Source organism: Anoxybacillus sp. CHMUD (genome assembly GCF_013096965.1).
GTDB lineage: Bacteria > Bacillota > Bacilli > Bacillales > Anoxybacillaceae > Anoxybacillus > Anoxybacillus kestanbolensis_A.
Genome location: NZ_SDLG01000020.1, coordinates 1 through 47,882, shown reverse-complemented (window position 1 = coordinate 47,882; position 47,882 = coordinate 1). Strand labels below are relative to the sequence as shown.

At 41.7% G+C, this 47,882-nt stretch carries 50 protein-coding genes and 2 other annotated features; of the genes, 7 read left to right on the top strand and 43 right to left on the bottom strand.

All coding sequences use genetic code 11. The features are described from left to right. From ETB99_RS11975 to nadB, 9 genes are all read right to left on the bottom strand, one after another. Positions 1-235, bottom strand: a 235-nt coding sequence (locus tag ETB99_RS11975; RefSeq protein ID WP_171700701.1) for a UPF0236 family transposase-like protein, incomplete at its 3' end; no start/stop codon positions are given. A 193-nt stretch (positions 236-428) separates the two neighbouring features. Then, positions 429-893, bottom strand: a complete 465-nt coding sequence (locus ETB99_RS11970) for a BofC C-terminal domain-containing protein (protein WP_077428061.1) — start codon at positions 891-893, stop codon at positions 429-431. A 49-nt stretch (positions 894-942) separates the two neighbouring features. After that, positions 943-1,680: a YebC/PmpR family DNA-binding transcriptional regulator gene (locus ETB99_RS11965; RefSeq protein WP_004889261.1), complete on the bottom strand. Its 738-nt coding sequence runs from the start codon at positions 1,678-1,680 to the stop codon at positions 943-945. 84 nt (positions 1,681-1,764) lie between these two features. Then, complete coding sequence (locus tag ETB99_RS11960; RefSeq protein WP_077428060.1) at positions 1,765-2,460, bottom strand: YhcN/YlaJ family sporulation lipoprotein; 696 nt, start codon at positions 2,458-2,460, stop codon at positions 1,765-1,767. 78 nt (positions 2,461-2,538) lie between these two features. After that, positions 2,539-3,279: an NAD(+) synthase gene (gene nadE, locus ETB99_RS11955; RefSeq protein WP_171700700.1), complete on the bottom strand. Its 741-nt coding sequence runs from the start codon at positions 3,277-3,279 to the stop codon at positions 2,539-2,541. Between the two features lie 74 nt (positions 3,280-3,353). Then, positions 3,354-4,286, bottom strand: coding sequence for a LysM peptidoglycan-binding domain-containing protein (locus ETB99_RS11950; protein WP_171700699.1), 933 nt, complete (start codon positions 4,284-4,286; stop codon positions 3,354-3,356). A gap of 135 nt (positions 4,287-4,421) precedes the next feature. Beyond that, positions 4,422-5,525 (bottom strand): quinolinate synthase NadA, encoded by a 1,104-nt coding sequence (gene nadA, locus ETB99_RS11945; protein ID WP_077428054.1) that lies wholly within the window; start codon positions 5,523-5,525, stop codon positions 4,422-4,424. A 12-nt stretch (positions 5,526-5,537) separates the two neighbouring features. Then, positions 5,538-6,368 (bottom strand): carboxylating nicotinate-nucleotide diphosphorylase, encoded by an 831-nt coding sequence (gene nadC / locus ETB99_RS11940; RefSeq protein ID WP_077428052.1) that lies wholly within the window; start codon positions 6,366-6,368, stop codon positions 5,538-5,540. Continuing rightward, positions 6,365-7,897 (bottom strand): L-aspartate oxidase, encoded by a 1,533-nt coding sequence (nadB, locus tag ETB99_RS11935; RefSeq protein WP_171700698.1) that lies wholly within the window; start codon positions 7,895-7,897, stop codon positions 6,365-6,367. The genes nadC and nadB overlap by 4 nt, the downstream gene beginning before the upstream one ends. A gap of 92 nt (positions 7,898-7,989) precedes the next feature. Here nadB and ETB99_RS11930 point away from each other — a divergent pair, with 92 nt between their 5' ends. Both ETB99_RS11930 and ETB99_RS11925 read left to right on the top strand, forming a co-directional pair. After that, on the top strand, positions 7,990-9,126 hold the full coding sequence (locus ETB99_RS11930; protein ID WP_077428048.1) for an IscS subfamily cysteine desulfurase: 1,137 nt from the start codon (positions 7,990-7,992) through the stop codon (positions 9,124-9,126). After that, positions 9,123-9,656, top strand: coding sequence for a transcription repressor NadR (locus ETB99_RS11925; protein ID WP_077428046.1), 534 nt, complete (start codon positions 9,123-9,125; stop codon positions 9,654-9,656). The genes ETB99_RS11930 and ETB99_RS11925 overlap by 4 nt, the downstream gene beginning before the upstream one ends. Positions 9,657-9,667: 11 nt before the next feature. Here ETB99_RS11925 and pheA read toward each other — a convergent pair whose 3' ends face one another. From pheA to ETB99_RS11780, 29 genes are all read right to left on the bottom strand, one after another. Then, the gene (gene pheA / locus ETB99_RS11920; protein ID WP_077428044.1) at positions 9,668-10,531 is read right to left on the bottom strand and encodes a prephenate dehydratase; all 864 of its coding nucleotides are present in this window, start codon (positions 10,529-10,531) and stop codon (positions 9,668-9,670) included. Between the two features lie 14 nt (positions 10,532-10,545). Next, entirely contained in the window at positions 10,546-10,986 is a 441-nt protein-coding gene (locus ETB99_RS11915) for an ACT domain-containing protein (RefSeq protein ID WP_004889247.1), read from the bottom strand. A gap of 22 nt (positions 10,987-11,008) precedes the next feature. After that, positions 11,009-12,295: a GTPase ObgE gene (gene obgE / locus ETB99_RS11910; RefSeq protein ID WP_006320445.1), complete on the bottom strand. Its 1,287-nt coding sequence runs from the start codon at positions 12,293-12,295 to the stop codon at positions 11,009-11,011. Between the two features lie 32 nt (positions 12,296-12,327). Next, on the bottom strand, positions 12,328-12,870 hold the full coding sequence (locus ETB99_RS11905; protein WP_375153719.1) for a Spo0B C-terminal domain-containing protein: 543 nt from the start codon (positions 12,868-12,870) through the stop codon (positions 12,328-12,330). A gap of 92 nt (positions 12,871-12,962) precedes the next feature. Beyond that, complete coding sequence (gene rpmA / locus ETB99_RS11900; protein ID WP_003396301.1) at positions 12,963-13,253, bottom strand: 50S ribosomal protein L27; 291 nt, start codon at positions 13,251-13,253, stop codon at positions 12,963-12,965. A 13-nt stretch (positions 13,254-13,266) separates the two neighbouring features. Beyond that, on the bottom strand, positions 13,267-13,602 hold the full coding sequence (locus ETB99_RS11895) for a ribosomal-processing cysteine protease Prp (RefSeq protein ID WP_006320440.1): 336 nt from the start codon (positions 13,600-13,602) through the stop codon (positions 13,267-13,269). Positions 13,603-13,612: 10 nt separating this feature from the next. Further along, the gene (gene rplU, locus ETB99_RS11890) at positions 13,613-13,921 is read right to left on the bottom strand and encodes a 50S ribosomal protein L21 (protein ID WP_003396311.1); all 309 of its coding nucleotides are present in this window, start codon (positions 13,919-13,921) and stop codon (positions 13,613-13,615) included. A gap of 14 nt (positions 13,922-13,935) precedes the next feature. Continuing rightward, positions 13,936-14,014: a sequence feature (ribosomal protein L21 leader region), on the bottom strand. 44 nt (positions 14,015-14,058) lie between these two features. Next, a complete protein-coding gene (locus ETB99_RS11885) occupies positions 14,059-14,922 on the bottom strand; it encodes a site-2 protease family protein (RefSeq protein WP_077428040.1) in 864 nt (287 codons plus the stop codon). Next, complete coding sequence (locus ETB99_RS11880) at positions 14,915-15,646, bottom strand: M23 family metallopeptidase (RefSeq protein ID WP_077428038.1); 732 nt, start codon at positions 15,644-15,646, stop codon at positions 14,915-14,917. Before ETB99_RS11880 ends, ETB99_RS11885 begins: the two co-directional genes overlap by 8 nt. Positions 15,647-15,733: 87 nt before the next feature. Further along, positions 15,734-16,540: a septum site-determining protein MinD gene (minD, locus tag ETB99_RS11875; RefSeq protein WP_077428036.1), complete on the bottom strand. Its 807-nt coding sequence runs from the start codon at positions 16,538-16,540 to the stop codon at positions 15,734-15,736. A 2-nt stretch (positions 16,541-16,542) separates the two neighbouring features. Continuing rightward, positions 16,543-17,235 (bottom strand): septum site-determining protein MinC, encoded by a 693-nt coding sequence (gene minC / locus ETB99_RS11870; protein WP_309138151.1) that lies wholly within the window; start codon positions 17,233-17,235, stop codon positions 16,543-16,545. 37 nt (positions 17,236-17,272) lie between these two features. Beyond that, positions 17,273-17,797, bottom strand: a complete 525-nt coding sequence (mreD, locus tag ETB99_RS11865; protein WP_077428032.1) for a rod shape-determining protein MreD — start codon at positions 17,795-17,797, stop codon at positions 17,273-17,275. After that, on the bottom strand, positions 17,794-18,654 hold the full coding sequence (gene mreC / locus ETB99_RS11860) for a rod shape-determining protein MreC (protein WP_171700697.1): 861 nt from the start codon (positions 18,652-18,654) through the stop codon (positions 17,794-17,796). The genes mreD and mreC overlap by 4 nt, the downstream gene beginning before the upstream one ends. Positions 18,655-18,673: 19 nt before the next feature. Continuing rightward, entirely contained in the window at positions 18,674-19,696 is a 1,023-nt protein-coding gene (locus ETB99_RS11855; RefSeq protein ID WP_006320433.1) for a rod shape-determining protein, read from the bottom strand. 84 nt (positions 19,697-19,780) lie between these two features. Further along, a complete protein-coding gene (gene radC / locus ETB99_RS11850) occupies positions 19,781-20,455 on the bottom strand; it encodes a RadC family protein (RefSeq protein WP_006320431.1) in 675 nt (224 codons plus the stop codon). A gap of 28 nt (positions 20,456-20,483) precedes the next feature. Next, positions 20,484-21,053 (bottom strand): Maf family protein, encoded by a 570-nt coding sequence (locus ETB99_RS11845; protein ID WP_006320430.1) that lies wholly within the window; start codon positions 21,051-21,053, stop codon positions 20,484-20,486. Between the two features lie 111 nt (positions 21,054-21,164). Further along, positions 21,165-21,947: an SPOR domain-containing protein gene (locus ETB99_RS11840; RefSeq protein ID WP_171700696.1), complete on the bottom strand. Its 783-nt coding sequence runs from the start codon at positions 21,945-21,947 to the stop codon at positions 21,165-21,167. A gap of 105 nt (positions 21,948-22,052) precedes the next feature. Beyond that, on the bottom strand, positions 22,053-22,493 hold the full coding sequence (locus ETB99_RS11835) for a type II secretion system protein (RefSeq protein ID WP_171700695.1): 441 nt from the start codon (positions 22,491-22,493) through the stop codon (positions 22,053-22,055). A gap of 13 nt (positions 22,494-22,506) precedes the next feature. Continuing rightward, positions 22,507-23,133: a type 4a pilus biogenesis protein PilO gene (locus ETB99_RS11830; RefSeq protein ID WP_171700694.1), complete on the bottom strand. Its 627-nt coding sequence runs from the start codon at positions 23,131-23,133 to the stop codon at positions 22,507-22,509. Then, positions 23,130-23,705, bottom strand: a complete 576-nt coding sequence (locus ETB99_RS11825) for a PilN domain-containing protein (RefSeq protein WP_171700693.1) — start codon at positions 23,703-23,705, stop codon at positions 23,130-23,132. The genes ETB99_RS11830 and ETB99_RS11825 overlap by 4 nt, the downstream gene beginning before the upstream one ends. After that, positions 23,689-24,657, bottom strand: coding sequence for a type IV pilus biogenesis protein PilM (gene pilM / locus ETB99_RS11820; RefSeq protein ID WP_077428018.1), 969 nt, complete (start codon positions 24,655-24,657; stop codon positions 23,689-23,691). Before pilM ends, ETB99_RS11825 begins: the two co-directional genes overlap by 17 nt. Before the next feature lie 12 nt (positions 24,658-24,669). Continuing rightward, entirely contained in the window at positions 24,670-25,419 is a 750-nt protein-coding gene (locus ETB99_RS11815; protein ID WP_171700692.1) for a prepilin peptidase, read from the bottom strand. A gap of 40 nt (positions 25,420-25,459) precedes the next feature. Then, positions 25,460-25,993 carry a prepilin-type N-terminal cleavage/methylation domain-containing protein gene (locus ETB99_RS11810; protein ID WP_171700691.1) on the bottom strand — a complete coding sequence of 178 codons (534 nt, stop codon included), beginning with the start codon at positions 25,991-25,993 and terminating at the stop codon, positions 25,460-25,462. Between the two features lie 80 nt (positions 25,994-26,073). Next, positions 26,074-27,282 carry a type II secretion system F family protein gene (locus ETB99_RS11805; protein ID WP_171700690.1) on the bottom strand — a complete coding sequence of 403 codons (1,209 nt, stop codon included), beginning with the start codon at positions 27,280-27,282 and terminating at the stop codon, positions 26,074-26,076. Positions 27,283-27,288: 6 nt separating this feature from the next. Next, positions 27,289-28,323, bottom strand: a complete 1,035-nt coding sequence (locus ETB99_RS11800; protein WP_077428010.1) for a type IV pilus twitching motility protein PilT — start codon at positions 28,321-28,323, stop codon at positions 27,289-27,291. Between the two features lie 10 nt (positions 28,324-28,333). Continuing rightward, positions 28,334-29,995 carry a GspE/PulE family protein gene (locus tag ETB99_RS11795; RefSeq protein WP_171700689.1) on the bottom strand — a complete coding sequence of 554 codons (1,662 nt, stop codon included), beginning with the start codon at positions 29,993-29,995 and terminating at the stop codon, positions 28,334-28,336. Further along, positions 29,992-31,236, bottom strand: coding sequence for a VanW family protein (locus ETB99_RS11790; protein WP_171700688.1), 1,245 nt, complete (start codon positions 31,234-31,236; stop codon positions 29,992-29,994). The genes ETB99_RS11795 and ETB99_RS11790 overlap by 4 nt, the downstream gene beginning before the upstream one ends. Positions 31,237-31,249: 13 nt before the next feature. Further along, positions 31,250-31,996 carry a PRC-barrel domain-containing protein gene (locus ETB99_RS11785; protein WP_077428004.1) on the bottom strand — a complete coding sequence of 249 codons (747 nt, stop codon included), beginning with the start codon at positions 31,994-31,996 and terminating at the stop codon, positions 31,250-31,252. Then, complete coding sequence (locus tag ETB99_RS11780; RefSeq protein ID WP_253263630.1) at positions 31,993-33,180, bottom strand: hypothetical protein; 1,188 nt, start codon at positions 33,178-33,180, stop codon at positions 31,993-31,995. Before ETB99_RS11780 ends, ETB99_RS11785 begins: the two co-directional genes overlap by 4 nt. Before the next feature lie 87 nt (positions 33,181-33,267). On the opposite strand from ETB99_RS11780, the gene ETB99_RS11775 reads away from it, so the two are divergent. Genes ETB99_RS11775 through ETB99_RS11765 form a run of 3 tightly spaced genes read left to right on the top strand, consistent with a single transcriptional unit; the run spans position 33,268 to position 36,062 of the window. Continuing rightward, the gene (locus ETB99_RS11775; protein WP_077428000.1) at positions 33,268-33,858 is read left to right on the top strand and encodes a prepilin-type N-terminal cleavage/methylation domain-containing protein; all 591 of its coding nucleotides are present in this window, start codon (positions 33,268-33,270) and stop codon (positions 33,856-33,858) included. Continuing rightward, the gene (locus ETB99_RS11770) at positions 33,842-34,411 is read left to right on the top strand and encodes a PulJ/GspJ family protein (protein ID WP_171700686.1); all 570 of its coding nucleotides are present in this window, start codon (positions 33,842-33,844) and stop codon (positions 34,409-34,411) included. Before ETB99_RS11775 ends, ETB99_RS11770 begins: the two co-directional genes overlap by 17 nt. A 13-nt stretch (positions 34,412-34,424) precedes the next feature. Next, complete coding sequence (locus tag ETB99_RS11765; RefSeq protein ID WP_171700685.1) at positions 34,425-36,062, top strand: hypothetical protein; 1,638 nt, start codon at positions 34,425-34,427, stop codon at positions 36,060-36,062. A gap of 14 nt (positions 36,063-36,076) precedes the next feature. Here the strand turns inward: ETB99_RS11765 and ETB99_RS11760 are convergent, their stop codons facing one another. The 4 genes from ETB99_RS11760 to ETB99_RS11745 form a co-directional block, all read right to left on the bottom strand. Then, positions 36,077-36,925: an ankyrin repeat domain-containing protein gene (locus ETB99_RS11760; RefSeq protein ID WP_077427994.1), complete on the bottom strand. Its 849-nt coding sequence runs from the start codon at positions 36,923-36,925 to the stop codon at positions 36,077-36,079. Positions 36,926-36,943: 18 nt separating this feature from the next. After that, positions 36,944-40,396 carry an Ig-like domain-containing protein gene (locus tag ETB99_RS11755; protein ID WP_171700684.1) on the bottom strand — a complete coding sequence of 1,151 codons (3,453 nt, stop codon included), beginning with the start codon at positions 40,394-40,396 and terminating at the stop codon, positions 36,944-36,946. A gap of 58 nt (positions 40,397-40,454) precedes the next feature. Continuing rightward, positions 40,455-41,759, bottom strand: coding sequence for a bifunctional folylpolyglutamate synthase/dihydrofolate synthase (locus ETB99_RS11750; RefSeq protein WP_129000654.1), 1,305 nt, complete (start codon positions 41,757-41,759; stop codon positions 40,455-40,457). 64 nt (positions 41,760-41,823) lie between these two features. Continuing rightward, positions 41,824-44,448 (bottom strand): valine--tRNA ligase, encoded by a 2,625-nt coding sequence (locus tag ETB99_RS11745; RefSeq protein WP_171700683.1) that lies wholly within the window; start codon positions 44,446-44,448, stop codon positions 41,824-41,826. A 41-nt stretch (positions 44,449-44,489) separates the two neighbouring features. Continuing rightward, positions 44,490-44,712: a binding site (T-box leader), on the bottom strand. A 128-nt stretch (positions 44,713-44,840) separates the two neighbouring features. On the opposite strand from ETB99_RS11745, the gene ETB99_RS11740 reads away from it, so the two are divergent. After that, positions 44,841-45,254: a sodium:solute symporter family transporter gene (locus ETB99_RS11740; protein WP_375153718.1), complete on the top strand. Its 414-nt coding sequence runs from the start codon at positions 44,841-44,843 to the stop codon at positions 45,252-45,254. A gap of 124 nt (positions 45,255-45,378) precedes the next feature. Here ETB99_RS11740 and ETB99_RS11735 read toward each other — a convergent pair whose 3' ends face one another. Then, positions 45,379-46,554, bottom strand: a complete 1,176-nt coding sequence (locus ETB99_RS11735) for an ISL3 family transposase (protein WP_171700682.1) — start codon at positions 46,552-46,554, stop codon at positions 45,379-45,381. Positions 46,555-46,706: 152 nt separating this feature from the next. On the opposite strand from ETB99_RS11735, the gene ETB99_RS11730 reads away from it, so the two are divergent. Then, complete coding sequence (locus ETB99_RS11730) at positions 46,707-47,654, top strand: S8 family peptidase (protein WP_171700681.1); 948 nt, start codon at positions 46,707-46,709, stop codon at positions 47,652-47,654. The last annotated feature ends 228 nt before the right edge of the window (positions 47,655-47,882 follow it).

Sequence of the window (47,882 nt, the reverse complement as noted above, 5' to 3'; positions counted from 1 at the left end):
TTTCACGGTCAAAGTAGTAGTTTCGCTTCACTTCCACCTCTCCAAATAGCGTTTGGAGTCGGATCGTCCGCTTATCTTTGAGCGCATATCGTTTCTTGTCCCGCTGTTCTGCCAATGTGCGGTCGATATCCTCCAACACCTGTTGAAGCAGTTGACCATATTCTTTTTGCATATGCCGAAACAATAACTGTTCAATGTCTTTCCATGTGACTCCATCTGTGATATAATCCTGCATGGGCTCCACTCCTTTCTTTGGTTGTATTTTTTTCGCACTTACTACCTTACCAGGAGGAGAGCCCGTTTTTCATCTATTTTGCTTACATATCTGACAGGTTCCTTATTATACCAAATCAGGAACCTGTCTTTTTTTCTCCCACAAACATTTTACTCATACGCCAAACACAAAAAGTCCGCTTTCGTGCGCGGACTTATTTTCCAAACGGTTTATATGCTTCGATGACACGTTCATAATTTCTCTTGGAACGAACTGAAATGCCTTTTTTCAATTTCTCTCGTTCATGACTTTCTAGTTTTTTTACATCAATTTGAAAAAACGATTGAATGACGCGAGATGATTCACCTGGCTTCCCTTCAAAAATCGAGAGTGTGCCATCTTCAGTAAGACCGAAATACCCTGCTTTCGTTAATGGAGATAAATCGTCAACATATCGTTGAAAAACAATTTGCTCGTCATCCATATTGATTAGGTGCCAATCTTTATATTTGTTCCAAATGTCTTTCATTGATGTTACCGTTTCTTCCCTAATTTCCTCGCCCACTTCCCCATCCATATATACGGTTTCTAAAATAATTGTCATCTCCACAGGAGACGTATGTTGCAAAACAAATAAACTGAACAGTAATGTAAGTATCATGATTTTCACCTCATTCATATGTTGACCATTTTCTCCAAAATTAAACGGTCTTGCTACCGCAAGACCGTTATTCTAACATAGATTCATCTAAATTATGGTAAATTTCTTGCACATCATCATCATCTTCAAGCATATCAATGAGTTTTAACATTTTCGTTAAATCGTCACCCGTTAACGTCGTATACGTTTGCGGAATCATCGTTATTTCGGCTGTCGCAAACGTAAATCCTTGGGCAGCTAACGTATTTTTTACTTGTTCGAACTGTTCTGGGGATGTATAAATTTCAAATGAATCTTCCGTTGTTTCCATTTCATCTGCCCCTGCTTCAATCGCTTGTAACAGCATCTCATCTTCATCGATATGTAAATTTTCACGTGCGATAACGATTAATCCTTTTCGATCAAATAAATACGAAACACATCCCGTTTCCCCTAAGTTTCCGCCATTTTTTGAAAATGCGACACGAACGTTAGAGGCTGTACGATTTTTATTATCTGTTAAGCAAATCACCATGACCGCTACGCCGCCTGGTCCATATCCTTCATAACGAATTTCTTCATAATGTGTATGTTCTTGATTTCCTGTTGCTTTTTTAATGGCACGTTCAATATTTTCGTTCGGCATGTTCGCTGATTTTGCCTTTTCAATCGCAAGGCGCAACGTAGCGTTTGTTGTTGGATCGCCACCGCCCATCTTTGCCGCTACATAAATTTCTTTTGCCAACTTCATAAATAGTTTTCCGCGTTTCGCATCTTGTGCATTTTTGCGCCGTTGAATATTTTTCCACTTAGAATGTCCTGCCATTCGGATCCCCTCTCATATGTGAAAAATGTCCATAAAAACTATAACAAAAATAGATAAAAAAGAACAGGGGTGAGCCCCTGTTCTTTAGCCGCGATTCATAAATGGCCGTTCGATCATATCGCCCATATCGTTAAATATATCGCGAATATCGCGCTCTAGTTGATCCATCGGACCACCATCGCGAATGTCATTATCTAGCGTACGAATGCGGTTATACATGCTTTCATTTGCTACAACACGAACGGTTTTGCCCGCGGTATATGGAGCGATCGCTTCACGAACGAGACGTTCGATGCGCGCTGTATTTTTTTCTGTCGTCGATACAGCAACAACAACTCGGTCACCTGAGACGACGGCACGTGCATCTTTTACGTTTGCAACGTTTGTAGCACGTTTTGCAATTTTTTCAGCTAACGCTCCGTTATAATTACGGTAATACGACGGGCGCGTGCGTTCATCCATCGCATTTAAATGTCCATGATAGTTGCGATCAGCGCGACTAAAATTTCGATCCACTTGCGGTGTTCGTGTTGTTCGGTTCATGCCACGATCGAGCATTTCCGTAATCGGTCCATCATTGTCACGCACTTGACGAACGTTTCCGTTTAAACGCTCTGTACCATAACGGCCGTATTGAAACCCCGTCATATCGTTCTCATTCGAGTAATATCCGATGGGGCGTGTGCGATCCGTATAACGTGTATCAAATGCTTGGTTATTGCAAGCAACTAACCCGCTAAGTGCGATGACTGCCCCAAGAGCAACAATTCGCTTCCGCAAAGGAAAAACCCCCTTTTTGCTTTTGTAGACCATGCGTCTACATCATTAGCTTGGCGCAAAAAAGGAGTTTTATCGCTGTTAAAATTTTGGCGGAGCGATCGCTAACTGTCGTTTATGATGTGAACGTTCATGAAGCCGTTCAATAATTTCGCGGTCGCGTTCTGGAATTGGCTCACCTTTTAAATATTTGTCAATCATGTCGTATGTTGTACCCATTTCGTTTTCGTCTGTTTGTCCTTCCCAAAGACCTGCGCTAGGCGCTTTCGTAATAATTTCTTCAGGTACACCGAGAATGCGAGCCATTTCACGCACTTCTCCTTTTGTGAAATGAACGAGCGGAACTAAATCAACGCCACCATCGCCGTATTTTGTAAAGTAGCCTGTATGCCACTCCGCTGCATTATCCGTCCCGACGACGAGGTAACCATAATTATTTGCGACCGCATACAACGTCGTCATACGCAGACGTGCACGTGTATTCGCATCACCAAGGCGTGCAGCTTGCTCGTTCCATTGCCCCTTTTCTTTTAGTTGTTTCTCAATTTCACCGAATAATACGCGATGTGTTTCTGTTAAGTCGATGACATGATAATCAATGCCGCAACTTTCTACAACTTTTAATGCATCTTCTTTATCTTTTGGGTTACTTTTACATGGCATAATGAGCCCTAACGAGTTGTTAGGAAATGCCCGCTTAATTAAATGGGCAACGACCGCAGAATCAATGCCGCCACTAATCCCGACAATCGCTCCATTCATCCCTGCTTCCTGTACGCGTTCACGAAGCCATGCAATTAGCTTCTCAATTTTTTGTTCCATGTATGTACATCCCTTTCTCTTTACATCATCATGTTCATTTTATCACACAAAAAGCAAAAAGAAAAAGAGGCGACTTATTGCCCCTCTTCTTCTTCACGATAAGGAACAGAAAAATATGGATTCATTCCATACGGTTGCCCCTGCCACCCTTGTTGCCATCCGTACGGACCATATGGCATAGCTGGCTGTGGCATATACATTTGCTGTGGCATCATCGGCACGTTTTCACCATACATTTGTTGTGGATATGATGCTTGTTGCGGTTGTTGTGAATACTCCCCTGCACCTGTTGGCATCTGCGGCATCATCGGTTGCGACTGTTGAGAATATTCACCTGTTGGCATTTGTGGCATATAAGGTGTCGGTTTCGGTTCGCCACATCCGCAATCATCGTTGTTTGCCATGTTTTGTGGATATGTCCACGGCATCATTGGATACATTGGCGGAAACCACGGATAAAAACCGTATCCTGGCATCACTGGCGAAATAGGAATGCACGGCATTGGCATCGGCAAAGGCATTGGAGCAGGCTGCGGGTGCATCGGTTGTTGTGGCTGTTCTTCCATCACTGGCGCTTGCGTTGTTGGAATTGGTGGAATATCCGGAAATGGCGGCATTGGTATCTCTTCGTCAGGTTCCATCATATTCGGCATAATATTTGGCGGTTTTGGCGGCAAAAGCGGCATCTCTTGTTTCGGCTCTTCTTTTTTCTCCGATGCTTTTGCAATTGGAATTTCTTTTGCGATCGGTTCCACGTTTTGCGGTTGTTGTAATGGTTGCTCTTTTTTGTTTACATGAATGTCAACATCAACAGAAACTTTTGGCGTTTCCTTTTTGACTGGTTTCGCTGGTGCGGCTGGTGTTGGTACTTTAATTTTCATCCCCGGCATAATGTAATTTGGATCACTTAAATGAGCGTTCATTTTTTTTAGCTCTTCAAAATCAACCCCATATTTCTCCGCAATTTTCCAAAGGGTATCTCCTTTTTGAACGATATGAATTTTCACGTGTTTCCCCCTCCTATGTTCAGACGTGACGTGTATGTCATGTTTAGCTTGTCGCTACTAGGCTTCAACATAACTTATGAACAGAAAGCTTTTTTTATGATAAAAATAAAAAAGACCGGCAAAAAAATGCCGATCTTATGCGCGTGCTAACATGCGCTCAAGTGCTAACATCGCTCCTTCTGCTACATCTTTTGGCACGGTAATGCGGTTTACCACTTTTCCTTCAAGAAGCGATTCGAGCGCCCAAAGTAAATGTGGTAAATCAATGCGATTCATCGTTAAACATGGACACATATACGGATTTAATGACACAATTTCTTTATCTGGATGTTGCTGGATGATGCGATTTACTAAGTTCATTTCAGTTCCGATGGCCCATTTGCTCCCTGCTGGCGCGTTTGCAATCGTTTCAATGATATATTTTGTTGAACCTGCATCGTCCGCTTGTTGCACGACTTCCCAGCTACATTCTGGATGAACGATAATTTTCATATCTGGCTTCGTTTTTCGAATATGTTCAATATGTTTTACTGTAAAGTTTTCATGAACGGAACAATGCCCCTTCCATAAAATTACTTTAATTTGTTGAACATCTCCCTCATATTGCAATGTATTTGTTATCGGGTCCCATACAGCCATTTGTTCTAGCGGAACACCGAGATCGTACGCTGTATTTCTTCCTAAATGTTGGTCAGGCAAAAAGAAAATACGCTCCTTTTGGGTAAACGCCCATGCGACCATTTTTTTCGCATTTGATGATGTCACTGTTGCACCGCCATGTAAACCGACAAACGCTTTAATCGCAGCTGTAGAGTTGACGTACGTTAACGGTAAAATCGTATCGCCAAACAGTTGTTGTAATATAGGCCATGCTCGTTCCACTTGTTCAATTTCTGCCATATCAGCCATCGAACAGCCCGCGCGCATATCTGGCAAAATGACGATTTGTTCATCACTCGTTAAAATATCCGCTGTTTCCGCCATAAAATGGACGCCACAAAATACAATATATTCAGCCTCTTTATTTTTCGCTGCTACTTGTGCGAGTTGCAATGAATCACCTGTCGCATCCGCAAATTGAATGACTTCGTCTTTTTGATAATGATGACCTGGAATAAATAAACGCGTGCCGAGCTCCCGTTTGACACGAGCGACTCGTTTTTCCATTTCTTCAACTGACAACTGTTTATATGTCTCTGGCATCGTGTCGTGTTGTTGCATGAGTTGTAATACGTTCATCGTTCATTCCTCCTATTGCACGTTTAAACTAATGTCCAGCGCTTTCGCTGAGTGCGTTAACATCCCTAACGAAATGTAGTCAACCCCTGTATCCCGATATTGTGCAATATTTTCAAGGGTAATCCCACCTGACGCTTCTGTAATGATAGACGATGGGACGAGTTGGACAAATTCGCGAATTTCATCGGGTGTACGGTTATCAAACATAATGATATCCGCCCCTGCTTCAACCGCTTCGATGACTTGTTGTTTCGTTTCCGTTTCCACTTCAATTTTTACCATATGACCAAGTTGGGAACGAACACGTTCGACCGCTTTTTTAATCGATCCACAAAACGCAATATGATTATCTTTAATCATCACCCCATCATACAAACCGAAGCGATGATTATAGCCGCCACCGCATGTCACCGCATATTTTTCTAACATGCGAAGCCCTGGCGTTGTTTTTCGTGTATCACAAATGCGAGTGTGATTGCTGTTGAGTGCCCGAACGGCTTGATTTGTCAATGTAGCAATACCACTCATACGCTGAAGTAAGTTTAAAATGACGCGCTCACCTGATAAAAGCGGGATGATTGGACCTGAAACGACAGCGATGACCTCTCCTTTTTTTACGCTTTCCCCGTCTCGTTTATATAATTGACATGCGATAGATGGGTGTAATAACTGATATCCGATTTCAATAATGGAAACGCCTGCGATGATCCCATCTTCTTTGGCAACAAATATCGCTCTTCCCTCATTTGAAGGAGAGAAAATTGTTTCGCTCGTAATATCACGTTCCCCAATGTCTTCTAAAAAAAACCGCTTCAATAGCTCTTTTAACTTTAGTTCATTCAACTCAAACCCTCCTTTATGAGATGCTCTGCTTTCGTGCGCATGATGCGCCGCTTTTCCCAATACATTTTTTCAAACGGCTCATCACTTCGATAATGAGCCCCGCGACTTTCTTTTCGTTGCAAAGCTGAAGTCGTGATAAGCCATCCAACGATTAACATGTATATGATCGTCCGTTTCTCATCGTCATGTTCAGGTGCCATATCCACGAGTTCATGGATCGCGTATTGTTCAAACCATCGTTTCGCTTGTAACAGTTGATCATAATCACGCACAATCCCAACATATTGTGTCATCGTTTGTTGAATTTGTTCTTTTGTTGGTAACGTGATACGTACGTGAGTTCCTTTCCTCTCGCTTTTCTTTAACGTCTGATGTTGTCCCCTTTTTTGCAACAAGTGAAAAGCTAATCTTCTACTAAAAACAAGCGCTTCAAGCAACGAGTTGCTCGCCAAACGATTCGCCCCATGCACACCTGTACATGCCGCTTCGCCAACGGCATACAATCCCGGTAACGTCGTTTCTCCATCCGTATTTACAACGATACCCCCCATTAAAAAATGAGCACCCGGGACAACAGGAAGAAGACCGTTACGCCAATCAATATGATAGCGCTCACAAAGAGATGTGATCGTTGGAAACCGAGATGAAAAGTGTGGGATCGTAGAAATATTTAAAAAAACACGATGACTATTTTTTATTTCACGATCAATGGCTCGAGATACAACGTCACGTGGAGCTAAATCTTTTTGCGGATGCGCCCCGTCCATCACGCGTCGACCGTCATCGGTGACGAGAATCGCTCCTTCGCCACGCACCGCTTCAGAAATGAGACCAACCGCTTTTTCATTCACATAGAGCATTGTCGGATGAAACTGTACAAACTCCATGTCCGTAACAGCCGCTCCCGCTCGATACGCCATCGCAATTCCATCGCCTGTTGCTGTTTCAGCGTTCGATGTAAACGTGTACAACTGCCCAATTCCACCTGTTGCAATAATTGTTGCATTCGCTACATACGTTCCTTGCTTCGTTTGCACCCCTACACAACATCCAGCGGAGACAAGCAAGTCAATCACAGGATCGTTTTCTATAAACGTTACACGTCCGGAAAGCTTCTCAAATAAGAAGGATACCATATTTTTCCCAGTCGCATCTCCTCCAGCATGTAAAATACGCTTCGTGCGATGCGCACCTTCTTGGCCAAAAAGGAGCTGTCCACGTTCGTCCACATCAAATGAAAAACCGAGATTCATGAAATTTTGAATCGCTTCACGTCCTTCTTGAACTAAAATACGTACCGCCTCGTTATCATTATGCTCACACCCAGCAATGATCGTATCTTCGTAATGAGATGACCAATGATCATTCGGGTGGATGGCAGCAGCCACTCCCCCTTGAGCAAGCCAAGAATTACTCGTTTCTTTATTCGACTTCGTGAAAATAATCACATTTTTATGCTCACATAAATGGTAGGCAACCATTAATGCTGCAAGGCCGCTACCAACGATAATCACATCCGCTTCACGCATGGATGCTCCTCCATTTCATACTGTCTTGACACCTATATTGACATATATTTAAACTGATGACAAGACTTTTGTTTTGGAAGTTGGTGAATGAGATGATTTATTTAGATCACGCTGCAACAACACCGATGAGTGAAGAAGCGTTAGCTGTTTATGTAGAAAGCGCAAAAAAATATTTTGGAAACGCCAGCAGTCTCCATGACATCGGAACAGCGGCAAATGAGTTGCTTACCGTTTGCCGAAAACAAATCGCTCAACTCGTTGGAGGAGAAGAAAAAGGGATATATTTCACAAGCGGTGGGACGGAGGCAAACGTCCTTGCTATTCGTTCGCTCGCTTATGCCCATTGTCACAAAGGAAAACATATTATTACATCAAGCGTTGAACACGCTTCCGTCCATGCGGTATGCGCCCAGCTAGAACAAGAAGGATTCACCGTCACGTACGTTCCTGTCGATCGTTTTGGACAAGTAAATATTGAAGCGCTTGAACGGGCGTTGACAGAAGAAACGATTCTTGTATCTATTCAACATGCGAATTCTGAAATTGGCACAATTCAAACATTAAAGCAAATTGGTGAATTGTTAAAGAAAAAACAAATTATCTTTCATAGCGATTGTGTACAAACTTTTGGTAAAATACCGATAGATGTGAAACAGTTCCATCTCGATAGCATATCCATCTCTAGCCATAAAATTTACGGTCCGAAAGGAGTTGGAGCTGTTTATATCAACCCACGCGTCCCTTGGCACATGTCGTTACCAAACACAACACATGAAGGCGGATTTCGACCGGGAACGGTCAACGTCCCCGGCATCGCTTCTTTTACAACAGCGGCTCTTGAAATCGAAAAAAAGCGCACAACAGCGCAACATCATATGAATGAATTGCGTCGCTATTTTGTTGAGCAAATCGTTCAAAAACAACTACCGATAACTGTTTTTGAGCATCCGACTGACCAATTGCCACAAATTGTAGGCTGTCTCGTTCACGGCTTTGAAGGACAATATGTCATGTTGCACTGCAATCGTCACGGAATAGCCATTTCGACGGGAAGCGCATGTCAAGTCGGAAAACAAGCTCCTTCAAAAACGATGATCGCGATCGGCAAGGAGGACGATGAAGCGAAGCAATTCATTCGTCTTTCATTTGGTGTGCATACAACAAAAAGCGAAATCGAAGCCGTTGTTTCTGTACTTGAACAGCTTCAAAAAGAAAGGATGTCAACATGAAAAAAGAGAGAAAATTACTTGGGGAGGAACGACGAGCGCTTATTTTGCAATGGCTAAAAGAGAACCATCGCCCGATGACAGGGACTGAATTAGCCAATAAAACAAACGTCAGTCGTCAAGTTATCGTTCAAGATATTTCGCTATTAAAAGCAAGAAACGAGCCAATTATCGCCACAAGCCAAGGATATTTATATTTATCGCCTTCTTCTACTCACATGTATACGCGCGTGGTTGCTTGTTGTCATACGCCAGAACAAACAAAAGACGAACTGTACACTATTGTCGATCATGGCGTTACTGTTAAAGATGTCAAAATTGAACATCCCGTATACGGTGACTTAACAGCGTCGATTATGGTCAGCAATCGGTTAGAAGTCGATGAATTTATTCGAAAAATTAACGAAACGAAATCTGCCTATTTATCTCAACTGACAGATGGTGTGCATTTGCATACGCTTGAAGCAGATCGTGTAGAAAAGCTCGATGAAGCATGTACAGCTTTAAAACAAGCAGGATTTTTAATCGAATAAAAAACATCCCTTTACACGAGGGATGTTTTTTTTACGGTATAATATGGATAGCTGCCTAATAGTTGCACCGTACAGCCGAGCGCTTCTAGCTCCGCAATCGCTCCCGGAATTAAAACGTCATCCATTTTTTGATCGATATCAATAATGAAAAAGTAGTTCCCTAAGCCTGTTTTCGCTGGTCTTGACTCAATTTTTGTTAAGTTGAGCTTTCGCCATGCAAACGCCGATAACACTTGATGAAGCGCTCCTGCTTGATCTTTTGGCAACATAACCATCAACGTTGTTTTAAATCCGTCTTCTTGATCTTTTACAGGCAATAAACAGCGTTCACGGTGCAATACGATAAAGCGCGTATGGTTGTAGTCATAATCATGAATGTTTTCTTTCGCAATCGCTAAACCGTATTGTTTTGCAGCCAGACGATTGCCAATCGCTGCAATATTTTCTTTCGGATGCTCGCTTACATATTGAGCTGCTGCACTTGTTGAAGTGACGTATTCGTACGTGGCATGCTTTAAATGACGATGTAAAAACTTATGACATTGTGCAATCGCATGTGAATGGGAATAAATACGTTTAATGTGCTTCCAATCGTCCAATTGAGACGGATGAACGAGCAAATGTTGTTCAATCGGTGCGATAATTTCCCCTACAATCGGCAAATTACATTCGTGAATTAAATAATCAATCGTCAAATTGACGGAACCTTCGAGCGCATTTTCTAACGGAACGACAGCAAACTCCACTTCGCCGTCACGGACAGCGTCCATGCATTGCGGAATTGTATGATATGGGACGTTCAGAATATGTGGAAAAACCGCCTCAACGGCCGCATGCGTAAACGTCCCTTTTGGTCCTAAATATCCGATTTTCACATTTCCTCTCCTCTCTACGCCCCTGAACCGAGAATCTCTACTTTTTCAACAAAAGGCAGTTGTTTTAATTGCGAAAGTAGCTCATCAATCGTCATCGTCATCTCGCTTGTACTGATCGATAACGTCACGTTTGCACGTCCTTGAAGCGGAATCGTTTGGTGAATCGTAAGCACGTTGCAATTGGCTGCTGCAACAACACTTAACAGCTTTGAAAGGGTGCCTGAGCGGTCTTCTAAATGAAAAAAAAGCGTAATAATTTTTTCGCGAACCATCGTATGAAATGGAAAAACGGCGTCGCGATATTTGTAAAAAACGCTTCGGCTAACATCGACAAGTTGCACAGCGTCAGCGACAGAATCAACTTTTTTTCGTTCAATTAATTCTTTTGCAGCCAATACTTTTTTCATCGCCTCAGGCAACACATCTTCACGCACTAAGTAAAACTTTTTATCCACCGCACAGACGCCCCCTTTCGCATTAATCAACAAATTCAAATTCGTAATTCAACAGTTTGACAATATCTCCATCTTTTGCTCCGCGAGCGCGCAATGCATCGTCGACTCCAAGTGAACGCAACTGACGCGCAAAACGACGCACGGACTCTTCGCGTGAAAAATCGGTCATTTTGAACAGTTTTTCAATCTTTTCTCCGGATAAAATAAACGTCCCATCATCATCGCGCGTAATATGAAACGGAGCTTCTTCTTTTTCAAGCTTGTAAACGACGCGATGAATCGCTTCTTCCTCTTGAGGATAGAGCGGAAATTCCGGCGTCGTTTCAAGCAAGTCGGCAATCGCAAATAACAGTTCACGAATCCCTTGGCGCGTGACTGCTGAAATTGGGAAAATCGGCACATCTTCATTTAATTTTTGTTTGAACTGTTGCAAATGTTCCTCAGCATTTGGCATATCCATTTTATTCGCCACAATAATTTGTGGTCGCTCTGTTAGACGTAAATTATATTGTTTTAATTCTTCGTTAATGACTACATAATCTTCGTACGGATCCCGTCCTTCGATGGCAGCCATATCAATTACGTGCACAATGACGCGCGTTCGTTCAATATGACGTAAAAATTGATGCCCAAGTCCAACGCCTTGGTGTGCCCCTTCAATGAGACCTGGTAAATCTGCCATTACGAAGCTGCGACCATCTTCCGTTTCAACAACACCTAGATTAGGAACGATCGTCGTAAAATGATAGTCTGCGATTTTCGGCTTCGCTGCTGAAACGACCGACAGTAACGTCGACTTACCGACGCTTGGAAAACCGACAAGCCCCACATCTGCAAGCAGTTTTAATTCTAATGTCACGTATCGTTCTTGTCCCGGCTCACCGTTTTCAGCAATTTCTGGCGCCGGATTCGATGCGGTTGCAAAGCGAGTATTCCCCCGTCCACCGCGACCACCTTTTGCTACGACAAATCGTTGTCCATGTTCTGTTAAATCAGCAATGACTTCTTTCGTTTCATCGTCAATAACAACTGTTCCCGGTGGCACTTTCACAATCAAATCTTCGGCGTTTTTTCCGTGTTGATTTTTCGACATACCATGTTCGCCACGTGGCGCTTTAAAATGACGTTGGTAGCGAAAATCCATTAACGTACGTAATCCTTCATCAACAACAAATACGACATCGCCACCTTTTCCACCGTCCCCTCCAGCAGGCCCGCCTTTGGGAACGTATTTTTCGCGCCGAAACGCGACCATTCCGTTTCCGCCGTCGCCACCTTTCACATATATTTTCACTTGATCAACAAACATCGTCTTTCTCCTCCGATCTGTTCATCTTTCATTTAAAAAGATGAAATAGTTGCACATAGCGTTAGTTCATGTTCTTGAATGACATATTCATAAAGCGAGAGCGCCTCATATTGACTATGTTTTTGAATCCATGCTTTCACCGCCTCGAGTTTGTGAAGCATGCCGCGATAGTCAAAAAATAAGCGCACATCTTTTCCTGTTAAATCGATCGTAATCGTTACATAGTTTTCAACATGTGGAGAAGAACATTCCTCAAGCATATGTAAAAATGTTTGACACCACGTAACGAGCATATGATCGTATGCATGTAGCGAGCGTGGCTCTCCTAACACTTCATACTCTAGTTGAATATGACGAGCTTGCCAATGGTACGTCATAAGCAATTCAGCGAAGCGCCCTGCTTGTAAATTCGTTAGCTTCGCTTCATGTTCTGCCTCAATGATAATTTGTTGAATAATCTCATTGACGCGATCCATCCGTTGCAAAGATAAATTCCCTTTAATGAGCTGAATTTTATTGAGCCAGTCGTGCCTGGAATGACGCAACGCTTCTACAATTGTCCACCGCTTCTCCATCATTCATTCTCCCATAAACATTTTGAGTATAATTATAACATACGACAACAAAAAGAAAACCCTAACCAAGTCGGTTAGAGTTTTCCACTTCCTTATGCTTCTTTTACAACAGGATAAACGCTCACTTTTTTACGATCGCGACCCATGCGCTCGAAGCGAACGATGCCGTCAACTTTCGCATAAAGTGTGTCGTCGCCACCGCGGCCTACGTTTAATCCTGGATAAATTTTTGTTCCGCGTTGACGGTAAAGAATTGAACCGCCTGTAACGAATTGACCGTCCGCACGCTTCGCACCAAGACGTTTTGCGATCGAATCACGACCGTTCTTTGTTGAACCTACCCCTTTTTTCGATGCGAAAAACTGAAGATCTAAACGCAACATGTCGTGTCACCTCCTACAACGTTTTCGTCGTTATGTTGACGTATTTACCGTAATCACGCTCAATCGTTTGGAGCGACACGATCATTCCTTCAAGAAGAAGTTGCACATCGGCTAGTACTTTCGCATCTTCAATTGTCGGAAGTTCACAATGAAGATAGCCGTCTTTCCCTTGTTGAATGATCGGTTTCACATTCGTCAAGGCAATGATTGCATTGACCGCACCAAACGAAATAGCTGATACACCTGCACATACAATGTCTTGTCCACGCTTCGCAAACTGAGCGTGTCCGCTAATGGTAAAGGAACGAATCGTCCCTTCTGACGTCCGATTAATTGTTATGCGAATCATCGCTTACGCCTTATGCGTTAATTTTTTCGATAACAACTTTTGTGTATGGTTGGCGATGACCTTGCTTACGACGATAGTTTTTCTTTGGCTTATATTTGAAAACGATGATCTTCTTTTGACGACCATGTTTTTCAACTTTCGCCGTTACTGTTGCGCCAGCGACTGTAGGATTGCCAACTTTTACGTTTTCGCCACCTACAAATAACACTTTGTCAAATGTTACAGTTTCGCCTTCTGCTGCATCGATTTTCTCGATGTAAATCGCTTGGCCTTCTTGTACTTTAATTTGTTTTCCACCAGTTTCAATAATCGCGTACATATTTGCACCTCCTAAACTAGACTCAGACTCGCCAGCTGCGAGGCGGTTCAAGCGAACGCTTAAATAGCCTTAGCTGAGCGGTTGTAGCACGGGTGCTACACAACATAGAAGATGATAGCATAAAAAGAAAACAATTGTCAATACGTATAAATGAAATGGCCGATCGGTTCATTTGTTCGTTTCTCATGAAAATATGCGTACAACAATTCGTTTTCGTCGAGTTCCATTTCCATTTGATTTTTCTTTACGATAATCGCATGTTTTTTTCCGCGATGAAACAAAAGAAGGACGCGAAATAACGGATCATTTGCATCAACGACAAGACGCTTTAACGCTCGATATTCCGTTCGTTTTCCGTAGTAACGTTCAAGTAAGAAACGGATCCATACATATGTTCTTTGCTTCCATTCAAACCAAATAGCATGCGCTAAAAAAAGACCAATGATCCATAAATTCATGTGCGCCGGTGCGACGACCAATAAAGCAATAAAATATATAATCAAGAAAAGGAAGGAGAAATAAAGCGTTTGTTCATGCGCACGCCGAAACGACGTACGCGCTGTGCGATAAAGGAACATTAGCTTTCCTCCATCAAGCGGCCAAATCGGCAATAAGTTAATAAGTAAAATAGATAAATTATATTCAATGATCTGCTGATACCATTCATTAGATAACATGTTTGCCTCGTGAGCGATATATGCCATAAAAAAAATAAATATGTGCTGAAACGGACCTGCTAGTGTTACGATCAATTCTTCATGAAACGGACGATTTCCGTGCTCATCTATCTCCGCTACCCCGCCAAACGGCAAGAGTAAAACACGTTTGACACGCCATGAAAACATGTGCGCCGCTACAACGTGTCCAAGTTCGTGCCAAAGCACAATCCAAAATAGTAAAAGGAGCGTCTGAAATTGCGCAGTCATGACAGCTATCAACGCAACAAACCAAAAGAGCGGATGAATATGAATGTTCATAAATATAGCTACCCATTTATTCAAAGGAAATCACCTGAACCGGATCAATGAAGCGATCCCCTTTTTTAACGGCAAAATAAAATACACTTTTCTGATTATTCTCTTCCGCCTTCCCTACTTCTTTTCCCACCTCAATAAAATCATACAACTTTACAGAAATAGCTGATAATTTTCCATACCACGTTTCGCTTCCGTCCGCATGTTGAATAATGACCGTTTTTCCGTACGGTTCTTTCACACCGGCAAACACGACAATCCCTTCTTCGACTGCTTTAATGGCTTGATTAGTTTCAATAACAACGCCTTGTCCATTATGTTCGAATGTTTCTACAACACGTGCTGAAGCAGGGAAGGCATACGCTGTAGCAGTTGTCTCTTGTTGTTTTTTTGTTTGAAAAAATGCAAGCGGCTTGCCGAATGTGTTTTCATACCATTGCGCAACGGTCGCAAATTGAAAATCTTTTTCCATCACTTGTTTGACGAATGTGCGTGCTTCTTCCATTTTCGGAGAATCATATTGAAACAAAATGGCAACGCTAAAAAATAACATCGCCGCCAAAAAACTTTTCAATAAAAATATATCTTTACGAAACAGCGGCGGCTCCCGATCGCCGTCATACGTCACAACGGTCGGATTCCCGTATTTTTCATCTTCGCTCCAATTCGTCAACATCGTTTGAACGTAGCGTTCGCGTTGCTTTTTTCGCTTGGCCATTCGTTTTCGAATATGTTCAATTCGATCGCTCACACTCCCACCCCTCTCGTCCTATTTGTATTATATGTATTTGGGAAATAGAGAAGATATGAATGAAAAAAGCACCTCCAAATGGAAGTGCTAACGAGCGCTAAACAGTTTTTTAATTTTCGAGAAAAAGCCTTTTTGTTCTTCATCATCAAGCGACATAAGCGGCACCGATTCACCGAGAAGGCGACGGGCGATGTTGCGATACGCTAGCGATGCTTTACTATTCGGATCGAGAACGATCGGTTCACCATTGTTTGATGCTTTAATCACATGTTCATCATCGACAATAATACCGAGTAAATCAATCGATAAGTGCATGACAATTTCATCAATATCTAACATATCATGATTTTTCAACATATGACTACGAATGCGGTTAATAATTAAACGTGGTCGTCTCATATGCTCTTCTTTTTCAAGCAAACCGATAATTCGGTCGGCATCGCGAACCGCTGAAATGTCTGGGGTTGTCACAACAATCGCTTCATCCGCTCCCGCGACAGCATTTTTATATCCTTGTTCAATACCTGCAGGACAATCAATTAAAATATAATCGTAATCTTGTCTTAAATCGTCAATGAGCTGTTTCATTTGTTCCGGCGTCACAGCAGATTTGTCACTCGTTTGAGCAGCTGGCAACAAATATAAACGATCTTCAAATCGCTTATCTTTCACAAGCGCTTTTTGAACGGTGCAACGTCCTTCAGCAACATCGACAAGATCGTAAATGATGCGATTTTCTAATCCCATAATGACATCAAGATTGCGCAAACCGATGTCAGTATCAACGAGACAGACACGCTTTCCTAAAAGCGCAAGCGCCGTTCCGAGATTTGCTGTCGTTGTTGTTTTGCCAACGCCACCTTTACCAGAAGTAATAACAATCGCTTCTCCCACTGTCAAATGCTCCTTTCTAATCGGGTTAAATTCGGTCGTAAATGCATCAATAGTTGCAACCGATCGACAACAATTTGATCGTGTTCATCAATATAAGCGCACTCCATTTCATTTCCTTCGTCGGCACGATAATCTGGTGCTCGATTCATCACATCGCTAATGCGCAACTGTGTCGGCTTCATAACTGACGCAGCAATGATCGCTTGACGATTCCCATCATATCCCGCATGAGCAATGCCACGTAACGCCCCTAATACAAAAATGTTTCCTGTGGCAATGACAGTTCCGCCAGGATTCACATCACCTATTAACAGTAAATCTCCATCGACATGTAGCACTTGCCCAGAACGAATAATTTTCGCAACAGATACAATTTCATTTTTCTTCTTCCATTCTAACGCCTCTTGTTTCGTCATCACGTTGCTTACAATCGAGTGAACGATTAAGTTTTTTTTCATTCGAATCACATCGCGCAATCGCTCTTCTTGCTCACGCGTCAAATATCTGTTTCCCACATGTACATGCACCGAAACAAGCGGACCTTCCTCGTCACGAGTTGTCGTCATCAACAACTCATCCACTTGTTTTAATAATTCGTCATAGGCGCACGTATCGTCGAGATACAACGTCAGTCCTTCTTTCGTTCCTTTCATCGACACATATACTCTTTTCTCCTTGCCAGCCACGACTTTCACCTCAATGAATATTTCTCCGCATTTTTTTTGTATTCCTTCACACTGGCGACGATTCGTCCTGTTTCTCATGCCACTTTAACAACGTTTGCTTTAGCGGATAGGCGGCGACCAAAATGATTACTGTATGAATAAACAACGTTGGCAAAAAACGTGCTTGTAAAAACGTTTGAACAGACATGGTCGTTCCACCAATAACAAGTTGGATGGCGTATGCGTACCATTCGACACATGCAATCGCCACAATGGCAAAAAAAGAAGCCGTCCATGCATTTTTATGAAAAACGTTCATCGCTTTTGCGATTAAATAGGCGATGAGCGAAAAGGCAAAGGCATAAGCACCTAATAGTTCCGTATATGCTACATCGTATAATAGCCCGAAGATGAATCCGTACATCATTCCTTCTGTTTGTCCAATAAAAATCGTAATAAACACGATAAAAACGAGCAACATACGCGGGACGAGCAAATAAACATCAAATAATGGCTGTGAAAACAATTGAACAATAATGCTTTCAGATAAAAACATCACGGTCACAAGGAAAGGAAGAAACAAACGGTTCATTGTCCTTCCTCCTCTTGCGACATTTCAATTTTCCGTTTCACAATAATCACATCATCGATGTCATAAAAATTCGCTGCTGGCTTGATATAGGCAATTTGTGTAAGCCCGTACTCATCCGCAACGACTTCTTCCACTTCTCCGATAAACAATCCTTTTGGAAAAATCCCGCCAAGTCCTGATGTAAAGACACGCTGCCCTTTCTCGATTTTCGCGTCATACGGAATGCGTTTAAGCAGCAACGTCTCTCGCTCTTCATCGTATCCTTCTATTAAACCGAATACGTTTTCATCTCCTTGAATAAATGCGGAAATGCGATTTTGCCGATCTTTTGCGCTTAGCAGTTGCACCGTGGCGCTAAATGGCGATACGCTCCGCACTTTTCCGATTAGTCCTTGTGGCGTAATGACCGCCATATTTTTTTCCACACCGTGCTGTGACCCTTTATTGACAATTAACGTCTCTTCCCAACGCTCTGGATTGCGCCCAATGACTGTCGCTTGAATGGCAACAAAGTCACGTAAACCTTCTTTTTTATTCAAAAGTTCACGCAAACGTTCGTTTTCTTTTTTTAGCGATTCCACTTCCGATTGCAAAAGAACGTATTGCTCTAAATGCTCTTTTAAACGCTTGTTTTCTTCGTATGTATGGCGCAAATCATTCACATTTTCAAAGAAGCCCGCAACAAACTGTGCGGGCTTATGCACGATCGATTGCATAAAAACAACAGTGTCTTTCACAAACTTTTCCATCCAACTTAATTCGTTTCGCTCTTTCAATGAAAAACCGATCAAGGCGACGAGAACCATGATACTGACAAGCAATATGATAAGCCGTTTATTTAAGAAAAACTTCGGCATAAAAACACCTTCTTACGCATCAGCGATGATCCCGCGCTTTATTTTTAAATAAGTGGATATGATCAAGCGCTTTTCCTGTACCGATCGCAACGCAATCGAGCGGGTTTTCGGCAATAATGACCGGCATGTTCGTTTCTTGGCTAATGACTTTATCTAAGTTCCGTAACAAAGCTCCTCCACCTGTTAACACGATGCCGCGATCCATAATATCGGCTGCAAGCTCTGGCGGCGTTTTTTCTAGCGTATTTTTTACGGAATCAACAATCGCATATACGGTATCACGCAAAGCCTCTGCAATTTCTTCCGCATGAATTTCAATCGTTTTTGGCAACCCTGTTAATAAGTCGCGACCGCGAATTTCCATGCTTCCGATTCCTTCTGGATTTCCTGCGGAACCAATTTCAACTTTAATTGCTTCTGCCGTGCGCTCCCCGATCATTAAATTGTACGTCTTGCGAATATACTGGATAATTGCCTCATCCATTTCATCACCAGCAACACGAATGGATTGGCTCGTTACAATCCCACCTAAAGAAATGACAGCGACTTCCGTTGTGCCACCCCCGATGTCAACGACCATACTTCCTGTTGGCTCCCATACAGGCAAGTTTGCTCCGATCGCCGCCGCAAATGGCTCTTCGATCGTATATGCATCACGAGCCCCTGCTTGTCTCGTCGCATCGATGACCGCGCGCTCCTCTACCGCTGTAATTCCTGATGGTACGCATACCATGACGTACGGCTTCCCAGCAAACAGGCCGCTATTTTTTGTCGCTTGCTTAATGTAGTACTTCATCATAATGGCTGTCGTTTCATAATCGGCAATAACTCCGTCTTTCATCGGGCGGAGTGCGACAACATTTCCTGGTGTACGTCCGATCATTTGCTTTGCTTCATTTCCAACCGCCACAATTTGCTTCGTATCTTTTTGGAGCGCGACAACAGAAGGCTCGCGCAAAACAATGCCTTTTCCTTTGACGTATACAAGCGTATTTGCAGTACCTAAATCTATTCCGAGATCTCTTGATCCAATGCCAAACATATTCGTATCTTCCTTTCTGAAACAAAATGCTTTCAAAAACTCATGACACTTATTATAACGCAATTACAACGAAAAGAGAACGATTTACACATATCCTTTTTCTTTTAAGCTTACATATGTTTTGTCGCCAATAATTAAATGATCGAGCAGCTCAATGCCGACGAGACGACCACATTCCACGAGCCTGCGCGTCACTTCAATATCTTCACGGCTCGGTGTCGGGTCCCCCGACGGATGATTATGAATGCAAATAATCGACGCTGCCGAACGTTTTATCGCCTCTTTATACACTTCGCGTGGATGAACAATTGATGCATTTAAACTGCCAATAAATACTGTTTTTTTATGCATCACTTGGTTTTTCGTATTTAAATATAACACAACGAAATGTTCTTGACTTAAAAAACGCATATCTTCCATGACGTATCGTGCACCGTCTTCTGGCGAGCGAATGACGTAACGATCGTCATATTGAAGTTGATGCACACGCCGACCGAGTTCAAGCGCTGCAATAATTTGAATCGCTTTTGTTTTTCCGATTCCTTTAATGCTTGTCATTTCTTCAATCGTTGCATCTTTTAGTTGGCGGAGTCCTTCAAAATGGGTGAGTAAATGTTGTGCAAGTGTGAGAACAGAATATTGTTTCGTCCCCGTGCGAAGCAAAATGGCTAACAATTCTTGATTTGATAAGCTTTGCGGTCCTTCGGAAAGCAAGCGTTCACGCGGGCGTTCATCGGGCGGAACATGACGAATAAGCATACGTTCCCCCCTCTATTTTAACCTTTTTTTAACGAAATGGACAAAATCCGAATTTTTTTAATTCGCGAGCAAGTTTAGCGATCGGCAAACCAACAACAGAAAAATAATCGCCATCGATTTTTTGAACAAAAAGCGCTCCACGTTGTTGAATGCCATATGCCCCTGCTTTATCAAGCGGCTCTTTCGTCGCAATATATGCCCAAATGTCATCGTCTGAAAGCGGCCAAAACGTCACGTCCGTCTTTTCAGCAAACGTCACGCACTCGTTTGCGGTACAAATCGCTACCCCTGTCCACACTTCATGTGTCGTTCCAGATAAACGTTTTAACATACGAAAAGCGTCTTGTTCGCTTACTGGCTTTCCAAGCACTTCTCCTTCACATACGACAATCGTATCTGCACCGATGACGCACGCATCGCTTGCTTGTTGCCATACCGCATTAGCTTTTTTATATGCGAGCTGTTGTACAATTTCACTTGGGGATAATTTTGCATCAAACGATTCATCGACATCGCTGACGAGGATGTCAAACGGAAGTCCAAGCATATGAAGAAGTTGTTTTCGGCGAGGAGAACTAGAAGCTAATACAAGTTGCATCGTCATCACCTTTCTGTCATGAGCGTTTGTTTCAAGGAAGATACACTTGTATCGTACCAAATTTATACACAATAAACAATGGTTCGACAAAAAAAAGAAGCTGTTCGCTTCTTAATGTAAAACGTGTAATATATGTTGTTGTGCTTCCCATAATTTTGCGTCATCTTTTGTCTGTTGGAACGTGCGGAGCGCTTCATACGCCTTTTTCATTTGTTCGTTATGAATCGAATACGACTGTAGCTGTTGCCACTGTTCATTTTGAAGTTGCTGTCCATTTAATAATCGACTAATAGCGGACACGACCATCACAAAAGGTTCACTTTCTTTTTCGTCGATGGATACATTCCATGCTTTCACATATGTGTCAATGCCGAGCGATTCGTATAAACTTGCGATTTGCTTTGCCTCCTCTTTTGTCAATGCCATGCCTAAAAATACATAAACAGGCTGTTTTCCAATCATTACACTCGGACGTTGTTGTGCCTTTATTTTTTGTACATATACATTCGCTGCTTTTTCATCTTGAAACACTCCACCTTGAATGACAAAAACCGTTTCCGTTCGTTGCGCGATCGATGTTTCTTCTTTTTTTTCTTGTTCCAACGTCGCTGGCGATGCTAGTTTATTTTCAGTCGTCGGAATGATTGTTAACACAAGGAAACCGAAGCTTGTCCCAAGAACGACTGCTAAAACAACTGCCAACATAAACGAGCGCCAAGGGGATCGTTTTGTATATCGTTTACCCGTTTCAAATGGTGTAAGCTCGTCCTGTGTTTCGTTTTGTTTATCATGTTCTTCGCTCGACCATTGGGGCAACGTATTTGTTACTGTCGTGTATGGCTGTTCTTTTCCGTTCACTTTAATCACAATCGCTTTTTTCGCTGGCTTGTCCATTTTTTTCCCTCCCGCTGTCATTCTTCGCCCATCGTAACATAAAAAAAGAAAAAAAAAACGAGACATTTGTCGTCTCGTTGCGGAAGGTTTTCGTCAAATTTCGCACTACTTGTCTTGAATATCATTGACAGACAATTGATCGACAGGCACGCCGTTTTCTTTACAAATTTGCTTCGTTTCCCCTTTTAAACAAACGGCATATGTGATCGTACCGTCACTTTGTTTTGTCACAATGACGTATGAATCATCATTTGGCGGCAAACGTTTCGATGTGTATAGATCGATAATTCCTTCGAGAACCCCATCAGCGACTAATTGTTCATACGTCAATATCTCGCTTTCATTTGGCGTTAAAAACTCTACTTTTTGCGCACCAACGTGAAGCCGTGCAGCTTCATAGAGCGTATAAGCTGTCGCAACAAACGCTCGATCGCGCGATTTTTTAATGATCTCAACGACAGAGACAGTCGCAATCATGACTAAAATGCTTAAAATGACGATGACAGCTAACAGTTCGATTAACGTCATTCCCCGCTCATCTTGCATTCGACCGCCCCCTTTATTGTTCCGTTAGTGAAGGAAACGGATTGCGCTTTTCGCTCGGTTGCGGTAAATCAAGTGGTGGCAATTGCTCAATCCATTGGCGCAATTCTGGTGCATAAAATGTTGATACAGTCAAGGAATAAGACAATGCTGGTACTTCATCCATAACCGTCGTCCATTCTTCATATCCGGTGAACGATAGCGAATCAACGGAAACGATACGCTTTGACCGCTCCAACGTGTCGATAAACTGTTCAAGTGCAAAATAAGAAGGAGAACGAACAGATAGATTAACTGTCAATTTTTGAATGGGTGTTGGCGGTCCTTCCACGCGTTCCCCTTCTTGAAAAGTAAGCGACAACACTTCACTATTAGATACAACTTCTGCTTTTTCTATATTTAATAAAAACTGCTCGACAAACGGTTGAACAGGAACGCGCTTTTGTAATTCTACGATGCTCACGCGCAACTCATCTGGCGTTTGTTTACTTTGCAACGCTTGCAACAACTTTTTTTCGGTTTGTAGTTCCGTTTTAATTTGCTCTCTGCGGTCATCGAGCGGTTTGTACACGTATATATAAAGCGCAAATGACAGCAATGCAACTAACAAGAGAGAGAGACTGACGATGACACCTTTTCTCATGTTCTCCCTCCTTGTTGTTTTTTCCATTCCTCCATATTTAATTGAATGGAAAATTGTCCGACATACCTCGGCATCGTGCCTTCTTCTGATTTTCCTTCCGTTGCAGTTAAGCTCGTTAATTTCACATTAGCAATAAACGATGCTTCTTTTAACGCTTGTAAATAGGCGGCGCTTTCACGTGTTGTATCAAATTGAGCCGTTAGTTGAATGGCACCATCACGGGCGTACGAAACGCTCATTAAAAAGCCGCGCTCTGGCAATCGCTCAATCAATTCATGTAAAAGCGCGACCGTATGAACAGGGTATTGTTCTGCCCATTGAATCGCTTCTTGCAACTGTGCGCCAACGGATGCGTTCGTTGCTGTTTTTTGTTTTTCTTCTTCAGCGATACGAAGCGCTTTCGTTTGATCGAGCTCTGTTTTCAATTGCGATATTTGCTGTTCCATACGCTGAACGATGAAATAAAAGGTTGTCGCGCCAACGATCAATAAAACAGCTACCACAATCGATATCATTGGGATGATTTGAGATTTCCGTTCACGTTTTGGCAATAAATTAATTTCTACTAACATATCCATTACCCTCTTTTAATCCGAGTCCGATTGGTAAGTAGTAAGCAGGGTCGATCGAAAGCGGCAACGTCAATGTTTCAACAGCCACATCAAGCCGATCTTTTAACATACCGGAAAACGCATGAGCGAGCGGATGATCGCCGGTAACGACGACGCGCGTAATTTGCGCTTCATCACGCTGCAATGAAAAGCGATAAAAATTCATGACGCGCTCTAACTCTTTATATACGTCTTCAAGCTGCCACTCCGGCTCACCCTCGTTTAACCACTTCCATCTTTCGTTCGTTTTTTCCCAAGATGTCCATTGTGAATCAAAGGCAAGCTGTCGTGTAAAGATCGGACGGTGCTGATGAAAGACACTGACGTTTAACGATGATAAATCAAATTGAACGAATAAAAAGTGATCGACGTCATTCGCTAAATCAAATGAATAAAACAGACGATACAAACTGAGCGGAGAAATATCTGCCACAATCGGTTTTAATTTAACTGCTTCAAACAGTTCTGCATATTGCATCACGTTTGCTTCTGGAGCTGCAAATAATAAAACGTGGAGCGCTTCTTTCGTTTTCTCAAGCACCACATAATCAAATACCGCATCTTCAAACGGAAGTGGAATGGTCGCGCCAATTTCCATAAATAAATAACTGCGTATATCTTCGACGTCCACGTCTTTTGGCAACGATATTTTTCGAATGACTACGAGCGGATCAGGAACGAGAAAACGAACGCGGCGATGTTTTATTTTCCATTCGTCCACGCATTGTTCTAACACTTCGGTAAGCTGTTCTTCATTAACAATTTTTCCGTCGCGCACAATCCCTTCTGGAAGCGGCCATTCCTCGCACGTATGCAAAACAAGCGGTTGCTTTTGTTTAAGTTCTACGTAGCGAATAACATGATCTTTTATGACGATGTTGCCTACTTTATTTTTCATCGAAAAAAACCGCATAGTTTGTTCTCCTTACATCATAACATTGACGTATGCCTCGATCATTGCTTCACCAAAAAAGTAAGCGATCATTGTTCCGACAGCAATCGCCGGGCCAAACGGCATCGGTTCGCCGCGTTTTACACGCCCAATCGCCATCCCTAACAAACCGAATATCGTCCCAACGAACGTCGATAAAAAGAACGCTAAAATCGTCAGTTTGACCCCAAGCGCCAAACCGATCACGGCAAACAGTTTAATATCTCCACCACCCATGCCACCTTTACTCACGAGCGCAATAAGAAATAACGTCATAAATCCGATAGCACTTCCAAGCAAACTATCCCACCACGGAGTAAGCGGCGCAAACCATAGACGCTCAATAAGAAGAAGCGGGGCGAAAAATGATAAAACACGGTTTGGAATAATCATATAATGCACATCAGAAACGAAAATAATAACGAATAAAGAAATGAGCGTCCAACTAACGGCTACTTCCGCCGACCAACCGACAAAAAGCGGGGCGAGCGCAAACAATATCGCCGTGGACAGCTCAATGAACGGATAAACAAAGGAAATGCGCGCCGAACATGCGCGACATTTCCCTTTTTGTAACACATACGAAACAACCGGAATTAATTCAAACGCCGTTAACGTTCGCTTACAAGACGGACAATGCGAACGCGGCGCAACAATCGACTCCCCTTTCGGCACCCTTAGCCCGACAACATTATAAAATGAGCCAAGAAAAAGACCGAGGAGGAAAGAAATAAAAAACAACATATGCAATCACTCTAATTGTAAATTAAAATTTGTTTATTTATTAATCATTATTCTGTTGCTGAATTTCGTTTACTGCATCACGTTTTAAGTCTTTTTCTTCTACAGCAGTTCCATCTGTTCCAAATACACCACGTGAGCTATTAATTAGTTTCACATAATATTTTAACTTTGTGTTTTCATTTTTTATAAGCACGTAAGAATATGATGCTTTTGTATCATCATTTTGATTGGTAATTGGTTTGCCATCATACGAGTCAGGTCCTTTTTCATACGTTTCAGCATCCCCATCAGGGTCTTTTACTGTTTCTAAATATCCTTTATTCTCCAAATAAGCAAGCGGAAGTACTGTGTATTTCCCATTAGCCGGAATTAAATCTTTATCCGCCGTTACAGCAATTTTCGCCGCGTTAATCATTTGCTGGGCGTTTGCTACGTGCGCATCTTTTTTCGAGTTGTCGATTAATCCCCCGATGCTCGGAATTGCAATGGCGGCGATAATTCCTAAAATAACGATAACTGCCAATAACTCAATTAACGTTAAACCTTTTTCATTGCGAATCAATTTCTTTAACATAATTTCTCTCCTTTGCAATTTTTATAATCTCTCTCATCATTTTACAACACCAGCAATCTAGTTGAAAAGTACTAGTTTTATTATTGAATATGATTAAATATATCGAACATCGGGACTAAAATCGATGTGACAATCGTCCCGACAACGCCGGCAAGCAAGACGATCATAAGCGGTTCAATAAGCGATTTTAAACGATCGGTAGCCGCTTCGACTTCCGCTTCATAAAAGTCGGCAACTTTCGCAAGCATCGCATCAAGTGAACCCGTTTGCTCTCCGATCGCAATCATTTGTGTTACAAGAGGGGGGAACGCCCAATGCCGCTTCATTGGCTCGGTCAACGATTCCCCTCGCTCTAGCGCATCACGAGATGTGCGAATGACGCGAGCAACCACCTCGTTTTCCACAACTTCTTCAACGATCGCGAGCGCCTGTAAAATAGGGACAGCGCTTGAAAATAACGAGCTTAACGTACGCGTCATACGAGCAAGCACCGCTTTTTGCATCATGCTACCAAAAATCGGCATACGTAATACGATCACATCTAAATAATATTTCGTCTTTTTTTGCTTTTTTAACAATAGAAGTAAGCCGTACATGATCAACATAAGTAAAATGACGCCCCACCAATAAGTTTGCATCACTTCACTTGCACGTAGCACAAACTTCGTAATCGCTGGCAAATCAGCACCGAAATCAGCAAACATCGAAACGAATGTCGGAACGACTTGAACGAGCAAAAAGATGACGACGATGACCGCAATGATGCCAACAACAACAGGATAAGCCAAAGCGGAAACAATTTTTTGTCGCGTTCGATGCACTTTTTCAAAATGATCGGCGAGCCTCTCAAGCGTTTCATCCATACTTCCGCTCGCTTCCCCTGCGCGAATCATATTGCTGACGAGCGGTGGAAAAATGTTCGGATGATCAGTCATTGCTGTAGATAGCGGTTGACCGCTTCTTAATCGTTCCTCAATGTGAACGAGCGCTTTTTTTAACGCTTTACTTTCCGTTTGTTCCGCTAAAATGCGCGTAGCATCTACAATCGTCACTCCCGCTTTTAAAAGCGTAGCAAATTGACGTAAATAAATAACGAAATGTTGTAGTTTGACGGGGTTACCGAATGTAATTTCTTTCGTTAATAACGTTTGTGGCACTTCGCGTACGTCGATCACTTTCAACCGTTGTTCACGAAGTTTCATCATCACATCGCGACGTGACGAAGCAACAATCGTCCCTTTTTTTACTCGTCCGCGCATATCACGCGCTTCATAGCGAAATTGCGCCATTTGTCATCATCCTTCCTGCAAGTACGGCTCAACCGTTTCTCTTGCAATCAGTCCTTGTTGGACAAGCTCTTTAATGTTCGCCTCAAGTGTATGCATGCCAAGCGCGCGATTCGTCTGCATAACGCTCGGAATTTGATGAATTTTCCCGTTGCGAATTAGATTCGCAACGGCTGCATTGTTAATTAAAATCTCGGTCGCGGCAATTCTTCCGTTTTTTTGTGCACGCGGAAATAGTCGTTGTGAAATAATGGAAACTAAAACTGTCGCCAACTGAATGCGAATTTGTGCCTGTTGTTCTGGTTGAAATACATCAATAATTCGGTCAATCGTCGCAGGGGCACTTGACGTATGAAGCGTCCCGAAAACAAGATGTCCTGTTTCTGCGGCGGTAATTGCCGTTTGAATCGTTTCTAAATCGCGCATTTCGCCGACTAAAATGACGTCTGGGTCTTGACGAAGCGCTGCCCGCAACCCGTTTGCGAAGTTGTTTGTATCCGTTCCAACTTCGCGCTGATCAATGACACATCCCCCGTGTTTATGCACGTATTCAATCGGATCTTCAAGCGTAATAATATGTTTGCGCATCGTTTTATTCATATAATCAATCATCGCAGCTAACGTTGTCGATTTTCCGCTCCCCGTCGGTCCTGTCACGAGAATGAGGCCTTGAGGTTTTGTGACCATCTTTTTTAATACATCTGGTAGTTGCAATTCTTCAAGCGATGGAATTTTTGTCGGCACGATACGAATAGCAAGCGATATGCAACCACGTTGTTTAAACACGTTGACACGAAAGCGTGACACGCCTGAAAGACTATATGACAAATCTAATTCGCCGTCTGTTTCAAAGCGCGTCCACATATGCTCTGGAACGATCGCTTTTGCCATTTGTTCTGTATCGGTTGGCGACAATACATCTTGCCCATATCGTTTCAAATCTCCGTTAATGCGAAAAATCGGAGGAATACCGACCGTTAAATGAATATCAGATGCTTTTAATTCAAATGCAGCACGCAACATCGCATCTACTTTTTGTTTCATCTTCATCACCTTATAAAATGCTTACACGCAACACTTCTTCCGTTGTCGTCAGCCCTTGTTTGACTTTTAATAGCCCATCATCAATTAAAAAAATCATTTTATTTTTGATCGCAATTTCACGCAATTTCGAAAGCGGTTCACCGTTTAAAATCACTTTTCGCATATCATCAGACATAACCATTAATTCATGTAGCGCGATACGCCCTTTATATCCTGTCATGTTGCACGTTGGGCAGCCACGACCGCGCATCACTTTTTCAATTTTCAAACCTCGGCGAGCAAAAATGTCCACCTCCCGCTTCGTCGGTTCGTGTTCTTCTTGACAATCACGACAAACACGGCGCACGAGACGTTGGGAAACGACTCCTGAAAGCGACGTCGCAACTAAAAACGGCTCGACGCCCATATCAATTAAACGCGCGACCGTGCTTAATGCGTCGTTCGTATGTAACGTACTTAACACAAGATGCCCTGTTAAAGACGCACGAATCGCTACTTCCGCTGTTTCACGGTCACGAATTTCCCCAACCATAATAATGTTTGGGTCTTGTCGCAAAATGGAACGCAATCCTTCTGCAAACGTCATTCCGACGTTTGGGTTGACTTGGATTTGGTTCACCCCTTCAAGCTGATATTCGACAGGGTCTTCAATTGTAATAATGTTCACATGTTCGCCGTTCAATCGATTTAACGCGGCATAAAGTGTCGACGATTTTCCCGAACCAGTCGGTCCTGTAATTAACACGATACCTGTTGGTTGTTCAATGAGTTGAATAAATCGCTGTAAGTTTATTTTATTAAAACCGAGCTTATTTAAATCATTTAACGCTGCTCCTAAATCAAGCACGCGCATAACGATTTTTTCGCCGTAAATCGTCGGTAACGTCGATACGCGCAAATCAATCGGATGAAAATCGATGTTCATTTTAATACGTCCATCTTGCGGAACACGGTGTTCTGTAATGTCCATATTCGCTAAAATTTTAATGCGCGCCGTTAACATTCCTTGCATATGTTTTGGCAACGCTCGCTCCGTGCGTAAAATTCCGTCAATGCGATAACGAATAACGACTTTCGTCTCATGTGGGTCAATATGAATATCACTAGCTCGCTGTTCAACTGCCATTTGTAAAATTTGATTGACAAGCTTTACGATCGGCGAGTCATCTTCAACAAGCTTCTCTTGCTCACGCACCTCTTGTTGAGGAGCGATGTTTAAAAACTCTTCAACCGAGTCATCAATATCATAATACTTATTAATGGCTCGTAAAATATCGTCCTTTGAGGCAATGGCCACTTCGATATGAAAACCTGTCGACAGGCGCAGATCATCGATCGCAAAAAAGTCCATCGGATCTGCCATCGCGACAAATAGCCGATCTCCTTCTTGCTTTAAAGGAATAAGCATATTTCGTTTCGCAAATTCTTTCGGCACAAGGTTCATTAATTTCGGATCAATTGGATAACGATATAAGCTGACATGTGGAATACCGAGTTGGAACTCTAATACTTCAATTAATTGTTGTTCCGTAATATAGCCACGTTGCAACAACGCATCGCCTAATTTTTGCCCAGGGGCTTTTTCTTTTAACGTTTCTTCAAGCTGTTCTCTCGTAATGAGCCCTGCTTCAATTAACAAATCACCTAATCGTTTTCGCTCTTGCTTTTTCATGAGGTCTCATCCTCATTTCCTTTGATTTGCTCGTTTTCATTTCCCCATATGTCATCTTGTTGTGGTGGCTGCTCTGAAGGTGTGTCACTTGGGGATGGCATTTCACTCGCTCCGTTATTGACTCCCGCTTGTAATCCGCGCAATTCAACGCGATGAACAGGCGGATAAAAATCTTCCGAAACGAGCACCGTTTCGACTAATGTGCGGTTTCGATCGTACACTTCTTTATACAAACGAATGAGCATGCCTTTTTTTCCTTCTTCTTTCATTCGTTTTTCATTTGGTTTCAACAATGCACTATATTGCACAATCGTTTTCGGATCATAATACTCGATCGGGTCTGTTTTTAGCGCGTATTGATAAATAAAAGGTGGACCGATCAAAGTCACTTGCATTCGATCGCCTTCCATTTTCCATTCGAACGTGTACGCTCGATCGTTTGGATTAAAAAAAATAAAGTCCTTTTTATTTTGTTCAACAGCCGCTTCAAATCCTGCTTTCACTCCGTTTGGCAATACAGCGCTCGTATGCCGTTCAACAATTTCAAAATTTGTCGGTATTATCGTTTCATATAGTGCAGATGCAAATAGCGTCATCGCTTCTTTAGATATACCTAAACCTTGTTTTTTAAAAAAGTCCAAAACAGAAAATACTTGTTTTGGCTCAATTGTCATTGCTGTTTGTGATATTGCATGAAGCTCTTCATGCGATGGAATCGTGGCTTGCGATAAAACCGTTTCTTGTTGCATATCCTCCCGAACGTATTGCTGAAGCGATAGTTGAGCAGATGTAAGCGAAGCCGCTGTTTGTTCTAATTGATTTTTTACCTTCTCCACATCAATCCAATCACTTGATGCACCAATAGAAGAAATGGCGTCTTGCAACGCTTGTCCATCAACAGAAACGAGGAGAGGGGTGCGCTTTCCGCTTACCGCCTGTTTCATGCTCTCCTCGATATGAAATGAAAAATAATCCGTTTGTACCGTGGCTTCTTTTTTCTCTAGTACGAGTTTGATCGTTGCGGATTGCTTCCACTCAGTCACTTTTTCATTCATTCGTTCATACGCTTCTTCCCGTGAACGATTCGATAAATCAACAGGACCGATCATCGTTCCTTCAGCAAATGTGTCATGACTGATAAACGACTCGTACGCCCATGTCGCCACTTTTGTAGTTGTCAGTAAATATGAAACGGTCAAAAGCAACGTAAAAAACAACTTTAGCGAAACGGTTTGGCGCATGACATACGCCTCCTTACTCGACGTTCATCGATAGCTCGATCACAATATCTGGTCCTTCTTCTTGTGCGCGAATAATATGTTCTTTCGTTAAAATTGTATCTTTTGAAATGAGCACTTGACCATTGACATCAACAATATCTTTTAATACTCGTTTTCCTTTTAACATATCGATTTGTTTTTGACGCAGTTCATCAAGTTCGTTATCAACTGTTGTTGGGACGATTTGTTCGATAAGAGGTTCCACTTGTGTCCCTTTTAATGTCACTAACTCATCAACGTTTGAAACGAGCGTCTGTTGTGCATCTTCATGAACAATCAACAAATCTTTTCCATACGTAATGACATGATCAGCGCGAACGATGCGCAACTCGTTTCCAATTTGCACTTCGATTCCTGTGATGTGTCCTGTTTCTTCGTCCATATAAAATTCCGTTGCTTCCCCAAGCAATTGTCCTTTTCTTGTCATCACTTTCGCTTGTTTAATCGTAATTTTTTTATTAACAAGCTCATTCGCAATCGGAATGACGTTTAAATCAAGGACAGCTCGCTCTTCTTCAACCGTTACAGCAAATTCCCCAATTCCGATCACATGTCGAAACGGAATCGCTTTCATACTAATTTCCCAATTTTCTTGATCAACGATTAGAAAATCAATCGTTCCTTTTTCTGGATTTACCACAAGAGACTTTACTTGTCCGAGTTGTACTCCGTTTTGAATACTAATGACTGGAAGACCGATAACTTGTGCGCTACTTTTCATTTTTTCCACCCCATTTTTTGTTCAGCATAATGTATCATATGTGCTAATTGTTGTTGGATCATCGGGTAAAGCTCATATTGCCCGTACAATTGTTTCGCGACATCATATAGCTTTTCATATTGTTTCGAAGCAACGTAATGCTCCATTAATACATTGGCAAATGTGTAATAATCTTGTTCGTGTAAGCGAGGATGTAAATGTTTATGAATAAGCTGTTCATATTGTTCGTCCGACAACAATGGACGCATCGCGTATAAAGAAGCAAGTAAATTTTTCATGAACGGTCTCGGGAGCATATGCACCTCTTCATTGTTTTCTTCTACTGTTACACATTCATCATCGGCCGTTCCTTGTTCTTCTTCGCTCACTTGCTCTACTGCTTCCTCAACGCTTTGAATACTTTCTTGTTCTTCTACCATATCAGCACTCGCTTCCGTATGTATATCATCGTCTTCTACAATCGGCTCAATGCGATACGATTCATCTACCATATGCTCGCTCGTTTCTTCGACGACAGCAATCGTTTCGATGTCGAGTAGCTGACTATCTTTTTCTTCCTTCATTTCATTTTGATCATGTATGATCTCCATATTTTCTTCACTGAGCAAATCAAGCCACTGTTGTTCTGCCACGTCTTCGGTTGTTTCGTTTACACTTGTATCGTCACTGTCTACCATACGTAACGGCTCAATGATGTCATCTACACTTTCTATCGGCTCAATCATATGATCGAAGTCATTTTCTCGGAGCGGTTCAATAGAGGCTTGTTGTTCAATTTCTTCAGGCCATTCCCTTTGAAACCATTCCTCATCAACGTTTTCGATTTCTTCTTTTCGAATCTCCTCATTTTGTTGATCCACCACCTCTTCTATAGCAGACGGTAGTTCGTTTTCTTGCTCGTCTTTTTCGTCGCCTTCAACAATTAAATCATGTTCATATATGCGCGCATAAAATAAGTGACCGAGCTTTTGTTCAAGTAAATATGTGCTTGTGACAACTAAAAGAAAAAGAAATAATGCGGCTTGCCAAAGTGGAAATTGCTCGATCGCAATCATGCCAAAAACGCTTAATAAACAAGCGACCGTTAATAAAAGTGCAATCCCTTTTTTTGTCCATCCAAATGGTAAGCGAATATAGATGGGGATTAATATGAGAAAAAAGATCATGAAGAATAAATACGGCAAATCGCTCCCCCCATTCAACATGATACAACACTTAACTCTAACATATTGTATAATAAAGTTATGTATTTTAAAAGAAGGGGAAGGAAAATGTGTCAAAAGGAAATGAATATTTTTTATGACAAACGTGCTTTTACGTTAATTGAAGTGCTATTATCGATTGTTATTTTATCTTTTGTTGTGAGCGGCATGTTTATGTTTTTTACAAATGCGATGACATACACCGCGTATAATCAATCAAAAACGGTTGCTGTCAATATCGCTCGCGGTGTTATTCATTATATGGAACGACTTGACTTTCAAACGATGAAAGCATATGTCGATGATCATATCACCGAACAAACACCTTTTGTCCATTTCGATGCTTCAGCATGTTCCAATACATCGTTATTTCCCGACGAAAACGTATGTAAAGCTATTTTTTCACCGACAATTAACAATGTGACATATAATGAGGAAGATGTACAAGCTTGGTTAATCCCATACGATCAAGCGATATGGTCACAAATAAAAAACAACCCACCAAGTGAATTTCCTGATCGTTTAAAACAAACGATCCAACAAGAAAAAGAGATGGCCGAAGACGTCAGCAACTATTTACTTCGTTTATATGTCACCGTCCGTTCAAATAACGAACTGATCGTCTTAAAAGGGGTGATCGCCAATGAAAGTATTCGCTAATGAACGTGGACTTACGCTTATTGAACTACTTGTCGGCTTAGCGATCACATCGATTATTGCCGCTTCTGCATACGGTGTATTTACAGCGGGAATGAAGGCGTATAAACGGATCGGCATTGAAAATCAGCTGCGAAGCGAAGCTGATATATTGATGACAACGATTTTTAACGAACTATATGCCCTTGCTCCAGACGGATTAAAAATAGACGAATCAAACGATGATACACTAACATTTGTGAATGAAATAAAAAAAGAGATTGATACAAATACAGGGCTCGTGGAAGACAAAAAGCAAGCTGGTCAAACGTTACAAATCATGATAGATAAAACAAACGAGACATTACTTATAAATGGGAAACAAGTCACACCTTCAAATTTACGGATTGTTTCAGACCAATCAGAGCTTACTTATACGTGTGTACGGTCGCAACAAAACATATGTAAAAGCGGGGTCATTTCGATTCGTTTATCTGTTCAAGACAATGACCATCGCAATCCAGACGATCCGTTATATATTGAACCGTTTACGTTGCAATCACAATTCGGCTTCTAAGGGGGGGAGAGAGGTGAACGAAAAAGGGTACAGTCTCGTACTCGTTATGTTAACGGTCACTGTCTTTTTTATCATTGGACTTACCATTTTATCTGTCAGCATATATCAAGCGAATTTTACACAAGTACGCGTCGAGGATGTCACATCGCTCCATGACGCTGTAAAAGCGGTAGAGGAAACCGTCGCCGAGTTAAAAGTAAAAGTTGAACAGTTGTCGTTATCAACTCCATTGCAACTCGATCTCGATTTAGGAAATACACAAACTGGCTTTTTGAGCGAGCTAATCAATCGCCATCATGTTACCATTGAAGATATAACAAGTTCAAAAGGAATTGACCGCAATAAATTGTTTACACGTGTTTTCCGTATCTCTGCCCCATACGGAAACAAAACGGTCACACGTGAAGTCATTATTACGAACGCACCGAGCTTTTTAAAATATGCGATTGGCTCGCGTAAGAACGTGACATTGAACGGCGGTTCTTATATTGACGGCAATATATACGCAGGAAATGATATATACGTTACAAACGTCGCGAACTATATTTATAACTCAACGCTTTATTCGGTACAGACAACGTTTCCAACGACAAGTGAAAAAAGTATATTGTTTGTAGAAGGCAACCGTTATACGTGCGACCACGGAAATGGGGCAAAGAGCTGTTATAGCATATCCACACAATTTACAAAAAACATAAACGATTTTTCCTTAGGTTCACTGTCGTTTCAACAGCAAGGACCAAGCGTTCAAAAAGAACAAGATGAGTTTATTGATGTCAATTTTGATTTTACGTTAAAAGATAAACTGTTATCAGCGGCTGGTATTGATGGATTTGATCCAAGCAAACAAGCGCAATATCAAAGCCTTATTTCTTTGCCATTATCCGAGCTTATCGAACAAATAAAATCGTCGTTTGTCTCTGTTGTCGTTAATGATTCTATCGATTTACCGACTGCGTTAGAAGGGGCGATTGCTAGCGGAAAATCCATTTTTCTTGATACAAGTACCGTCCCATATTTCGATGTTACTTCGTTAACGTTAAATGATGGGCAATGGCTTATTGTAAACGGCGATTTTGTATTAGAAAACGCTGGAGAAAATCCGTTACAAATAAAAGGAAATATCATTGTGCTTGGCGATTTAACGATTACAGGACAAGTCGCATTTGACTCTACCGTTTATGTCGATGGAGATACATCTATTTACAATACGACAATTAGCGGACTAAACGGAAAAGAAGTTGTGTTATTGACTAAAGGAAAGTTAGAAATCGCCCGTGTAAACGAGTTTGCAAACAATTTTTCCTTAACAACGCCAAACTTAAAAGGATTTTTCTATACAGACAGCAATGCTGTGATTTATGCTGTCGGATCATATATAAATATCGAGGGAGGGCTATTTGCTCGCGGCAATAGCTCCATTATTCCGTACACAGATGAAAATGGGTTGATTGTGAATACGTATCGCGGCGAAACGAGCGATGCCGGAACAAATCTTTCATTTCAAACACCTATCTCATCAGAAGAAGAACAAAAACAATATGCTCGTTTTGTCGTGAAACATAATAAAGATGTGTTTATTAACCGCGGGCTTGGTTTACCGCTTGTTAAGCAGCTTGCCGTTATTGTTGATGAAATACGCGTACAATAAAGAAAAGGAGCTAGCTACTTGGCTCCTTTTTCCTTTAGTTGCTTTATAATGTTTTCATGTTTCCAATATTGTGCGAGAGAAAGAGCGGTGTTGCCGGTATCATCTTTTACATGCACATCGGCACCGTAACGAAGTAAAAGTGTTACTAATTCATCATAACCGTACTCTGCTGCAACCATTAATGGTGTTTTCTTAATGTTCGTTTTTGTATTGACATCGGCACCTTTTTCTAATAAATATGTGGCTACATCAATAAAGTTTCGTTCCACCGCTTTATATAGCGGCGTTTCACCCGCTTCATTTGCGATCTCTACATTTGCCCCTCGCTCATATAAAAAGCGAACAACATCGACATTTCCCGCTTGCACCGCAAGCAATAACGGCGTTTCGCCGTGTTTATTTACCGCATTGACGTCCACATCGTATTGGCAAACAAGCTGTACAAGATCAACATTCCCGCTCCCTGCTGCAATATGCAAGGGAGTATTATTTTCTTTATCTTTCTCTCGCACCGTTTGTTCATTTACGATTTGTTTTACGATTTCTATATTTTCTTCATTTCCTTGCGCTAAAGATGAAGCAAGTGCAAAATGTAGGGGAGGAAGCGACATAACAGCCGACTTTCCTCCAGCTTTTAATAGTTGTGCTGCAATATCGTACTGCCCGGTGCGCATCGCCACATCAAGCGGTGTTTCATTTTTTATTTTGAAGTTAATATTTTTTTCCTTCTTCATATATTCGCGTACCGCTTGAACGTTTCCTTGCTCAATCGCTTGTATAAATCGTTGCTGTTTTTCTTCTTTCGATGAAAAACATCCGCTTAGCAAGCTGATGATGACAAATAGCGTCATCACTTTTTTCATACATGTTCACATCCTTCGTTAGTACAACCAGCCGTCTTTATTTCCGCCTTTCGTCGGATCTGTCGCATGTTCAACGACACGAATGACCGTTGATGCCGTCCACGTTTTTCCGTTTTCATCAGTCAATTTCACCGTTAACGGCGTTTCACCGAGACGTTTCGCAGTCACCTCGCCATTTTCGTCAACAACAGCATAATAACTGTTTTCGATCGTAAATGAACGGCTCACAATTTTTGTCGTCGCATTTGCCGGAATTGGTGCAATGTACGGTAATACATTGATCGTTTTTCCTTTTTGTACAATTAATGTGGATGGAAGCGAAATACCCGTCAGCGGTGAGCCAACGTGAACGATCGCTGTACCAACGACACCGTTATGCGCTTGCGCGGTAATCGTCACTTGTCCGGTGCTCAAACCTGTCACCCGTCCGTTTTCATCAACCGAAGCGATATTCGGATTAGACGAACGCCATGTAATTGTCTTATACGTTGCATCGTTTGGTGCAACTGTTGCGGTGAGCGTAGTTGTTTCACCGATATTTATATTCGCAACTGTTGGTGATACGACAACAGCAGTTACTGGGATCGCTTGAACGGTTACTGTAACCGTTTTTTCAATCAGTTCGTCATTTCTGTTAAATGCTTGAACCGTTAACGTCGTTACGCCTTCTTTTAGTCCCGTAATCGTTCCGTTTGCTCCATTTATTTCAGCATACAAACTATTTCCTAGTGAATAAGAGACTGCTTTTTTCGCGTCTGCTGGCGATACGGTAACCGGAATCGAGATCGTTTCACCGACGTGAACAGTAAAATCGTTGATTGAGATCGAGTCGACCGGGATGCGTACAATGACCGTCATCGTTGTTGTTTTTACGTTACCGAACATATCTTTTACTTTTGCTGTCACTTGTGCGGTTCCTTCTTTTACTGCGGTAATGACACCATTTCGGTCGATAGAAATAATTTGTCCGTTGCTATTTTCACTCCACTCTACTGAGGCGATTGTTGCTTCTTGCGGCAAGACGTTTAACAATAACCGCGCATTTTTCGGCACGCCGCGGTTCACGAAAATGGTGCTTGGTAGCGTAACATCTGTAATTTTGTAATCGGAAACAAACGACAAAGTGTTAAAGGATAAATTGACAAGTTGTGCATTTATATCTTTGTACGTCAGTTTTGCTTGCGATAACGAAAACGTTCCTTTTGTTGTCGGCTTCACTTGAATGGCGAACGTTTGTGGTTCAGCGATATACGTCGTTCCTGATTTTACAAATGAAATGTCTGGTAGCGCTCCTTTGATTGTATATCCTTCTGTGATCGTTCCTTGTTTTGTAAATCCACTCGGCAAAGAAACGACTTCAATGCCTGCTGGTAATTTTTCTTCAAACGCAATGTTTGTCACTTTTAACGACGTATTCGTCAATAACGTTAATGGTTTTGGTGTGATTGTATACTGCATCGCAATCGATTCATCGACTGGAGCGAGCGTTTTTGAAATCGTTCGACTCACTTCCATGTTTGCCGAAACTTTTTCAATGACGACTTGAAATTCTTTCGTTACTTTCGCTCCGCGTGCGTCGGTCGCTTCAATTTTCATTTTCGCTGTTCCACCGTTTGGCATATTGTGCGGAAGCGACTGAATAATCGTTGTGCCATTCGGCACATCGTTTTGCGCGTACACTTCTTGATCGTTTATCCACACTTTCGTAGAAAACGTTCGGTCGACTAAATCTAAATCTTCCACTTTATATGATAGTTCAATTGGCTGATTGCTCGGAATCGTTTCGTTTTCTTGCGGCGTAATAACCGTCAATTGCGGTGCATGGTTCGATCCAAAAAACGCACGATACATCGTATTGACAAATAGCTTTTGTTCTTCTTCTGGGAAACCAATCGTATGACCTGTTCCAGAATAAGTGACATTTCCTTCGGAATATGTGTAATAATGGTTCCAGCTATCATATACGTCACGTGGAGAACCATCAATGTTGTACCATGGAATTACATTTCCATCTTCTAAATCGAGCGTATAGTATTGGTTATGTGTTGTTGCGATCGTAATGCTATCATCTAATTCAAATGGGTAATTTGTCATAAGCCCGCTGTTTACTTGTTTCGTGCTCGTTGATCGGTTTGGAGCACCGTTTCCTAAATCTGTATGCGGCTGAATTTGCCCAACAATCGGACCAAACTCATTGACCCATACGTTATTTGTTCCAAACATGACATCGTGTGTAAACATGACACTTTGACCGGAAGCAATAAAACTTTTAATTGATTGAACAGCATTTGGATTTAAAGAAATAATCTTACTACATCCATTGTAACAATCTGCAAACCCGAAAATAATCATATCGTATTTTCCATTAATCACTTCATGCGAATAATTTGGTTCATATATTTTGCTTTTTTGAAAATCTGTTAATGTTGTTACGTCAATACTAATGCTATATTCGTTTGCACGACTTAAAAAATTCGGGTTCATGTTTTTTGTATTTAATAATGAACTCTCATCGTTCCCTTTACGTATTTGTAATACTTTGATCGTTGCTGGTACATCTTGAAACTTCACGAACCCTTTTTCATAATCTTTTAACGCACTTGTTTCATCAACAATTTCCAATTTCCAATAACGTGGTCCAGAATAGCCAACTGGAAGAGTGTATGAAATCGTTCCTGTTGCTCCTTGTACTTGTTTAGATGCAACAATTTCTTCGCTCGTATATTTGTCATTAAAATCAGAGTCAATATATAAGTTGACAGTAAGCAGTTTATTTTTAAAATGTTGGTAGTTAATGATATTGTACGTAAACGAAAGCGTGTCACCTTTTTTCATTACTTGCTCGTTCAAAGGAGCAGATGTTAAGAAAAAGCGTGGGCGTGTTTTGTAGCTTTCAAGTGAACCATTTAGTCCAAATTTCGCAAAATCATTCTGCAGTTTATCTTCAAAGAAAATAACATTATCTCTTTGGTTTTTTAAATATGAAGAGAAGTGTTTATACAACTTACTGTTTGAATATTTTAGAACATCTTGGTCACTTCTACTCTTTCTATAAATAAAAATTGGGAGGCCTTTTTCAATGTAAAACTCTTTTATCTCCTCTGCTTTCAAGTCAGTAATATCATTCATTATATTTGTTGTGTTATGAGCTTGAGCATTTCCAGAACTTTTACGAAGCTTTGCCGGGTTATAATCCCCTTGAGAAATCACAATCGCATCATATTTTCCATCAAGTTCGTCACGTAAAGCGACAAAGCGTTTCATTGTCATTGTTGTAATGTTTAAATATTTTGTATTTTTTGTTAAATATTCGTTTGCTAAAGGGGATCCAGATGAGGCATGACTAACAATCTCTAATATTTCATACTTTTCACCTGTCTGTTTATTGCTTGCCGCATTGCTATTAAACACCGGAACCCATAGAGATAATGATAAAAGTAATACGAGAAACACCGAAACAGCTCTTTTCACCTACCCCTCCCCCTTTCAAAAGTCCTATTTTTTATCTATTATACCATCAGTTTTCGTCTTACTTATATTTATTTTTTATAAAATTCCGCACATTTGAGATGAAATAAAGTGAACCTGTAATTAAAATAATATCATCTTTTTCAGCTTGCTTTCGCTTTTCTTTTAACCATTGTTTCCAGTCATTTGTCCATTGCACATTCGGATGCGTCGCTTGTTCCGCAAGTTGCTCAGCGGAAAGAGCGCGCGGAAAATCAAATGTTGTAAACGTCATCGTCTCGGCAACCGTTTCTAACTTTCGAATCATCGCTGTGACCGGTTTGTCCCCTAACGCTGTAAAAAGGACGTGTACGCGATGGTTCGGATAGTGAGCGTTCATTGTCGAAACGAGACTATCGATTCCTTCTTCGTTATGCGCCCCATCAATAATGATAAGCGGACGTTCATCCATCTTTTCAAATCGCCCGAGCCACGCTGCTTTTCGAATGCCGTTGTACATATGTTCACGCTCAATCAAAAACGAATAGTACGTACGTAAATAGTCGGCAACCATCAGCGCAAGCGCTGCGTTTTTCACTTGATGTGCCCCAAGCATCGTTGTCGTTACATCGCGATATGTCGTAAACGGTGTTTGTAAAGAAAAACGTTCTCCGTCCGTCGTTGGTTCGTGAGCAAAAACGGTAAAATCGCGATCGAGCACATATGCTTTTGCGCGTACCGATGTCGCTTTCTCTTCTACTACTTGTAGCGCCTCCGGCTGATCAATCGCTGTCATAACAGGGATTCCTGCCTTAATAATTCCCGCTTTTTCAAACGCAATTTGTTCAAGTGTATTCCCTAATATATGTATATGATCGTAACCGATGTTTGTAATCACCGATAAAAGCGGATAAATAACGTTCGTTGAATCTAAGCGTCCGCCAAGTCCTACTTCAAAAATGACAACGTCTTGCACGTTCATTTTGCCAAAATAATAAAGCGCCATGGCGGTAATAACTTCAAACTCTGTCGGTCCACCTAATTCCGTCTGTTCTAACTCCTCTGCCAAAGGCTGAATGACTTGCACAAGTTTGATCAGATCAACATCGCTAATTGGTTTTCCGTTTATACTAATGCGTTCGTTAAATTGTTCGACATACGGCGATGTAAACGTTCCGACACGATAACCTGCTTCTTGTAAAATGTGACGTAAAAAGCAAACGGTCGATCCTTTTCCGTTCGTTCCACCGACATGAATCGCTTTAATGCGACGCTCTGGATGATCGAGCTTTTCCATCATCCATTCCATTCGTCTTAATCCCGGTTTGACCCCTAACTTTAACCGTCCATGAATCCATTCAACTGCTTCTTTATATGTACGAACCATGAAAAATCCCCCTTCTATTTAAAGTGAAAGACGAATCCGAAATGGATTCGTCTTCATCATAAAACTATTGTTTTAATTGTGCAAGACGGGCGCGGACCGCTTCACGTTTTTCGATGTAGTCGCGCTCTTTTTTTCGTTCCTCTTCGACAACGTGCGCTGGCGCTTTCGCTAAAAAGCCTTCGTTACTTAATTTCTTTTGCACGCGCTCGACTTCTTGATCGAGTTTTTGTAACTCTTTTTCGAGACGTTTCACTTCTTCTTCAATATTAATTAATCCTTCAAGCGGCAAGCTTAGTTCTGCACCTGTCACAACAGCTGTCATTGCTTTCTCAACTGTTGGAATCGTCGTGTCGATGACAAGTTCACTAGGGTTACAGAAGCGCTCAATATATGAGCGATTTTTCTGAAGCGTGCTCGCAATTTGTTCATCTTTTGCTTTAATGTGCAACGTAATTGGCTTGCTTAACGGTGTATTCACTTCTGCGCGAATGTTACGCACCGCGCGAATAATATCAACGAGCAAGCGCATTTGCTCAGCCGCTTCATGATTGTTTAGTTCAGGACGAACTTGCGGCCACGAAGCAACTGTAATCGACTCTCCTTCATGAGGAAGTTGTTGCCAAATTTCTTCTGTCACAAACGGCATAAACGGATGAAGGAGACGCATCGTTTGATCAAGCACATAAGCAAGAACAGAGCGCGTCGTTTTCTTCGCTTGTTCATCTTCACCGTATAGTGGCAATTTCGCCATTTCGATATACCAATCGCATAAGTCGTCCCAAATGAAATTATATAATACGCGACCGACTTCACCAAACTCGTATTTATCGGCAAGTTTTGTCACCGTTTCAATCGTTTCGTTTAAGCGTGTTAAAATCCAATGATCCGCAACCGATTTTTCACCATGTAAGTCAATGTCTTCATACGTGAATCCTTCCATGTTCATGAGCGCAAAACGAGAAGCGTTCCAAATTTTATTGACGAAGTTCCATGTCGCTTCAACTTTTTCTGTGCTAAAGCGCAAGTCTTGGCCAGGTGCGCTTCCTGTCGCTAAGAAATAGCGAAGCGAATCCGCACCGTACTGATCGATCACATCCATCGGATCAACACCGTTACCGAGCGATTTACTCATTTTTCGTCCTTGTGCATCGCGTACTAGTCCGTGAATGAGAACATCTTTAAACGGACGTTTGCCTGTAAACTCAAGCGCTTGGAAAATCATGCGCGATACCCAGAAGAAAATGATGTCATATCCTGTTACAAGCACATCCGTTGGATAATAACGGTTATAGTCTGCCGATGTTTTATCCGGCCAACCCATCGTTGAAAACGGCCAAAGCGCAGAACTAAACCATGTATCTAATACATCTGGATCTTGTTCCCAATTTTCAATATCTGCTGGTGGCTCATGATCGACATACACTTCGCCTGTTTCTTTATGATACCATGCTGGAATGCGATGTCCCCACCAAAGTTGGCGAGAAATGCACCAATCGCGAATATTTTCCATCCAATGTAAGTACGTTTTTTCAAATCGCTCTGGAACGAAATTTACTTTTCCTTCTGTTTTTTGTAGTTCAATCGCAGCTTCAGCAAGCGGCTTCATTTTGACGAACCATTGCGTCGATAAATACGGTTCTACAACAGCACCACTACGTTCACTATGACCAACCGAATGCATATGTTCCTCGATTTTAAATAGCACACCTTGTTCTTGTAAGTCTTTCACGATTTGCTTGCGGCATTCGAAGCGGTCGAGCCCCTTATATTGAAGAGCGTTGTCGTTCATCGTACCGTCTTCGTTCATGACAAGAATGCGAGGCAAGTTGTGACGATTTCCGATCTCAAAGTCGTTTGGATCGTGCGCTGGCGTAATTTTTACCGCTCCTGAACCGAACGACATGTCAACGTACTCATCACCAATAATCGGAATTTCGCGACCGACGATCGGTAAAATGACTGTTTTTCCGATGAGATGTTTGTAACGTTCATCTTCTGGATGAACCGCAACGGCTGTATCACCAAGCATCGTTTCTGGACGTGTCGTTGCCACTTCGATATAACCTGAGCCGTCCGCAAGCGGATAGCGCATATGATATAGCGCACCTTGCACATCTTTATATACGACTTCAATGTCCGATAATGCTGTTTTTGTCACCGGATCCCAGTTAATAATATATTCACCGCGATAAATAAGACCTTTTTTATATAACGATACAAACACTTCGCGTACTGCTTTCGATAATCCTTCATCAAGCGTAAAGCGCTCGCGCGTATAATCGAGACCAAGTCCAAGCTTCGCCCATTGAGAACGGATGTGACCTGCATATTCTTCTTTCCATTTCCACGTTTCTTCAACGAACTTTTCACGTCCTAAGTCGTAACGTGTTTTTCCTTCGTTGCGCAGCTTTTCTTCTACTTTTGCTTGCGTAGCAATACCCGCATGGTCCATGCCCGGAAGCCATAACACATCGTATCCTTGCATACGCTTCATGCGCGTAATAATGTCTTGTAACGTCGTATCCCACGCATGTCCTAAATGAAGCTTTCCTGTTACGTTTGGCGGTGGAATGACGATTGTAAACGGCTTTTTCGTCTCATCACTTGTTGCTTCGAAAAACTTTCCTTTTAGCCACCATTCATAACGGTTTGCCTCAACAGCACGGTGGTCGTACTTCGGCGGTAACATACAAATCCCTCCTACACTAAAATAAAAAACTCCTTTCATCCGAAAAGGACGAAAGGAGACTCTTTCGCGGTACCACCTTTTTTCTTAAGCAATGCTTAAGCACTCAAATCGATAACGGCGATGCACCGGCTTCTCCTACTTTCGTTCGAAGAAGCAGCTCCAGGGCGACCTTCCGACGACCACGAACCTAGGAAATCTCGCAGCTATTGATTTCCCTCTCTGCCAGGCGGGTTGCGCCGTACTCTTCCCTATCTTCGCTTTTTTCTATTCATACATAATACTATATAAAAATCATACGAATCGTCAATAAGGTTTGCCACATTTTCACTTCTTTATACAAAAAATAAAAGCTCCAACATGTGGAGCTAATCATTTGAAAAGGAAGTGAGCATATGCGTAAGCGTTACAATCCGTACGCCTGGCCACCGTGGCTACGAAAACTTCGCTTTATTGCTGAACAATGCATCATCCCGATTACCGTCGTTCAGGCGATTCGTACCATTTTATGGGTGATGGGCGAAAAAGGATCAACAATCCTTATTGTAGGAACTCTTGCCGCAACCTATTTAAGTGCGGCGACATTGTTTGGAATAGCTGGTATTTCGTACTCAGAAGGACTGCTTGTCATAGCAGCATTAGAGTCTTTCGGTGCTTGGATCGGAACACTTCTTGCCGTTATCTATGTCGGTCGAAAATTAAAAGCACTCAATTGTCAAACCATGCCTGACTTCTTTGAAAAACGATTTCAAAACAAATGGGTGATCCAAAAACGATTGGACAGCTTTTTTATTTGTGCTGCGATGTAATGGAAGACATTCGCTTTGCCCAAGCTTTTATGTTAATCTTGGATTTGTTGAAATCCACTCTTTTGGAAGAACCTGTACTTTCAGAAGAAAAAGGGTTCATCACCGAAAGATGTACTTGCACCTGTCATGAAAGTATGTTAGCTGTTTCCAGCCGAACCCGCAGTGCAAAATGTTGGATATTTCTGTATCCGTATCCCCGACGTTTGATCAGCTTGCTCTTGTTATTCGTTCCTTCCTTCTTCCCATTCGAGTAATGGGATAAAATGCACGATATGATTTCTTCTGTTCGCTTGACGAGTGATTTTGCGATGGCGCGAACAGCAGAACAAGGACAAAACAAATACCGATGAATCCAAGCCTTCAAGCGTCGTTTCGCCTGTTGCTCATCTTTGCTTTTGAACACATAGCGAACATGTTGGAGCGATTGGTAAACAGACTTTAAGTAATCGCTTTCATTACACCATTCTCGTATGATTTGACGTTCTTCCTCCGTCAATTTCTCTGGGCATTGGCTCAATAAACGGCAAACGTAACGAACATTTCCGTGTTTCTTGCCTCCTTTGCCCAAATATTTGCGACAACGTTCTAACGCATCGGTAAACAGCTGAATGACATGGAAATAGTCGACGACATGTGTCGCCTCTGGGCAAACCCGTTGAATCGCTTTTTTCATCGCTGGAGCCAAGTCACTCACGACATACTGAACGGAACGAGATACATGAGCCAATGCACGCCCAATGGCTTCCTCGTTCTTTCCTGCTTCCATGGCATACACTTCTCCCGTTTCGGCATCCATGATCGCCACTCCATAGTCGTGCCCTTTTCGAAAAGCAAACTCATCGACACAAACCGCCTTTGGTTGGACGTCATTCGATAGGAAGGAAGGGGCATGGGTATAAAACCATCGTTCAACGGTCGTGTAAGGAAGCTTGAGCATACGAGCCACCGCCTGAATGGATGTTCCGATGCAAGATTGCGCGACCCATCGCTGAAAAGCATCCGTCGCCACACTTCGAGGAGGGATTCCTGGATAGGACGTGCTGAACGTCGCGCCACACGTACCACAACGTCTGCGCTCGACAGAAAGTTCAATCCAAAAGATTCCGATTCGCTGAGCATAGCCATGCATCCATTGCTTCTTTTTTCCTGTCATTTTGATCGTGCGCTTCAAGCAGACAGGACATAACGGGCATTGTTCGGGTAGAGAAAGTTCGAAAATCCAACGTTCCCCTTCTTTTCGCACCTTTTGAATCAAAACATCTGGTAAATCGATGAGTTCTTTGATAAACTGAGAGTACATGCGAATTTCCCTCCATGGTTTGGTTTGGTCACCTTTACCATACAGGAAAATTCACATTTTTTGTACCCTCTATTTTCTCTATGCACGCCTACCTTAAATGATCAAGTACAACTTGTGGTGAAGATCCAAAAAATACCATGGGAGGTGTTTCATTGAAGAAAATTATATTTATTGTTTTTTTTATTGTGACCATACTTTTTTGCGTTAATTGTAGCGGAAATAATAAGGGAAGTGAAAAATCTATACAACCAGAAATAGAGAGTTATGAAGAAAAAAGACATAGTTCTACTGAGGAGAAAGAAGTTCCTTGGAGTATTGAATATTTAAAAATTCAACAAATTCACGATAGTTACAAAGTCTTTGGAGAAGGTGTTTCCATTGCTATTTTAGACACAGGTATTAAAAGTAATCATAAAGATCTGAAGATTAGAGGTGGAATAAATATTATTAATCATTCGACGAATTACGAAGATGATAATGGACACGGTACACATATAGCAGGGATTATTGCACGAATTGCACCAAAAGCAGAACTATACTCAGTAAAAGTATTAAATAAGAAGCAAATTGGCTCATACGAAAATATTGCTAAGGGAATTGAGTGGGCTATTAATAATGATATAGATATTATTCTCATGAGTTTTGGTGGAAGTAAAGATTCACGTATATTAAAAGAAGCTATTAAGAAAGCTGATTCAGAAAATATTACTCTTATTGCATCTACTGGAAATACTGCTCTATCAAACAACTCTATTACATATCCCGCAAAATACGAAGAAGTTATTGCTGTAGGGGCAATAACTGAAAATAATGAGAGGTGGGTTGGCTCTAATACTGGAAAAGAACTCACGGTTATGGCACCAGGACACAAGATATTAAGTACATCTATAGATGGTAACTATACTATAAGAAGCGGTACATCTTTAGCTGCAGCTCATGTTGCCGGAGGCCTAGCATTACTCTTAAGCTATAATCCTTTATTAGATAATAAAGATTTAAGAGAGATAATCATACAATCTTCTATCAAAAAAACTCCTGACGGATATAGGATCTTCAATTTAGAAAAGGCTTTTAAGATATGTAAAAATTTCAAAAAATAGTACAAATATTTGTATAATAATGGTATAATTTACATATCATTTATAATTAACTAACTTATATACATCCAAATTGGCATTTTAACCTCTGATTCACACAGCACACCCCATGCGGCGTAACACCTCATCTGGATGTTGTAAGACGTACTGTTCAAAGCGAGTAATGGATTGGGCAATGTCATTTTGATCCTTGTGAAAAACGTTGGCAATCACTTCATCTTTCAACCACTT

What these genes read in the sequence shown, in the direction of transcription:
- ETB99_RS11925 (WP_077428046.1), top strand. Translation starts at nt 9,123, where the DNA reads ATGAAAAAAGAGAGAAAATTACTTGGGGAGGAACGACGAGCGCTTATT.
- mreC (WP_171700697.1), bottom strand. Translation starts at nt 18,654, where the DNA reads ATGCCGAAGTTTTTCTTAAATAAACGGCTTATCATATTGCTTGTCAGT.
- pilM (WP_077428018.1), bottom strand. Translation starts at nt 24,657, where the DNA reads ATGCGGTTTTTTTCGATGAAAAATAAAGTAGGCAACATCGTCATAAAA.
- ETB99_RS11965 (WP_004889261.1), bottom strand. Translation starts at nt 1,680, where the DNA reads ATGGCAGGACATTCTAAGTGGAAAAATATTCAACGGCGCAAAAATGCA.
- ETB99_RS11800 (WP_077428010.1), bottom strand. Translation starts at nt 28,323, where the DNA reads ATGAAACAAAAAGTAGATGCGATGTTGCGTGCTGCATTTGAATTAAAA.
- nadB (WP_171700698.1), bottom strand. Translation starts at nt 7,897, where the DNA reads ATGCGTGAAGCGGATGTGATTATCGTTGGTAGCGGCCTTGCAGCATTA.
- ETB99_RS11905 (WP_375153719.1), bottom strand. Translation starts at nt 12,870, where the DNA reads ATGGAGAAGCGGTGGACAATTGTAGAAGCGTTGCGTCATTCCAGGCAC.
- ETB99_RS11785 (WP_077428004.1), bottom strand. Translation starts at nt 31,996, where the DNA reads ATGAAAAGTAGCGCACAAGTTATCGGTCTTCCAGTCATTAGTATTCAA.
- obgE (WP_006320445.1), bottom strand. Translation starts at nt 12,295, where the DNA reads ATGTTTGTTGATCAAGTGAAAATATATGTGAAAGGTGGCGACGGCGGA.
- nadE (WP_171700700.1), bottom strand. Translation starts at nt 3,279, where the DNA reads ATGGAACAAAAAATTGAGAAGCTAATTGCATGGCTTCGTGAACGCGTA.
- ETB99_RS11855 (WP_006320433.1), bottom strand. Translation starts at nt 19,696, where the DNA reads ATGTTTGGCATTGGATCAAGAGATCTCGGAATAGATTTAGGTACTGCA.
- ETB99_RS11830 (WP_171700694.1), bottom strand. Translation starts at nt 23,133, where the DNA reads ATGAGAAAAGGTGTCATCGTCAGTCTCTCTCTCTTGTTAGTTGCATTG.
- ETB99_RS11840 (WP_171700696.1), bottom strand. Translation starts at nt 21,947, where the DNA reads ATGGACAAGCCAGCGAAAAAAGCGATTGTGATTAAAGTGAACGGAAAA.
- ETB99_RS11795 (WP_171700689.1), bottom strand. Translation starts at nt 29,995, where the DNA reads ATGAAAAAGCAAGAGCGAAAACGATTAGGTGATTTGTTAATTGAAGCA.
- ETB99_RS11760 (WP_077427994.1), bottom strand. Translation starts at nt 36,925, where the DNA reads ATGAAAAAAGTGATGACGCTATTTGTCATCATCAGCTTGCTAAGCGGA.
- ETB99_RS11735 (WP_171700682.1), bottom strand. Translation starts at nt 46,554, where the DNA reads ATGTACTCTCAGTTTATCAAAGAACTCATCGATTTACCAGATGTTTTG.
- ETB99_RS11775 (WP_077428000.1), top strand. Translation starts at nt 33,268, where the DNA reads ATGTGTCAAAAGGAAATGAATATTTTTTATGACAAACGTGCTTTTACG.
- ETB99_RS11810 (WP_171700691.1), bottom strand. Translation starts at nt 25,993, where the DNA reads ATGTTAAAGAAATTGATTCGCAATGAAAAAGGTTTAACGTTAATTGAG.
- ETB99_RS11835 (WP_171700695.1), bottom strand. Translation starts at nt 22,493, where the DNA reads ATGCAAGATGAGCGGGGAATGACGTTAATCGAACTGTTAGCTGTCATC.
- radC (WP_006320431.1), bottom strand. Translation starts at nt 20,455, where the DNA reads ATGCTTATTCGTCATGTTCCGCCCGATGAACGCCCGCGTGAACGCTTG.
- ETB99_RS11740 (WP_375153718.1), top strand. Translation starts at nt 44,841, where the DNA reads ATGCGTAAGCGTTACAATCCGTACGCCTGGCCACCGTGGCTACGAAAA.
- ETB99_RS11930 (WP_077428048.1), top strand. Translation starts at nt 7,990, where the DNA reads ATGATTTATTTAGATCACGCTGCAACAACACCGATGAGTGAAGAAGCG.
- rplU (WP_003396311.1), bottom strand. Translation starts at nt 13,921, where the DNA reads ATGTACGCGATTATTGAAACTGGTGGAAAACAAATTAAAGTACAAGAA.
- ETB99_RS11770 (WP_171700686.1), top strand. Translation starts at nt 33,842, where the DNA reads ATGAAAGTATTCGCTAATGAACGTGGACTTACGCTTATTGAACTACTT.
- ETB99_RS11815 (WP_171700692.1), bottom strand. Translation starts at nt 25,419, where the DNA reads ATGTTGTTTTTTATTTCTTTCCTCCTCGGTCTTTTTCTTGGCTCATTT.
- ETB99_RS11895 (WP_006320440.1), bottom strand. Translation starts at nt 13,602, where the DNA reads ATGATTCGCATAACAATTAATCGGACGTCAGAAGGGACGATTCGTTCC.
- ETB99_RS11845 (WP_006320430.1), bottom strand. Translation starts at nt 21,053, where the DNA reads ATGCAACTTGTATTAGCTTCTAGTTCTCCTCGCCGAAAACAACTTCTT.
- rpmA (WP_003396301.1), bottom strand. Translation starts at nt 13,253, where the DNA reads ATGTTGCGTTTAGATCTTCAGTTTTTCGCATCGAAAAAAGGGGTAGGT.
- ETB99_RS11790 (WP_171700688.1), bottom strand. Translation starts at nt 31,236, where the DNA reads ATGCGCCAAACCGTTTCGCTAAAGTTGTTTTTTACGTTGCTTTTGACC.
- nadA (WP_077428054.1), bottom strand. Translation starts at nt 5,525, where the DNA reads ATGAACGTATTACAACTCATGCAACAACACGACACGATGCCAGAGACA.
- ETB99_RS11805 (WP_171700690.1), bottom strand. Translation starts at nt 27,282, where the DNA reads ATGGCGCAATTTCGCTATGAAGCGCGTGATATGCGCGGACGAGTAAAA.
- ETB99_RS11745 (WP_171700683.1), bottom strand. Translation starts at nt 44,448, where the DNA reads ATGTTACCGCCGAAGTACGACCACCGTGCTGTTGAGGCAAACCGTTAT.
- ETB99_RS11750 (WP_129000654.1), bottom strand. Translation starts at nt 41,759, where the DNA reads ATGGTTCGTACATATAAAGAAGCAGTTGAATGGATTCATGGACGGTTA.
- ETB99_RS11970 (WP_077428061.1), bottom strand. Translation starts at nt 893, where the DNA reads ATGAATGAGGTGAAAATCATGATACTTACATTACTGTTCAGTTTATTT.
- ETB99_RS11825 (WP_171700693.1), bottom strand. Translation starts at nt 23,705, where the DNA reads ATGTTAGTAGAAATTAATTTATTGCCAAAACGTGAACGGAAATCTCAA.
- mreD (WP_077428032.1), bottom strand. Translation starts at nt 17,797, where the DNA reads ATGAACCGTTTGTTTCTTCCTTTCCTTGTGACCGTGATGTTTTTATCT.